Genomic DNA, 56152 nt, shown 5'->3' on the forward strand with positions numbered 1-56152 from the left:
ACAATCACCACCGACCCCACACCGGCATCGGCGGAATGACACCAATCGAGCGCCTACGCGTTCACAACCTACCCGTGAAGAACAACTAGGCTCCGTATCACTGAGCTTCCGCTGAGGACGCGATGTCAACTCAACGGCAATGGCCGGTCGCGATCATCGGGTCCGGCAACATCGGCACCGACCTGATGGTCAAGGTGCTGCGCAGCGAGGGCCCGCTCGTCATGGGCGCGATGGTGGGTATCGACCCCAATTGCGACGGGCTGGCACGGGCCAAGCGGATGAATGTTCCCGTCGCCGCGGGCGGGGTCGACGAGCTGATGTCGATGCCCGAATTCGCCGACATCGCGCTGGTCTTCGATGCCAGCACGGCGCCTGCACACGAACGGAATTGGGCCATGCTGAAAGACACCGGCCGGCGGGTGCTGGATCTGACCCCGGCCGCGATCGGCCCGTACTGCGTACCGGTGGTCAACGTCGACGGCCACCTCGACGCCGCCAACCTCAACATGGTCACCTGCGCGGGACAGGCCACGGTGCCGATCGTCGCCGCCGTCGCCGACGTGGGCGCGGTGTCCTATGCCGAAACCGTCTCGTCGATCTCGTCGCGGTCGGCCGGGCCCGGTACCCGTGCCACTCTCGACGAGTTCACCGAGACCACCGCCGCGGCATTGCGCACCGTCGGCGGTGCCCGGCGGGCCCGCGCCCTGTTGATCCTGAACCCGGCTGACCCGCCGATGATGATGCGCAACACCGTCTATTGTCTTCTCGACGGCGACGCCGATCACGCGCAGATCGAGCAGTCCGTCGAGTCGATGGCGGACGCCGTCACGGCCTACGTTCCCGGTTACCGGCTCCGGCAGCGAGTGCAGTTCGAGACCTTCACCGCGGCCCGCCCCTTGTTCATCCCGGAGACCGGCACATTCACCGGCACCCGGGTCACCGTGCTCCTCGAGGTGACCGGCGCCGCCGATCACCTGCCGGCCTACGCCGGCAACCTGGACATCATGACCGCGGCTGCGCTGAGCACCGCGCAGCGAATCGCCGCGCACACCAACCGAATCGCCGGGGTCAGCGCATGACCGGCGATCTCTACATCAGCGACGTCACCCTGCGTGACGGCATGCACGCCGTCCGCCATCGATACACCACCGACCAAGTGGCGGCGATCGCCGCCGCGCTCGACAAGGCCGGAGTCGACTCCATCGAGGTAGCGCACGGCGACGGGCTGGCCGGGTCGACATGCACGTACGGGTTCGGCGCACACACCGACCTGGAATGGATCGAGGCCGCCGCGGCGGCCGTCACCTCGGCCAGGATCGCCACCTTGCTGATCCCCGGGATCGGCACCGCGCGCCACCTCAGGGACGCGAACCGGGCCGGTGCGACCGTCTTGCGGGTGGGCACCCACTGCACCGAGGCCGACATCTCCGCAAGCCACATCGCCGCCGCGCGGGAGTTGGGCATGGACACCGTCGGATTCCTGATGATGAGTCACCTGACCACCCCCGACGACTTGGCGGGCCAGGCGAAGCTCATGGAAGGGTTCGGCGCCACCTGCGTCTACGTCGTGGATTCCGGTGGCGCCATGGTGATGCGCGACATTGCCGACCGGGTGGACGCGCTCCGCCAGCGGCTGCTCGCCACCACCGAGATCGGGATCCACGCCCACCACAACCTCTCGCTCGGTGTCGCCAATTCGATTGTGGCCGTGGAACACGGGGCCAACCGGGTGGACGCGTCGCTGGCGGGCATGGGGGCCGGCGCGGGCAACGCGCCACTGGAGGTCTTCATCGCCGCGGCGGACCGGATGGGCTGGCACCACGGCTGCGACCTGCATGCGCTCGAAGATGCCGCGGACGACCAGGTGCGGCCGCTGCAGGACCGGCCGGTCCGGGTGGACCGCGAGACCCTCACACTCGGTTATGCAGGGGTCTATTCGAGCTTTCTGCGGCACGCCGAGGCGGCCGCCGCGCGCTACGACGTCGACGCCCGGGCCCTGTTGGAGGAGGCGGGCCGCCGGGGCATGGTCGGTGGCCAGGAGGACATGCTCGTCGACATCGCGCTCGACCTCATCGGCAGCCGCTGATCGTCTGGTGCAACGGATCTAATCGACGGGTACGTCGAGGATCGGACGCGAGACACCGGCGCCGGGCCCGTCGAAATGCCACCACTCGCCGGCGTAGACCGTCAGGCCGCCGGCGGCCATCGCGGTTCGCAGCCGGGCCCGGTTGGCCTGGGCGGCGGCACTGACCCCGTCGGTGGCGTACGCCTGGGCGCGCGCCGAGAAGTCGTCGAAGTCGGTGCCCATGTCGACGAGGCTGCCGCGCTCGGCGATCGTCACGTCGACCGAACGCCCCGTCTCGTGGCTGCGCGCATACGGGCCAGGCTTGGCCACCCAAGCCGGGTTGGGGACCGCGTCGTACATCCGAACCTGGACATCGTGTGGCCGGTAGCAGTCCCAGAACACCAGCACATCGCCCTGAGCCCGCAGCTGCTCGGCGGCCTTCGCCAGGCCCGGCGCCATCGACTCGTGCACCAGGCAGCGCGCGTCGGCCGGATACAGCGGCACCCCGACGAAGTTCTGCGGCGTCGCATAGCGCAGGTCGACAATCGCGTCGGGAATCACGGAGCGCACGTCGACGAAGCCGGCCGCGGCGGCCTGCGGGCTGACCGGCGGTACCCCGCCGTCCGGTGCGGCGCCGGCGACAGGGGACACGATCACCAGAGCGCACATCGGCGCGGCGAACAGTCGGCGAAATCCCGTCATGTCTGCATTGTGCCGGTCACGTCCAGCGGCTCGGCCTCGGCGCGGTAGCGCGGGTAGCCGAGCCGTCCGCGGGTGGCGATCAGCAGACCCAGCGCCAGCACGACAGCCACGATCAACACGCCGAACTGGACGCTGAACGCGACGGCGTCGGCGCTGATCACCCGGCGGTCGGCCAGCCGCTGCAGGTAGGTGGCGGTGCCGTCCACCGACCCGTGCAGCAGGATCGCGAGCAGCAGGCTGGCGCCGGTGTTGTTCGACAGCCAGGTGAACAGGACCGTGATGCCCGTCGTGAACACCACGAAGATGGCGCCCGACACCAGCGCGTCGACGGGCCCCGCCCGCAGCCACGACGGCACGTACAGGAAAAAGTGCCAACCACTCCACAGCAAGCCCAGTAGGAGACTGGCCCGGACCGGCCCGTAGCGATGCTGCAGCCGCGGCAGGGCGAAGCCACGCCAGCCGGCCTCCTCGAACAGCGGGCCGAACCAGAAGTGGGCGAGATACGACAGCGGATAGCTCGCCAGTGCGGTCGGGGTCAGCGCCGAGAGCGCGTCTGGGCTGACCAGGGCGGCGGTGACCAGGATCTGGCCCAGCGGGATGGCCAGCACGGCGATCAGATACCACCGCGGGCCCACCCGCCAGCGCACCAGCCGCCGAAGCATCCGCCTGACGCCGTCGCGCCCCTGCGTCACCGCGGTCATGACGAACGCCGTCCCGGTGACGCCCACCACGACGGCGGGCAGCGCGTACCACGACGGCGTGTGCGTGGTCGCCGAGAAGGCCGGCACTCCGCCGATGACCACGGGCGCCCACAACAGCCAGGTGACGCTGTATGCCAGGACGAAGAACGACACCAGCGGCCTGGCGCGCAGCAGCTCCAGCATCACGGCAGCATAGAGCCCGCCGCCCCGGGATCACTGCGGCTGAGTTTGTGAGCTTCCGATGCGCTGATCGGCGGTCAGCAGCAGGTTGTCGTACGCCGATCGGCTCGGCGCCGACTCGGACTGGGCGAAGCCGACGAAGTCGGTGACCACCTGTTCGGCCAGCAGTCGCAGTTTGACGTTGGCCTCCTGGGAACGCCAGCGCAGCAGGTCGAACGCCGCGACGGAGTCGATGCCGTAGACCACCATGAGCATGCCCTTGGCCTGCTCGATGACTGCCCGGTTCTCGGCGATCTCGGCGATCGCCGCGCTGAGCTGTTTCTGCTGGCGGTGCTCGGCGGGGCTGACGTCGACGTAGAAGCCGTGGGTCCCGACCACCGCCCCGGTTTCGTCCTGCAGCTTGTCGGCCACGACGATCACGTGATGGATCCGGCCGGCGGTGTCGATGATCCGGTGCCGGGTGCTGAAGGCCTGATGGTGCCGACGCACGTCGTCGAGCGTGGTCGCCACCTGTTGGTAGTCGTCGGGATGCTTGTGCGACAGCACCAGGTCCGTGGTCGGTGAGACCGTGCCCGGCTCGTAGCCGTGCATGGCCTGGACCTCGGCCGACCACTCCCAGCGTTCGTCGTCGAAGTAGAACCGAAACCAGCCCACCTGCTCCGGGCGCACGGTGGTCTCGTCGGCGTTGCTCTCCGCCGGATCTTCGTCCGGAAACATCGGCACCCCTCGCCCGACAACGCTGTGGTTGTCACGTGTGAACGACATGCCGCATGCGCCGGGACGCCGAAGGGTGCCATGAAGGCAGAACCCATCGCCATCCCAGGTTCTGCGGGCAAACAGTGTTTTACCCCGTGAACTGCCGCGTTTTCAAGCCCAGCCGCCGGAGTCGCCCGCGCGGCGGCGGATGCTGAGATTCCCGTGACACGAGTGACGGATGTAACAAACTGAGTTGTGCGTCGAAAACACCTGTACAGGGCGTTCACCGGCCGGTGCAGCACGGGGACGCCGCCTTGCGGGACCGCGGAGGACACACGGTGACAATCATGACGAGCAAGCCCGTCCCCACCGGCACGTGGGCGCGGCGCGTCAGCCTGGGGCTGGGCGCGGCGAGCATCGCGACCGTGTTCCTGGCGGCACCCGCGGCGTGGGCCGATCCCACCGATCCCACCGACGCCGCCGCCTCAGCCACCCCGGTCACTCCGGTCGATCCGGCGGCACCGGCCCCGGTCGGCACCGACCCCACCACCGCCGTGGCGGCGGCCCCCGCGGTGGTGCCGCACCTGTCCAGCCCCGACAACCTGCCGCCGGGAACGTCGGCCGACGCCCCGCCCGAGGGCCGGCTGGGCTATCTGCGCGACCTGTTGCATGCGATGCGTACCCAGCAAGTGTCGGGCAGCGACGCGCTGCTGTTGCTCACCCAGCGCCCACTGGACGCCGGGGCCGCCCCGCCGCAGGGTGTGCCTGCGGGTCCGTCCGGACCGGTGGGATCGTCGGCGGTGCCGCCCGGCGGTGAGGCGCCCGTTCCCGCGCCGGCGGGTTAAGCCCGCTCAACCGCCTGCACGGCCGCATCGAGGTCAGGCTGATAGCGCTCCTCGGCCGTGAACTCCTGCCACCATTCGGTGCGCTGCACGGTCCGCAAAGCCCGGTCGGGAAGCGCGCTGATCATCAATCGGACTCCGGCCCCTGACAATTCGAGATCCAGATCGACCAGGATGTGCAGCACCGTCGATTCCAGTACGGTCTGGCGAACCAGGTCGAGCACCACGGTCCCCGGCGGCTGGTCGCCGAGCGCCGCGTCGCGGATCGCGGCGATGTTCGGGCGCACGTTGGCCGCATACATCGGAACCAGGCAGCGCAGCACCAGGGGATCGGCCGGGATCAGCGCCACATTCTCCGGCTGTTCGATCCACGCCCCGTTCTCGTGGCGCACCACCTGAACGACGTGCGGGGAGTTCACCACGTGCAACACCACGAGCAGCGTGACCGCCACCGCGACGGCCACCGCGGGGATCAGCCCGAACGCCAACCCGATCAACGCCACCCCCAGCGCGCCGAAGCATTCCCGTGGATTGAGCCGGTAGAGCCGGCGCAGCGCGGCGACGTCGACGAGTCGGGTCACCGCGATGACCACGACCGCGCCCAGCACGGCCTGGGGCAGCAGGCTCAGCACCGGGGCGACGAAGAACGCGACCAGCACGGCCAGTGCCAGCAAGACCAGGCCGCTGATCTGGGTGCGAGCACCCGAGCGCAGGTTCACCGACGTCTGGGCGAACCCACCTGATGGCGGCAGCGAGTGGAAGAACGCCCCCGCCACCGACGCGGCGCCGAGCGCCAGCAGTTCGCGGTCGGGTTCGATCCGGGGTTCCTCCGCGCGCCGTGAGGTGCGCGCGACCGCGATGCTCTCCAGGAATGCCATCACCGCGATCGCGAGCGCACCCGGCAACAAGGGCACGATGTGGTGATCCAGGTGCGGCATGGCGGGTGCCGGGAAACCCGACGGCACAGTCGGGATGAGAGCGACGCCGTGCGCGGGGAACGCGACCACCGCGCTCACCGCCAGGCCGATGGTGATCACCACGAGCGGCCCCGGGACGCGGGGGGCGAATCGGGTCAGCACGGACAACACGACCAGGCAGACCACCGACACCGCCACGGTGACCAGACTGGCCCGGCCGAGGTCGGAGAGCGCCGCCCAGGCCACCCGGAAGAATCCGGTCGTGTGCGGGTGGGGGGCCACCCCGAGCAGCTTCGGAAGCTGCGCCGCCATGACGGTCAGACCCACCGCGACCTTGATGCCGATCAGGGTCATGTCGCTGATGTTGTCGACCAGCATGCCCAGCCGAAACACCCTGGCCACCAACAGGAACAACCCGACCAGAAGGGTCAGCGTCACCAGGTCGCCGCGCTGGTCGTCGGACCCGATCAGCACACCGCCGGCCAGCATGGTGGAGGCGGTCAGCGTGGAGACCGTCGACGACGTGGTGACGCTGGCGACCCGGGATCCGCCGACGAACGCGTACACCAGCACCGGGACGATGCAGGTGTACAGACCCATCTGGACCGGCATGTTGGCGACCGTCGCGTACGCCATCGCCAGCGGGATGACGACCGCGCCCGTGCTCAACCCTGCCAGGACGTCGGCCCGTAGCCAGCTTGCGTGGTAGGGCCGGATTCCCGGGGCCAGCCACGATGGCGTCGCGATGGTGGACACGACCCGCATTGTGACACCGACATCCGGCTTCGTGCGCGCCTTGTGGCCAGCTGTTTACCTGCGGGTTCGGTGTCGGCCGGCGACATGACGCCGGGCCGCGGAAGCGATCCGCATAGCGGATCAGACCAGCCGGCGATGCCGGCTCGCGATCACCCGCTCAGACCGATGACGACCTCGTTGCGCCGCAGGAACGGCACCGTCCACGGCGGATCGTAGAACCAGGACAGCGGTTCGCCGACGGTCTCGATGCCGTTGCGCTCCAACACCTTCAACAGCTGGTCGGTTCGTGCCGCGACCGCGGCGGGTCCGATCGAACCGGTGAACCGCAGCACCGCGACGGTCTCGGGCGCCACCGGCACCAGACGCACCCGATCGTCGTTGGGGGTGGGCAGTGTCTCCAGGGTGTACTTCGAGGGCATGAAGAACCGGATCACCCATTCGCCCGACGGGGTACGCCGCGTCGACACCGGGGCGGTCATCGCGATCTTCTCGCTGCTCTGCTGGGCGACCGGGGCGGTCATCGCGATCTTCTTCTTGCCCGAGTTGGCGCCGAAGATGTAGCGGGCCAGGCGGCGGAACCCCTCGTTACGGGCCGGTTCCTCGTCAGAGGAAACCGCCGTCTCGGCGGCGATCCGGGGTCCGTACCGCCGGATCTCGACGCCGTCCACCTCACGCTCCACGGTGAAGGCCGGTTCCTCGGTGCCGGTGCGGATTCCGACGATCTGACCCCCGGCCTCCGCGACCTGAGTCAGCACACCCACGATCTTGTTCGGCATGATTCCAGTGAACCGGCCGGCGGCGCGGATGTCAGGGTTTCGCCGATGACGACTCTCTGACGGCCCGTCCCGGTGGGCCCGGCAGCCGCCCAGATAGGGTCCTGGCATGAGTCGGGTCTCAATCATCACAGGTGGTGCCGGTGGCATGGGCCTGGCCACCGCGAAGATCGTCGGTCGCGACCACACCCCGGTCCTCTGTGACGTCCGGGCGGACCGGTTGGACAGCGCTGCGGCCACCCTGAACGACCTCGGCATCGCCGCGAGCGTGATCAACTGCGACGTCACCGATCGCGACGCTGTCGGCCGGTTGTTCGAGACGGCGTCGGGCATCGGTCCGGTCGCCTCGGTGATCCACACGGCCGGCGTCAGCCCGAGCATGGGCCCGGCCGATTACGTCATGAGGACCAACGCGATCGGCACCCTCAACGTCAACGAGGTGTTCTTCGCTTCGGCGGGCGACGGCGCCGTGATCGTCAACGTGGCATCGATGGCCTCGCACATGCTGCCCGACGAACTGGTCCCGGCGCAGCATTTCGATCTCGCCTTTTCCGACGAGAAGCGCTTTCTGACCGAGATGCTCGCGGCGTGCGACATCGCGGGGGAGCAGATGCGCTCGGGCTTGGCCTACAGCATCAGCAAGACCTTTGTGCGGTGGTACAGCTCCTCACAGGCCGAAAGGTTCAACGGCCGCGGCCTGCGCATCGTCTCGGTCTCGCCTGGATCGGTGGACACCGAAATGGGATTGCTGGAGGCCGAAGCCGGTGCCGGCGCGATGGTGGCCGACTTTGCGGTGCCCCGCTGGGGAACGGCGCAGGAAATGGCCGAACTGTTCTCCTTCTGCGCCAGTGAGCGCGCCGGCTATCTCACCGGAACCGACATCCTCAACGACGGCGGCGTGATCGCCTCGATGCGCGAACGCGCCCGGCGGGCCGCCCAAACCGGTTAGGGCCGACTGAGTTTCGCGTACCGCGCGCGGTGGAAGTCGGTGGTACCGAACTCGTACTGCAGCGCGGTGAGCCGCTTGAAGTAATGACCGATCGCCAGCTCCTCGGTCATGCCCATGCCGCCGTGCAGCTGGACGGCGTTTTGGCCAACGAACCGGGCGGCTCGCCCGATCGTTGCCTTGGCCGCCGACACCGCGCGGGCCCGGGTATGTGGCTCGGCCTGCAGGTTCAGCACTGCCAGATATACGGCGGCGACCGCCTGTTCGAGCTCCATGTACATGTCCACCATGCGGTGCTGCAGAACCTGGAAGCCGCCGATCGGCTGGCCGAACTGCTGGCGCTGTTTGCAGTACTCGACGGTGTCCGAGAGCACCTTTCGCATCGCCCCGACCGCTTCTGCGCAGACCGCGGCGGCGCCCTCGTCGCGCGCCTGCGCCAATGACGGCGCAGCATCGGCGGTCAGCAGGGCGTCCTCCGGAAGCCTGAGGCCCTCGAACGTCAGGTCGGCGGCGCGCCGGTCGTCGATGGTGCGGTAACCGTGAACCTGCATCCCGGCAGGCGGTGCAACCGGGTCGAAGTCGGTCAGGAACAGCGAAACCCGTTCGGAGCCTTCATCTTCGGTCGACGTCCGTGCAGTGATCAACAGATGGGTGGCCAGCGGTGCGGCGGTGACGACGACCTTCTCGCCGGACAGTACCCACTGTGAACCGTCGCGGACCGCCCGCGCCGATACGGTGCGCTCGTCGGCCCCGGGTTCGGCGCTCGCGACGGCGACGACCGCGGTACCCGCCGCGATGCGCTCCAAGAGCCCGGCCGCGCCCGGGTGATCGGTGCGCTGCAGGAGGCCGCCGGCCACCACCACGGTGTCGACGAACGGCTCGATCACCAGCGCCCGCCCGAGTTCCTCGGCAATCACCATGATCTCGACCGGTCCACCGCCGATTCCGCCGACGGACTCGGGGAATGCCGCGCCCAGGATGCCGAGTTCGTCGGCCAGGGCCCGCCAGATCTCGGGCTGCCAGCCGGGGCCGAGCTTGGCCGCTGTGCGGCTCTTCTCGAGGTCGTAGCGGGTGGCCAGGAACTTGCCCAGGCCGTCGCGCAGGAGTTCCTGCTCGGTACTCAGATTGAAGTCCATTACAGTCCCAGGGTCGCCTTGGCCAGGATGTTGCGCTGAATCTCGTTGCTACCGGCATAGATCGAGCCGGCCCGGTCGTTGAAGTAGCGCAGCGCCGCCACCGCCTGCCAGGGCTGCCCGCTGACATAACCGTCGGCGGGTGGCTCGAAATCCGAGACGGGGCCGCCGGGCCGGGTGGCGTGCGGCTGGTAGGCGCGCCCGCGCGGTCCGGCGGCCTCCATGGCCAGTTCGGTGATCGCCTGGGACAGTTCGGTGGACAGGATCTTCAGCATCGACGACGCGGCACCCGGGTTGCGCCCCTCGGCAACGGTTGTCAGCACTCGGTATTCGAGGATCTCGAGCACGTCGGCACGGATGCGGACGTCGGCGAGCTTGGCCGCGAACGCCGGGTCGTCGATCAGCGCGCCGCCCGCCGGACCGGGCTGTTCGGTGGCCTCGCCGGCGATGGCTTCGGCCATCGCCTGCAGCGCGGGTGCGGTTGCGCCACCGCCCCTTTCGAACTCCAGCAGATACTTCGCCACGGTCCAGCCGTCGTCGATCTCGCCGATCACGTTCGCCTTGGGCACCCGGACCGCGTCGAAGAAGATCTGGTTCTGCACTTTCTCGCCGGAGGTCATCACCAGCGGACGGATCTCGATGCCCGGCGTGGTCATGTCGATGAGCACGAAGGTGATGCCCTGCTGCTTGCGGGCCGAACGGGTGGTGCGCACCAGTGCGAAGATCCAGTTGGCCTCTCCTGCATGGGTGGTCCAGATCTTGCTGCCGGTGCAGATCAGGTCGTCGCCGTCCTCGACCGCCGCCATGGTCAGCGCGGCCAGGTCCGAGCCGGCCTCGGGTTCGGAGTACCCCTGGCAGAAGAACACCTCGCCGGTGAGGATTCGCGGCAGAAAATAGTCCTTCTGTTCGGCCGTGCCGTAGGCGATGATCGCGTGCGCGACCATCCGGATTCCCATCGGGGACAGCGTAGGCGCCCCGGCCAGTGTCGATTCGCGGCTGAAGATGTAGTGCTGGGTCAGCGTCCAGTCGCAGCCACCGTGCTCCACCGGCCAGGCGGGGGCGGCCCAGCCGCGTTCGTGCAGGATTGCCTGCCAGGCCATGCTGGCCTCGTGGTCGGCGTAGACGCTGGTCATCAGCCGGCCCGCCTGGCGCAGGTCAGGTGTGAGCTTCTCGTCGAGGAACGCGCGGACCTCGTCGCGGAACTCGAGATCTTTCGCCGACCACGACAGGTCCATCTGGTGTCCTCTTATCTGCATACGGCTGTTTTCAGAAGTTACCGTAGCCCGTCGGCTCCGGCGCACCCGCCGAGGGTCCGTGCTGGAAATGTTAGGCCGTCGGGTTTGAGGTTCCTACCGTCTGGGAACAGGTCTGTTGGCCGCCGCGGGCGCCCCGAAACGTGACACTGAGAGGCCCGGTCCCTGGACAAGGGACCGGGCCTTTCGTCTGCGCTCAGGCGGTTGGCGAGGTGCCCAGCACCCGCTGGATGTCCGGCTTCATCGCCTGCAGCTGACCACCCCAGTAGCCCCAGCTGTGGGTGCCGTTGGGCGGAAAGTTGAAGACCCCGTTGCGCCCGCCCGCCGCTTCGTAGCGGCCCTCGAACGCTCGGTTGGTCCGGATCGTCAGGCCCTCGAGGAACTGTGCGGGAAGCTGGGCGTTGCCCAGGCCGGCGTCGAGGTCGGTCGGGTTGCCGTTGCCGCTGTAGACCCACACCCGGGTGTTGTTGGCGACCAGCTGGCCGATGTGCAGCATCGGGTCATTGCGCTGCCAAGCCGGACCGCCGAAGGCACCCCACATGTCCAGGGCGTTGAATCCGCCCGCATCGGCCATGGCGATCGAGACCGCCAGCGGCCAGCTCTGCGCCGACAGGTTCAAGAAGCCCGACAGCGAACCGGCGTAGACGAACTGGCCGGGATGATAGGCGGCCAGGATCAGCGCGGCGCTCCCGGACATCGACAACCCGACCACCGCATTGCCGCTCGGGCTGATGCCCTTGTTGGCCGACAGCCAGGCCGGCAGCTCGGCGGTCAGGAACGTCTCCCACTTGTAGGTCTGGGTGGTGCCGTTGCCGGTCGCGGGCCGATACCAGTCGGTGTAGAAGCTCGACATGCCGCCGACAGGCATCACCACCGACACCCCGGAATCGTTGAACCAGGAGAACGCACCGGTGTTGATGTCCCAGCCGTTGCGGTCGTCCTGGGCGCGCAGACCGTCGAGCAGATAGACCGCCTTGGGGCCGCCGCCCTGGAATTGCACGGTGATGTCGCGTCCCATCGACGGCGACGGCACCTTGAGGTACTCCACCTCGGCGGCGCCGGCTGTCGGCGGCAGGGCTGCGGTGGCGCCGAACACCAGCAGTGCAGCGATGACGGCGCTCGCCGCCCGAAGGATCCCCCGACTGCGTATCTTCCCAAAAGAATTCATGAAAGGTCCTGCCCCTGTGGTCGTCCACCCCCGACCTACCTGACTATCGGAGGCCATCCGCCATCAGTTACGCCCGCGATATTTCTGCCGACCGACTGGCCGACGACGTCACCGCGCTGCTCGCAGCGACGCCCGGCCGGGTCGTGGTCGGTCTCACCGGCCCGCCAGGGGCGGGTAAATCGACGCTGGCCGGCATGGTTGTCGCGGCGGTGGACGGCGCGGCCTATCTGCCGATGGACGGCTTCCACCTGTCCAATGCGGCGCTGGACCGCCTGGGTTTACGTGAGCGCAAAGGCGCGCTCGACACCTTCGACGCTGCCGGGTATGTCACCGCGCTGCGGCGCGCACGTGCCGAGTTCCGGCAGCGGGATGTCTACGTGCCCGCCTTCGACCGCAGCCTGGACGAGCCGATCGCGGCCGGCCACGTGATCCCCGCCGAGTGCCGGTTGGTGGTCACCGAGGGCAACTACCTGGGCATGCCGACAGGCGAGTGGGCGCCGGTGCGTGGGCTGCTGGATCGGCTGTACTACGTCGACTGTCCGGCGCCGCTTCGGCGCGACCGGCTGGTGGCCCGGCATCGTCGCGGGGGACGGGACCCCGGGGCGGCCCTGGCCTGGGTCGAGGAGGTGGACGAACCCAACGCCCGGCTGATCGCCACCACCCGGGAGTTCTGCGACGGCGTCGTCGAGAACGACGAAATGGTGTGAACCACTCGCACTTTCCCGCCCATGCGGCGGTTTGGGCGTTCGGTCAGCAGCAGCGCGCGGTCGGGTTGGTGTCCTGCTGGTCGTGCCGCATCCGCCAGTACTGCGCCTCGCTGAGCACCGGCTCACCGGGATGGGTGCGGGTGCGGTGTGCGACGTAGCGGCCGTAATGGCTGTCACCCATCAATGTGCGGATGTACCAACGGATCTGGCGTGCGATGTGGGTAGCGCGTCCCATTGCTTTTGCACCTCCTTCTCTGCCGAGGTGGAGATCAGGCTGGACGGCCCGAAGATCTTCGACGGGACCGGTGTGTCCTCGGTCAACTCCCGGCCACCGCCGCGGATCGCCCGCAGCGCCATGGTCACGCCGGCGACGAACACGATGACGACCAGGACGGCGAAGACCACCGACAGCGTGCCCTGGATGAACGTGTTGCGGATGACCGCGTGCAGCTGGTCGGCGTTCTTGGCCGAACCGAACGCGGTCTTGCCCGCCTCGGCGGCCGCGCGGTACTGGAAGTGCTGCGTCCAGTAGCCGAGCTTGGGATCGCCGGAGAAGATCTTCTGCCACGACGCGGTGAGGGTGACCGTCAGATCCCACAGCAGCGGAATGCCGGGTATCCACGCCCATTTGAGCAGACCCTTCTTGATCACCACGACGGTGACGACGGTCAGTGCGATCGCGGCCAGCAACTGGTTGGCGATACCGAACAGCGGGAACAGGGTGTTGATGCCGCCGAGCGGATCGGTGACGCCCATCAGCAGGATGGAGCCCCAGCCGGCGACCACCACCAGGCTGCAGATCCAGGCCCCGACCCGCCAACTCGGGTTGCGCAGCCGCGTCAGCGGGCCGCCGAGATTGGCCAGGGCGTCGGAGAGCATGAACCGGGCGACCCGGGTGCCGGCGTCGACGGTGGTGAGGATGAACAGCGCCTCGAACATGATCGCGAAGTGGTACCAGAACGCCTTCAGCGATACGCCGCCGAACACTTGGTGTAGCACCTCGGACATGCCGAATGCCAACGTCGGGGCCCCACCGGTCCGGGACACGATCGACTCCTCACCGACGCTCTTGGCGGCCTCGGAGATGTCGGCCCCGGTAATCGGGGCGCCCGACAAGCCAAGTCCGTTGACGTATTTGGCGGCGGTCTCGGCGGCGCCGCCGGTCTGGGCGGAGGGTGCGTTGATCGCGAAGTACAAATGCTGGTTGAGGATCGCCGCGGTGATGAGCGCCATGATCGCCACAAACGATTCGGTGAGCATGCCGCCGTAGCCGATCAGCCGCATCTGGCTTTCCTTCTCCAGCAGCTTGGGTGTGGTGCCCGAGGAGATCAGAGAGTGGAAGCCCGACAGCGCACCGCAGGCGATCGTGATGAACAGGAACGGGAACAGCGAGCCGGCGAACACCGGACCGGAGCCGCTCTCGGCGAACTTCGAGATCGCCGGGGCCTCCATGATCGGACGGGCCAGCAGGATTCCGACCGCCAGCAGCGCGATGGTGCCGACCTTCATGAACGTCGACAGGTAGTCGCGTGGTGCGAGCAGGAACCACACCGGGAGCACCGAGGCCGCCAGCCCGTAGACGATGATGCACCACGACAGGGTGACCTTGGACAGCGTGAACCAGTCTGCGCCCCAATCGGTTCCGGCGACCCACCCGCCACTGACCACGGCCAGCAGCAACAGTATGACGCCGATCAGGGAGACCTCCGAGACCCGGCCAGGCCGCAGGAACCGCAGATACAGACCCATGAAGATGGCGATCGGGATCGTCATCGCGATGGAGAAGACGCCCCACGGGCTTTCGGCGAGCGCGCCCACAACCACCAGCGCCAGCACCGCGAGCAGGATGACCATGATGACCAGTACGGCGACGATGGCCGCGATTCCACCGACTGCGCCGAGTTCGTCGCGGGCCATCTGCCCCAGCGAACGGCCGCGACGGCGCGTGGAGATCGACAGCACCAGGTAGTCCTGGACACAGCCGGCGAACACCGCACCGACGATGATCCAGATCGTGCCGGGCAGGTAGCCCATCTGCATGGCCAGCACCGGGCCGACCAGCGGGCCTGCGCCGGCGATGGCGGCGAAGTGGTGACCGAACAGCACCCGCCGGTCGGTGGGCATGTAGTCGGTGCCGTTCTCGAAGATCTCGGCCGGCGTCGCGTGGTCGTCGCGCGGGCGGACGATCTTCATTTCGATCAGTCGGGCGTAGAACCGGTAGCCGATGACGTAGGTGCAGATCGCCGCGATCACGAACCAGACCGCGTTGACGGTCTCGCCGCGGAAGAAGGCGATGATGGCCCACGCGATGGCTCCGAGGACGGCGATCGCGCCGAAGATCAGTTTGTGCCGGGTGGTGATCGGCGAACGGTCGACAATCGCGACCGGCGGCAGATCCTTGTCGGTCCGGATGAAGGTGACGTCGCCCCTGGTCTCCTCGATATGTTCTGACGGCGCGGCGGTCGGTGAAGCCACAGTGTTTCTCCCTTGACGAGACGTGTCATGTCAGGCGGTGCGGTGATCCTTTCATTCACAGGTTCGCCAGTAAGGGGAACGCCAAACGCCGCGCCGCGCCCAGAGCTGGTCTTAGTGTTACCACAAGTTTCTCTTAATTTTCTTAATTTCGCGGTAGGGTCGCGTCATGGCCGAACGTGGTTCACAGGCGGTGATCGTGGGAGCGGGCCTCGCGGGGCTGCTGGCAGCCCGAGTGCTGTCGGAGTTCTACGCGTCGGTCACCGTCGTGGAACGTGACGCGCTGCCCGCTCACGCCGCACAGCGGACCGGGGTGCCGCAGGGGCGTCATCTGCACAGTCTGCTGAGCCGCGGCACCCAGGCGATCGGCGAGCTCTTTCCCGGGATTCTGGACGAACTCGGTGCGGCCGGCGCTGTCGTCGACGACGGTGGTGACCTGTCGCGGCTCTACGTGCGGGTCGGCGAGTTCGAGCTGAATCCGGCGGGCCGGCTGGCGGATCCCGAACCGTTGGCCGCCTACCAGGCGAGCCGTCCGTTCCTGGAGTTCCATCTCCGGCGGCGGGTCGCCGCGCTCGGAAACGTCACGATCCTCGACCGCCGCAACACGGTGGCCCCGGTCCTGGCCGGCGACGCCGTGACCGGTGTGCGAATCATCCACCGCGACAGCGGCATCTCGTCGCATCTGGCGGCCGACCTGGTCGTCGACGCCACCGGGCGCGCCGGGCGCACGGCCCACTTCCTGGCGGCTCACGGCTACGGTGCGGTACCGGAGCAGCGGGTCGCGTCCATCACCGGCTACAGCAGTCAGTTGTTGCGAATTCCGCCGGGGTGGATCCGTGAGCGGATGGCGTTCGTCAATCAGGGTCCGCGCGCACCGGGAGCGTTGCTGGTGGCCTACGAACACGACACCTGGATGCTGGCCATCTCACGTCCCACGGAATTGGGCAGGCCGCCAGGCGATGTCGCCGAGATGATGGACGCGGCCGCCCAGATGCTGCCGGAGCGGATCATGGCGGGGGTGCGCAAAGCGGTGCCCGTCGGGGAGATCTCGGTCTCGCGCAGCACCGCCGCCGTCTGGCGGCGCTATGACCGGATGGCGCGTCTGCCATCGGGTTTGGTGATCATCGGTGACGCGCTGTGCAGCCTCAACCCGTTGTACGGCCAGGGTATGACGATGGCGGCCCTGCAGGCGCTCGAGCTGCGCGACTGCCTGCGCGTGGATGGCACGGATCTGCCGCGGCGGTTCTTCCTCGCCGCAGCCGAACGGATCGCACCGGTGTGGTCGGAGAACCGGGCGAACGACCGGCCGCCGACCGCGGTGCACCGGCCGTCGCGACTGGCCCAAGGCATCCAGCGTGCCGCGATGCGGGCGGCAAGCGTGGATATCGTGGTGGCCGAAAGGATTCTGCGCGTGCGCGGGCTGATCGATCCGCCCGACCGGCTGCGCGAACCGTCATTCTTCGCCCGCATCCTGCTGGCCAACCTCCGGCCCGCGCCGCGAGCCGCGACGGCGGTGCACTCGACCGTCAGCCGCGCCGACGAACAGGCGATCCGCGCGCTCGTCGACCGCCAGTCCCGTCGGCGCAGAGGGCGAACCGAGATCACCCGACTGCGTTACCTGACACCCGATGTGGCGCTGATCCAGGCGCGCGCCGCGATCACCGGCCCGGTGATTCGGCTCAGCCGGCGCAACACCAGCGTCGCGGTGCGTGCCACCGACGGCTGGAAACTCGCGTTCTCACAGAACACCGGGTCGCTGACATGCTCGACGTGACCTATCGCGCCACCCGCGACCGGGTGTGCGAAATCGCCGCCAGCGCCGAAGCTGTTGTCATCGAACGGCAGTCCGACCAGACCGGACGATAGTCACCGGCTCGCGGATGCGAAACGCTAGTCCCGCTCGTAGAACGCCCGCACGGTGTCGACCGTATCGGCCTCGGCCGGGCTCTTGTCGTCGCGATAGCGCAGCACCCGGGCGAACCGCAACGCCATGCCCGCGGGATAGCGGCTCGAGCCCTGCACCCCGTCGAACGCGATCTCGACGACCTGCTCGGGACGAAGCGGGACGACATACTCGTCCAGCGACCCCGCCGCGAGCTCGGTGAAACGCGCTGTCTGCCAGTCGAGCATCGCGTCGGTCATCCCCTTGAACGTCTTGCCCAGCATCACGAACCCGCCCGTCTGGGGATCCAGCGCTCCCAGGTGGATATTGGACAGCTTGCCGGTGCGCCGCCCGGACCCCCACTCCACGGCCAGGACCACCAGATCCAAAGTGTGCACCGGTTTGACCTTCAGCCAGCCCGCGCCGCGTCGGCCGGCCTCGTAGGGGGAGGTCGGCGACTTGGCCATCACCCCTTCGTGCCCGGCGGCCAGCGTGACGTCCAGAAAGCCCTGTGCCGCAGCGGCATCGGTGGTGACGAGCCGGTCGACACGCTGCTCGGCGGGCACGATCGAGTCCAGCGCCGCGAGCCGAGCATGCGTCGGTTCGTCGAGCAGATCGATACCGTCGAGATGCAGGACGTCGAAGAAGAACACCGAAAGTGGTTGTGCCGCCGCCGCTGCGGCCACATCGGTGGACTTCCCGAAACGCGACGCGGTGACCTGAAACCGGTGCGGACGATTGTCGGGGCGAAGCGCGATGGCCTCGGCGTCGGCGATCAGATCGGTGACCGGCAGTGCCAGCGCGGCCTCCACCACCTCGGGCAGCCGGGCGGTCACGTCGTCGAGGCTGCGGGTGTAGACGGTGACGTCGTCGCCGGCGCGGTGGATCTGCACCCGGGCGCCGTCGAGCTTGGCCTCGAAGACGGCGTGGCCGCCGAGACGTTCGAGGGCATCGACGACACCGGTCGCGGTCTGGGCGAGCATCGGCCCGACCGGCCTGCCCACGGTCAACGTGAACTCGGCGAGCGCATCGCTGCCGCCGCCGAGCGCCGATGCCGCCACCGCCGCGAGGTCACCGCCGAGCATGGCCGCCCGCCGGATGGCCGCGGCCGGCAGGCCGGAGGCCTTGGCCACCGCATCGGCCATCACCCCGGCCAACGCACCCTGCCGTAGTTCGCCGCCGAGAAGGCGACGCAGAAAGAGCTGTTCGGTGTCGGTGGCGGCGGCGAACAGGTCGGTGAGCAGACCGGCGCGCCGGGCCTGGGAGCCCTTGCCCGCGACGGCGCCGATCTCGGTGAACGTCGCGTCGACAGCCGACACCGTCAGGGTCGGTGCGGCCGCCGGTTCGGGCAGCGAGCGCAGTGCTGCCCAGCCGACGCCGATCTGGCGCTGCGGCAGCTCACCGGACAGCCACGACACCACGACCTGCACCAGCCGTGGGTCACCCACACCGGTCAGCAGGTCGGCGATCCGCGCGACCTTGGCCAGTCGTGACGTCGTCGCCGTGACATCGACCGACGCCGCCGCGACATCGACAAGCAACATCACTCCAGATTGGCACGGCCGTCCGACACCGAGCGTCAGGCGACCTCGAAGGAGACCGAGGGCCACCCCGTCGCACCGTCGGGCGCCGGTGGCGCCTGGTCCTCGGTCTGGACCGCGCCGGTGTTGTCGGTGGCGCGTGCGGTGATGGTGTGGAAGCCGGCGGTGGCCGTCCACGGGAAGCTCCACAGCCGCCAGGTGTCGTTCGAGTAGGCCGCCCCGAGTTGGGCGGGCTGCCACGGTCCGTCGTCGATCCGCACCTCGACGGCCTTGACCCCGCGGTTCTGTGCCCACGCCACCCCGCCGAAGGTGACCGGGCCCTTGGCCACCTTCTGGCCGTCACGCGGCACGTCGATCCGCGACTCGGTTTTGATCGGGCCGCGCTCGGCCCAGCCGAGCTTGGTCCAGTAGGCCTGCACTCGGTCGAAGCGGGTGAGCTCGAGATCGACCACCCATTTGGTGGCTGACACGTAGCCGTACAGACCCGGCACCACCAGCCGCGCGGGATAACCGTGTTCGACGGGCAGCGGCACGCCGTTCATCCCGATCGCCAGCATCGCCTCCCGCCCGTCGGTCAGCGCCTCCACCGGTGTCCCGGCGGTGAACCCGTCCACCGACGTCGAGAGCACCATGTCGGCATCCGGATGAATTCCGCTGGCGCGCAACAGGTCGCTGACCCGATAGCCGGTCCAGGTGGCGTTGGAGATCAGGTTGCCGCCGACCGGGTTGGACACGCAGGTCAGTGTCACGACTTTGGTGATCACTTCGAACTTCGCCAGGTCGTCGAAGGTGTAGCTGACCTCGCGGTCGACCATGCCGTGAATGCGCAGCCGGAAGTCGGCGCGGGCGAGTTGCGGCACGCTCAGCGCGGTGTCGATGCGGTAGAAGTCGTCGTTGGGAGTGATGAAGCTGGGTAGCGCGACGCCCTGGGGCGTGACGTCGGCCGGAACCGGCGACGGTGGCGGCGCCGAGGGCAGCGCGAAGTTCTCCCGGTCACCGGACACCGAGTGCAGCCGGCGATTGATCACGACACCGGCCACGCCGCCCAGCAGCCCCAGCGCGGCGAAGCCGAGCGTCACCAGTGAGAGCCGTCGTCCGGGATCGACCCCGGCGGCATCAGAGGCCGCGGTGGACTTGCCGTCGGCGATGCGGCCCGAGGTGAGCAGCCGTAAGACCGCGATACCGCATGCCGCGCCGAGCAGGGTCGGGATGATGTCGGCCGGACGGGCGCCGGGCCGCGCCAGCACCGCGACGCTGCCGAGGACCGCGGCAGCCAGGATCGCCAACGTCCCCACCGGAATGCGGGACCGCTCCCAGACCGCCGCCGCGGCGGCCAGCACCCCGATCACCGCGATCACCGCGACCGAGAGGAACAGTTTGTCGGCGGTCCCGAAGGTCTGGATCGCCCACTCCTTGACCGGACCCGGCGTCACGTTGATGACCGCGGTTCCCACGGCCGTGCGGGCATCGGCGGCGGGGGAGAAGAACGCCGCCGTCAGCTGGACCACACCGAGCGCGACGGCGGCGGCCGCCACCCCGGCACCCATCCGCAGACCGGTGGTGGATTGGGCCATGCGAGCCAACCTACCGCTGGCTGGACACCCTTGGTCATTACCGATTGATGACGAGCGGTAACGTGCGTACCGGCTCGGGCGCCACCAGGGTGTCCCGCGAATGGAAGAGCGAACTGTAAGCCGCACGGTTACCGTGCCGGCCTCGACCGACAGGAGGATCGGATGGAGATCTCGGGCAAGAAGGTAGTTGTCGTGGGCGGCGCGTCGGGCTTCGGGCGGGCAAGTGCGGAGCTGCTGGCCTCCCGCGGGGCCCAGGTGGCGATTCTCGACCGTGAGGGCACCGACGGGCCCGAGGTCGCGGCCGCCGTCGGCGGCCCGTTCATCCCGGTGGACGTCACCGACTTCGCCGGCACCGAGAAGGCGCTGGCCGACGCCGTCGACCAGCTCGGCGGGCTGCACGTGGTGCTCACCACCGCGGGCGGCGGGGTCGCGGAGAAGACGTTCGGCAAGAACGGCCCGCACGCGCTGGAGACCTTCCGCAGCACGATCGACCTCAACCTGATCGCCAGCTTCAACATCAGCCGCCTGGCCGCCGCGCACATGGCCGGCAACGAACCCGAGGACGAGGAGCGCGGCGTCATCATCAACACCGCCTCGATCGCCGCATTCGAGGGTCAGATCGGCCAGGTCGCCTACACCGCGGCCAAAGCCGGCATCGCCGGCATGTGCCTGACCATGGCGCGTGATCTCGGCCCGGTCGGCATCCGGGCCTTGGCGATCGCACCCAGCCTGTTCGCCACCGGACTGACCAAGGGCATCCCCGACGAGTTCGCCAAGGCGCTGACCAAGGACGCCGCCTTCCCGAAGCGCCTGGGCCGGCCAGAGGAATTCGCCAAGCTGGTCGCCGCGATCGTGGAGAACCCGATGCTCAACGGCCAGTGCATCCGGCTGGACGCCGGGCAGCGCTTCGCCCCCAAGTGATCCCGGCTGTGGTAAGGCATTAGGGCAATAGGCACCGCCGCCTCGAGGAGGATCCGATGGGTATCGCACTGACCGACGACCACCGCGAACTCAGCGAGGTGGCGCGCTCGTTCCTTGCCACGCAGAAGGTCAGGGCGGCGACGCGGGACCTGCTCGCCGACGATGCCGAGGAGACCCGCCCGCCGTTCTGGTCCGAGCTGGCCGCCCTCGGGTGGCTGGGGCTGCACGTCGACGAGCAGTACGGCGGTTCAGGATTCGGCCTGCCCGAGCTGGTGGTCGTCATCGACGAGCTCGGCCGGGCGATCGCCCCCGGTCTGTTCGTGCCGACCGTCGTCGCCTCCGCCGTGGTGTCCGCTGCCGGTAGCGACGAGCAGAAAGGTCGCCTGCTGCCCGGTCTGGTCGATGGATCCGTCACGGCGGCAATTGGATTCGGCGGTGACATCACCGTTGCCGGGGAGGCGGCTAGCGGCGATGCCGGGGTGGTGCTCGGCGCCGGGTCGGCCGATCTGTTCGTGCTCGCCGCCGGTGCCGACGTGGTGCTGGTGGAGCGCGGCGCCGACGGCGTCTCGGTCGAGGCGCCGGGGAGCCTGGACCGGGCCCGGCGCTCGGCCCGGGTCTCGCTGCGGGACGTCGCTGTTGGTGGCAACGTGCTCAGTGGTGCGCACACCGTGGCGGTTGCGTTGGCCCGCACCCTGTTTGCCGCCGAGGCCGCCGGCGGCGCATCCGACTGCGTCGATTCGGCCGTCGAGTACGCGAAGGTGCGCGAGCAGTTCGGCCGCACCATCGCGACGTTCCAGGCGATCAAGCACCACTGCGCCGACATGGTGGTGGGCTCGGAGTCGGCGATCGCCGTGGTGTGGGACGCCGCCCGGGCCGCCGGCGAGGACCGCAAGCAGTTCGAGCTGGTCGCCGCGGCGGCCGCCGCGCTGGCGTTTCCGGCCTATGTGCGCAACGCCGAGTTGAACATTCAAGTGCACGGCGGCATCGGGTTCACCTGGGAGCACGACGCGCATCTGCACCTGCGCAGGGCGCTGACCGTGCGCGCGATACTCGGTGGGGACGGTCCGGTCACCGATGTGTTCACCCTGACCGAGTCGGGCTGCAGCCGGGCCAACAGCCTGGACCTGCCTGCCGAGGCCGACGAGCTGCGCACCCAGATCCGCGCCGACGCCGCCGAATTGGCCAAACTGGACGAGAACGCCCGCCTCGACGAACTGATCGCGACCGGATACGTGATGCCGCACTGGCCCAGACCGTGGGGCCGCGCGGCAGGTGCGGTCGAGCAGCTGCTGATCGAGGAGGAATTCGCCGCCGCCGGTGTCAAACGCCCGGACTACGGCATCACCGGATGGGTGATCCTCACCCTGATCCAGCACGGAACACCGTCCCAGATCGACAGATTCGTCGAGAAGGCGTTGCGCAAGGACGAAATCTGGTGCCAGCTGTTCTCCGAGCCGTCTGCGGGCTCGGATGCCGCTGCGGTGAAGACCCGGGCCACCCGGGTGGACGGCGGTTGGACGATCACCGGTCAGAAGGTGTGGACCAGCGGTGCGCACTACTGCAAACGCGGGCTGGCCACCGTCCGCACCGATTTCGACGTGCCCAAGCACGCCGGCATCACGACGGTGATCGTGGACATGGACGCGCCCGGCGTCGAGGTGCGGCCCCTGCGCCAGATCACCGGCGGCGCCGATTTCAACGAGGTGTTCTTCAACGACGTGTTCGTGCCCGACGAGGACGTGGTGGGCGAGCCGAACTCCGGTTGGACCGTGGCGCGGGCCACGCTGGGCAACGAGCGGGTCAGCATCGGCGGCGGCGCCGGCACGATCGCGCCGGCGGCGGCCTGGCTGGTGGCGCTGGTGAAGGCGCACGGGGACCGGGTGGCGGGCGCGGTGCAGTGGGTGGGTCAGTTCCTCGCCGACGACCAGGCGCTGCGGCTGCTGAACCTGCGCCGGGTGGTGCGGGCGCTGGAGGGCGCGGGCCCGGGCCCGGAAGGCAACATCACCAAGCTCATCCTGGCCGAGCAGTTCCAGAAACAGGGCACCATTGCCGCGGCGTTGGTCGGTCCCGATATCGCCCTCGACGGCGGTGAAGGTGAGTTGGCCGGCCGGACCGCATTGGGTTCGCGCGCGCTGTCGATCGCCGGCGGCACCTCTGAGATCACCCGCAACCAGATTGCCGAGCGAATCCTGGGCATGCCGCGTGACCCGCTGATCAAGTAATTCGCACGACGGTGCGGTGTCGGCAAACCGTTTCTGCCGGATTCACCGCAGGGGTAGTGAGCAGTGGCTAATGTTCGTCCATGCGTACCAAAGGTCTGCTCTTCGCTGCGCTGGCCGTCGCCCTGGCGGCCTGTGGCGGGCCCAAGCCTGCCGCTCCCGACGCCCTCGTCCAGACGCCGCCAGTCGCCAAGACGGCGCCCGACGAGATCACGATCAACGGAGATGCCTCCGCCTCGGTCAACAAGATCGCGGTCTCGGCCATCGCCGACCTCCAGAAGTATTGGGCCGACGAATATCCCAAGCTCTACGGTGATGACTACCGCCCGATCGAGGGTGGCTTTTTCGCGGTGATTCCGTCCTCGGGCGACCTGCCGCCGTGCGCGTCGGATGCAGCCGACATCTCCGGCAACGCTTTCTACTGCGCCAGCAAGGACGTGGTGGCCTGGGACGCCGCCACACTGCTGCCCGAATTGCAGTCCAAATTCGGGGATTTCGTGATCCCCATCGTGCTGGCGCACGAATGGGGCCACGCCGTCCAGGCCCGCTCCAACTTCACCGCCCGCACGGTGACCAAGGAACTGCAGGCCGACTGCTTCGCCGGCGGCTGGGCCAAGCACGCCCAGGCGTCCGGGGCGTACAAGGTCAACGCCGCCGACCTGGACAACGCCCTGGCCGGCATTCTGGAACTGCGGGATTCACCGGGCACCAGCAATATCGACCCGTCGGCGCACGGCAGCGGCTTTGATCGTGTCAGCGCGTTCCAAGATGGCTACGACAATGGGCCCACCGCGTGCAAGGCGTATCGCGACGACGACCCCGTGGTCGTCGAGCTTCCCTTCCAGAACGCCGCCGACGAGGCCGCCGGCGGCGACATGCCCTACGACTCGATCGTCAACAACGTGCCCTACGACATCGAGGACTATTGGACGCACGTCTACCCGGAGCTGACCAACGGCGAAGTGTGGGTGCCGGTCAAAGGTCTCGAGCCGTTCGACCCGGCCAACCCGCCGATGTGCGGCGGAACCCGCGCCGAGGGATACGCCCTGTTCTACTGCGTCCCCGACGATTACATCGGCTGGGACAACGTCGACGCGATGCCCACGGTGTACCGCAAGGGCGGCGACTTCGCGGTGGCCACCCTGCTGGCCACCCAGTTCGGGCTGGCCGCCATGACCCGCGCCAACGACACGTCCGACGACAAGACCCAGTCACTGCGCGGGGACTGCTTCGCCGGGGCCTACACCGCCAGCGTGCTGCTGCAGAACCGCTCGGATACCAGCAGTTTCGGCATCTCACCCGGTGACCTGGACGAGGCGATCACGGCTTTGCTGGTGTTCCGCGGCGACGGGGACGTCGAACGGCAGGGCGCCGGTTTCGAACGGATCCGGCACTACCGCGACGGTGTCCTCAACGGGGCGGGCGCCTGCCTGAAGGACTGAATTCGCGGCCGCGCTTTCGCGGGGATTCGGGTCGTCAGTGCCCGGGGAACAGTCGTGGGAACATGTCGTGAAGTCGTTGGCGCACACTGGGTTCGTGCTTGGGCGCGGTTGCCAGCGGCGTTGCCGTGTGGGTGGCGCCGATCGCCGTCACTGCCCAGGACCCGGCCGGCGCAGCCGACGGCGACGCGATGGTTGTGGTGTGACTTGCGGTCGCGAGCGCGCTGCCGGACGTCGCCACCGGATGAGCATGTCCGGCGGGGTGTGACGACTCGTGCGACACGCTGACGACGGCGGCCACCAGGACCCCCAGTGCCAGGATGCCGAGCCCGCCCAAGAGCGTCGAGACCCAACGACGAACGGTGGCGTCGGGCCCAGCTGTCGCGTCCATCGAAATCGCCTGACCTCCGGATTGTCCACTCGGCGGCGATCGTAGCGCCGCTGTCCGAAAAATAGCTGTGAACACTTCGCGGATCTTGTCTCCCGCGGTGCCGATCGGGCATGCTGCGGGACGTGGCGGGCACCGACAAACTGGTTCTGGGCGCGAGCGGCTTCCTCGGTTCGCACGTGACCCGTCAGCTGGTCGAGCGCGGGGACGCGGTCCGGGTGATGCTGCGCCCCACCAGCTCGACCCGCGGTATCGACGACCTTCCGGTGCGGCGGTTCTACGGCGACATCCTCGACGACGCGGTGCTGCGCGAGGCGATGGACGGCTGCGACGTGGTGTTCCACTGTGTCGTGGACACCCGCGCCAACCTGCGCGACCCTGCGCCGCTGTACCGGACCAACGTCGAGGGGTTGCGCCACGTCCTCGATGTCGCCGTGCGCGCCGACCTGCGTCGGTTCGTGTTCACCAGCACCATCGGGACCATCGGGCTCGGTAGCGGCGGCCTCGTGGACGAAGACACCCCGTTCACGTGGGGACGTAAGGCCGGCGGCTATATCGGCTCACGCGTCGCGGCCGAGCAGCTGGTGATGGACTACTGCCGGGAGAAAGCGCTGCCGGCGGTCGCGCTGTGCGTGTCCAACACCTACGGCGGGGGTGACTGGCAGCCCACCCCGCACGGCTCGCTGGTCGCCGCCGCGGCCCGCGGCAAGCTGCCGTTCTACCTGGCCGGCATGGCCACCGAGGTGGTGGGCATCGACGACGCAGCTCGGGCGCTGGTGCTGGCTGCCGACCACGGCCGGGTGGGGGAGCGCTACATCATCTCCGAGCGCTACTTGTCCTACCGCGAGCTCTACGAGACGGCGGCGCGCGCGGCCGGCCGCGCGGCGCCGCGATGGGGCATCCCCAAGCCGGTGATGACGGCGATCGGTGCCCTGGGCGGCCTCGCCGCCGCGGCCACCCGCCGCGATCTGCCGTTGAATCCGACCACGGTTCGGCTGATGCACATCATGGCGCCGATGGACCACGGCAAGGCGGTCCGGGAACTGGGCTGGCAGCCCCACGACGTCCACGAGTCGATCCGGCAGGCGGCGGAGTTCTTCACCCGGCACCCTGGCAACCGCAGCGAGTTTGCCCGCGATCGCTGAGAAACCCGCCGGTTGATTCCTTGGTGACTACGCTCGTGACGTGCGCGCGGGCCGGTCGATCCACCGATCACCTGGACCGACCGCGTGAACGCTGTGAGTCTGCGCGCTCGGATCGGCTTCGCCAGCGGACTGTTCGGTTGGGTCGCGCTGCCCTACCTGGCCGGTTCGGTCCTGGCGTGGCAGACATTCGGCGCGGGTATCGGGCCGGCTTTCTTTCCGCCCGCCGGGGTGACCGTCGCGGCCATGCTGCTGACCCGCCGGTCACTGTGGCCGGTGATCGTCGCCGCGGTGGTGGTGGCCGAACTGGCCGTCGACCTGCGGTATGGGACCGCCGTCCCGGTCGCGGCCGGGTTCGCGCTGGCCAACTCGGTGGAACCGGTGGTCGGTGCGTCACTGGTGCGGGCCTGGTGTAAGGGCCCCCCGGACCTCCGCGAGCGCGGCGACCTCGCCCGGTTCGTGGCCGGAGCGATGATCCTGGGCCCGTTGGCAGGGGCGCTGATCGGCGGGCTGGTCACCGCGGCCAACAACAACAGTTCATGGCCGATGGCGGTGTTGCACTGGTGGGCCGGTGATGGGGTCGGCGTCCTCATGATCGGCGCGCCGATCCTGTTGTGGCCCTTGCAGTCGCACCTGCTGCGCGCCCGAAAGCTGGAGACGGCACTGGTTCTGGCCGCGATGGCGGGGCTGACGGTGGTGGCGTTTCGGCTCGAGCTTCCGCCCGCACTGTTCCTGCTTCCGGTGATGGCGTGGGCCGCTTTGCGTCTCGACATGATCGGCGCCGCACTCTGTGGCGGGGTGCTGGCCTTCACCGCCAATGTCATGGCCAACGCCGGCTATTCGAGCTTCGAGAACCTGGACCTACACGCGCCGGGCCAACTGGCGATCGCCCAGGCGTTCATCGCGGTCGTGGTGCTGGTGGCGATGCTGACCGCGCAGGAGGCCGCCGGGCGTGTCACCGCGGTCCGGCAACGGCAGGCCGAGAGCCGGGAGCGAGCCCGCCTCGAGACGCTCGCCAACCTCGGCCGGCTGCTGTCCGGCGCGATCACCCAGAGCCAGATCGGTGACGCGGTGGTCGGTCAAGTGATCAACGACGCGGGCGCTCAGGCGCTCACCGTGGGGCTGATCAACGACGAGGGGACCGCCCTGGAATGGGTGGCGATGGGCGGCTATCCCGACTTCGTGGTCCAGCGGTTCGCCGGCGGCGTGGCGCTCGACGAGTCGACCGCGGCCACCGACGCCGTTCGCAGCGGGAGACCGGTCTTGATCCGCACCGTTGCCGAGTATCGCCGGCGCTACCCGGAGAACGCTCGGTGGATGGTGGCCAGCGGCGGCGCGGCGGTGGCCAGCTGGCCGTTGACCGTGGGTGGCAAGGCGATTGGCGTGTTGGTGTTGGCCTGGGGCGATCCGCAGCCGCTGGACACCGCGCAGCTCGCCTACACGTCGGCGGTCGCCACCATGATCGGCCAGGCACTCGTGCGGGCGCGGGTATATGCCGACGAACACGCTCGTGCGGCGGTGCTGCAGGCGGCGGTGCTGCCGACCAGTCCCGGGTTGATCGACGGGGTGGATGTCGGGGTGAGTTACGAACCGGCCGACGTCGTCCAGGGTCTCGGGGGTGACTGGTACGACGCGCTGGAATTGCCGCACGGGCGGATGTATCTCGCCGTCGGTGACGTGGTCGGTCACGGTCTTCCGGCAGTGGAGGACATGGCGCAGCTGCGCAGTGCCGGGCGGGCGCTGGCGTTGCAGGGCCTGGCACCGGCGCAGCTGCTCGGCTCGCTCAACACCTTCACCCGGCTCGCGAGCAACGGAAAGTTCGCAACGATGGGGGTGGCGGTGCTCGACCCGGAGTCGGGCACCCTGGCCTACGGCGCGGCCGGACACCCGCCGCCGCTGCTGCGGCGGTCGGCGACCGGAACGGTCATCCGGCTCGCCGGGGCGCACGGCCCGGTCTTGGGACCGGTCGAGCGGGCGTCCTACAGCGAGGGCACGGTGGAGGTCGGTGAAGGGGACATCCTCGTCATGTACACCGACGGGCTGATCGAACGGCGCGGGCAGGACATCGAATCCGGGATGGCGCGGGTGGCCGACCTGGTCGCCCGGTGGCGCGGTGACGAGTCACTTCCCGCGGCCTGCAGGCAACTGACCCAGACCCTTGCGCCGCGGCCGCGCGACGACGACGTCTGCGTGGTGGCGGTGCGCTTTGGGGCCATCGGTGCTATCGGCGGACCGAGTTCACCAGCTCCAGCGTCGTCGAGGTAGCCGCGCTCAGCGCGGCGGCTTCGTCGGCGCGCAGTCGCCCGCAGGCCCAATCCCAATGGGCGGCCATGATGTCCCCCGGGTGGGGCGGAGGTGCCAGCGAGATCCCGTCGCGACGCCAGCGCACCGTCTCCGGCGCAGGCCGCCCCAGCTGCAGCCGGCCGTTTTCGAATCCCAGCGCCCGCGACACCAGCACGACGTGCTCCTCGCCGACTGAATCGACCATCCCCCAGCGGATCCGGCAGGCCTGCAGGATGCGCAGCGGCGTCGCCGGATCGGCGTCGAGGAACCGCACCCACGGGTAGACGACGAAGACGTGAAAGCTGTGATGGGCCAATGCCTGTCCGTCGATCCGGTCGAGAAGGCCGGTGGGCTGTCGGGCGAAGACGTGGCGCAGCCGGACCGTGAGGGTGCTCGCATCGACAGCGGCCAGCAGGGGACCGCCCACCCAGTAACTGCGCACCACCTCGGTGTCCAGCGGGTCGACTACCCCGGCGGCGGCGGCGATCTCCTCGAGGTACGGCCAAGCGCCGTCGAAACCGTGTGCATGTCCGGTGATCTCGTCGCAGCCATGGCCTGGGAGCAAGACCGAGGCGTCCGGCGGGCCGCAGTAACCCAGTTCGTTGGGCGGAAACGCGAAGCGGGCGAACAACTCCCAGCCATGCCGCGCGGTGGGTGGCGGCGCGGTCACGGGGCCTCGTCGAGTCCGCTGCCCATCAGCCGCAGCCCGGCCAGCGCGGCCTCGGCGCCGCGCTCGTCGGTCTTCTCCACCACGAAACCCAGGTGGATGATCACCCAGTCGCCGGCAACGAAGGTCTGCTCGGGCAGCATCCCGATGTTCACTCGCCGCTGCTCGCCGGCAACGTCCACCAGTGCCAGCTGTCCGCCGTACCCGTCCAGCACGCCGATCACCCGGCCCGGTATGCCCAGACACATCGGCTCACACCTCCCGTTCGCGCAGCATCGCCACCGTGGTGCGGACCGCATCCGCTGCCGCAGGTACCGCCGCGCGCACCGGGTCGCTCAACCCGATCCCGTCGGCGACGTCGGCGACTTCGCAGCCCACGACGACGGTGGGCGGTGCGGCTCCACCCAGTGCCCGTAAGCTGGCGAACACCGCGCCGGGATCCATCCCGTGGGCATCCAATGCCGCTGCGGTGCTCAAGGACTCGTGCTCGGCGGCGAACACGTGCACGGTTCCCGGGCGGCCCCGGTCCGGCAGCGCATCGACGAGCACCAGTGCCGCCCAGCTGTCGAGCAGGTCGTAGGCCAGGTGCATGCCGCCGATGCCATAGTCGGTCACCCGCACGTCCTGCGTAGCGGCCAGCGTCTGGCCCAGCGCGCGAATCACCTCCGACCCGAACCCGTCGTCGCCGAGGAAGATGTTGCCGATCCCAGCGACCAGAATGCGTGGCTGCATTGCGGGCTACATGTGCCGCATCCGCAGGTAGCGCTGGACGTCCGGGATCGACCGGACCCCGATCACCACACCGGCCACCACGACGACCGCCACCAGGCTGGTGGCGATCCACCCTATGACTGCCATATCGAATTCCCTTCTTCGGACGGCTCTTCAGACCAGCGGCTCAACTTCGTCGGGCGCGAAGTAGAGGTAGCGCCCGTACCACTGGTGCAGATCAGCGGCGGGGTCGTCCTCGACGACCACGCCGATATGGGTGTTGCCGTCGACGTCTTCGTGAACGGAGGTGACTCGGGCGGTGCGCCCCGCGACGAAGATGTCCTGGGCGTCGGCCCGGCGTCCCGGCCTCAGCCGCACCCGGCTTCCCCGAGCCACCGGGATACCGGAGATCAGGACGGCGTCGACGTCGGGGCGGACCTCACGGTCCACCGACGGATCCCACCAGTCGACGCCGTCGGGCACTTCGGGGACCAGACCACCGCGGGCGGTGCCGGCGTGCGGATCGCGCAGCACCCCGTGCAGCCGCTGCATCGCCTCCGGCGACATCGCCTCGCAGCGTTCGACGATCGCCGCCGCCAGCGGATCGGTGGCCCTGGCCTGAGTCTTCTCCTCCTCGGTCATGGTCAGCACCCGCAAGGTGAGGATCTCGTCGATCTCGGTGGAGTCGTAGAGGGCACCTTCGCTCTGCTCGGCCACCTGCGGGTGGTCGTAGAGGATGATCGGGGACACCAGCAGGAGGTCCTGCTCACCGGGCGCACCGGCCAGCACCGGGAAGCACCGGGAGTGCCGGCACCGGGCCGCCGCCGCGGCGGCCTGCGGCGGCGGATCGAGCAGGGAGACGAACCGGCCGCCGTGGATGTCGGCGATGACATGGGTGCCGATCATGGAACCGGCGATGGCGTCGGTCGCTTCGGTGGCCGGAGTGGAGATGTTGGCGACGGTGAGGCTCACCCGATCCATGCCGTCGTCGCGATCCACGTCGACGGTGACCGCGCCGCGAAGGTCGCGCCGAGTGCGGATCAGCCGGCCACCCTCGACCGTCTCGACCGTGGTACCGCCGGGCACCGTCACCGCAGACGTCCATGACCGGCCAGGATCGGTCAGATCCAGCGGCCCGATGCTGATCTCGCACTCGGTGGCTTCATCCCAGGTCAGCCACCGGCCGCCCGGCGTGAGAAGTTCGTCGACTCCGACGAAGTGCCCGTCGGTGAAACGCTCGACCTGCCGGTGCTGCAATTGCAGGCAACGCACGACCAGCGTGAGTGTGTCGCCCTGCGCGACGAGGAACTGGGTGACCAGTGATCCTTCCTCGCCGATCCCGGCCTCCGCCGCGCCTGGTGGTCCGAGGACACCGAACTGCCAGCGGCACTGATTCTTTCGTGACGATGCCCGGTAGGGATAGAGCAGGTACCCCTCGTAGAGCACCGCGTCGGCGACGGCGCGGGCCCGGTCCCAGCCGGCGGTCACGGTTGCTCCCGGCCCGATCCGTTGGTGCAGAGCGTGGGACGGCCGGCCGCGGCCAACAGAAGGGTGACCGCGTCGTCGGCGCTGAGCAGTCCGCGCTCCGACTTGAACGAGCACAGGGCGGCGATGGTGTCGTGGGACAGGCGCACCCATCCCGTGTCGGGATAGTGCTGCGCGACCAGGGCACGCCACGCGGCGACGGGCAGGTCGAACGAGTCCTCACACTCCCAGGACACCTGTCGCACCTGCAGTGCCTGTCGGCCGGCATCGAAAATCGTCCCGCTGAACAGGAATTGCAGCGGAATCACCCCGGCATGCAGGGCGTGGAAGTATTTGGCCCCGGTCACCTCGACGTCGTAGGTGCACGCCAGTGGCAGCGTGGCCCGGGTGGTACCGACGAACCCCGGCACCATGGCCGTGGCGTGCAGCCAGAGGAAACTGCGCTGGGTGGCAGACCATCGGTCGCGCGAACCGAACAGGTCGAGCAGTCCGGCCGCCTCGACGTCGGTGTAGGACCGGCGCTGCGGTTCGATGCGGACCTGACAGCGCAGGGCGATGGCCGATATCGCGGCGTCACCGGAGGCGGTGATGCCGACCTCCGCCGCCAGGCTGGGTGTCACCGCGTAACGTTCGGGCGTCACGTCGAGCACCTGGAACGTCACGTCGCTCGTCATGGCAGCTGTACCACCGCACGTTCGGCGACCCGGGTGAAGAACCCGTCGATGTACTCCCGCGCCTGGGTGCCGCCGTCGAATCCGCGCCAGAGCAGCCGAAGTCCGCCGACGAACTCGTAGCAGGCGTCGATGGGCACGAGGAAGCATTGGGGAGCGTCTCCGGAGTCGGGCACCCGGACCAACAGCGCTTCGACGTCGTCGGTGAGTAGACCGATCCGGGGATCGCGGCTCACGGTGGCCCACGCTGCCATGTCCAGCTCGGATTCGCATGCTCCGGCCGGCCCGGGATAGAAGGCCGCCGTGCGGTCCAGCCTGCAGTGGTGGAAGAAGAACGCGAGGCCCACCGGTATCTGCAGGGCATCCCACTCGCGCCGGCCCAGCGCAAAGTCCGGGAACGCCAGGTAGCGGTCGGGAACCGCGCGGTACCGCATCGCGGCAGCGGAATCGGTGAACAACAGATAGCATCCCCGGCACACGCACATCAGCTGGCGCGCATCGACATCCACGACGTGGCGATGCTCGTCGGCAATCGGATCGGCACACATCTCGCATCGCTCGGCGCTGCGCTGCAACGGTGGTCGGGCGGTGCGGATCCGGGCCAGTACCTCCATCGGTGATGTCGTCACAGGAGAACTCCCATCGGTTCGGCGGTCAGCGCCACCGACGGCACACCGTCGCGCATCAGCACCGGAACGGGTTCGAGATGGCTGCCGGTGCCTGCGATCCCGGCACCCGCACGAGCGACGTCGAAGCGGGCGTGGCAGCGCGGACAGCGCAGGACGACACCCGAAACAGTTGCCCCGGCAAGCGATCCTGCGCAGCCGGGGCAGTTGTCGCGATAGACGAACAGGTCGTCACCGGCGCGGCAGGCCAGCACGACGGTGCCGCCGACCGCGAAACCCGCGACCTCACCTGTGCGCAACTCGGCGAGCTCGGGGACCGGGTGCCAGGTGCTCCGGCTGCCGTCACGCATCCGTGACATCAGCGATTGCACCGGTATCACCGCAGGGCCGTCATCGGGATCGGTCGGCACCACTTCGACGGCGGCAATCTCCGGCGCGGCAGCCGCAACGGCGTCCCGCACCGCCAGCTCCAGCGTCACCGCCGACGAGGGACAGCCTCGGCAGCTTCCCGAAAAGGCAAGCTGCACAACACCGCCGCTGATGTCCACCAGTCGGACGTCACCGCCGTGCGAGCCGAGGTAGGGCCGCACGGTGTCCAAGGCGTGCGCCACCCGCCGCCTCACATTGTGCGGATGCAACCCGTGCACCAGCAACAGGCTGGCGACCAGGTCGTCGGCGGCCAGCCGCTCCGCGGTGGCGCCGTCGACGAGTTCGACCACCCGGGTCAGCGCTGCCCCGTAGAGGTCGACGAGTTCGCGGACCAGCTGTTCGGCGCGTGCGGCGGCCGCCGGCCCGCCGACCGCGCTGGCGTCCAGCAGGTTCTGTATCCGCTCACCCGCCGACCGCCAGTGCGCGTCGCGGTCCACCGCTCACTCCCCGGTCAGCGACTGCGTCGGGGTGTGCAGCGTATCCAGCGACTTGCCCTGGCCGAGGTACATGTGCACGCCGCAGGGTAGGCACGGGTCGAAACTGCGGACCGTGCGCATGATGTCGATGCCCTTGAAGTTCTCCCGATCGTTCTCCTCGAAGATCGGCTGGCCCTGCACGGCATCCTCGTATGGGCCGGGGGTGCCGTAGCTGTCCCTCGGGTTGGCGTTCCAGGGCGTCGGGGGATAGGGGTGATAGTTGGCGATCTTGCCGTCTCGGATCACCATGTGGTGGCTGAGCACCCCGCGCACCGCCTCGGTGAAGCCGCAGCCGATGCCTTCGTCGGGAACATCGAACCTCTCCCAGGTCTTCGTCCGGCCCGCGCGGATCTCGGCGAGGGCCTTCTCGGCGAAATGCAGCGCACACGCCGCCGCGTACGCCTGGAAGTAGGTTCGGGCCCGGTTGCGCTCGATCGTGTTGCTGCCGTGCGCCGGGATCGTCCATTCCAGCTCGACGGGACCCTTCAGCGCCGTCTTGGGGAAGTTGATCTGCACACTGCGTCCGGTGGCTTTGACGTAGCCCACGTCGACCAGGCCGGCCAGTGCGGTCGACCACAGCCGGGCCAGCGGACCGCCACCGGTGTCCAGGGCCAGATGATCGGTGCCGTCGAACCAGCGCGGTGACATCACCCAGCTGTAGTTCTCGTCGAAGTCGCGCCGCTGCGGATGCGGGTTGGTGTGCTGGTTCCAGGGATGGCGGCGGTCCACCGGATTGCCCAGCGGGTCGGTACGCACGAACATCTCCTGGTCGGTCCAGTCGTCATAGTAGGAGTGGCCCAACAGGATTCGGATGCCGAGGTTGATGTCCACCAGGGACGTGGTGACCAGCTTGCCGTCCACCACCACGCCGGGCGTGACGAACATCGCCCGTCCCCAGTCGGCCATGTCCCGGTAGGCGAAGTTGCACACCTCGGGGTCCTGGAACGAGCCCCAGCAGCCCAGCAGGGTGCGCCGCAGGCCGACCTTCTCGTAGCCCGGTAGAGCCTCGTAGAAGAAGTCGAACAGGTCGTCGTGCATCGGGACGACCTTCTTCATGAACTCGACATAGCGCATCAGCCGGGTCATGTAGTCGGTCATCAGCTGGATGGTGGCCGTCGTGCCGATACCGCCGGGATACAGCGTCGACGGGTGTACGTGCCGGCCCTCCATGAGGCAGAACATTTCCCGGGTGTAGCGGCTGACCTGCAGGGCCTCCCGATAGAACTCGCCGGTGAACGGGTTCAGCGCCCGCATGATGTCGGCGATGGTGCGATAGCCGTGCGCGTCGGCGTGCGGCGCGGCGGTGTTCTCGGCCTTGGCGAGCACGCTCGGATTCGTCTCGGAGACCATCTTCTCGCAGTAGTCCACGCCGACCAGGTTCTCCTGGAAGATGTTGTGGTCGAACATGTATTCCGCGGCTTCGCCGAGGTTGATCAGCCACTCGCCCAGGTGCGGCGGCTTGACACCGTACGCCATGTTCTGTGCGTAACACGAGCAGGTCGCGTGGTTGTCGCCGCAGATGCCGCAGATCCGGCTGGTGATGAAGTGGGCGTCGCGCGGGTCCTTGCCCTTCATGAACAGCGAGTAGCCCCGGAAGATCGACGAAGTGCTGTGGCACTCCACGACTTCGCGGTTCTCGAAATCGATCTTGGTGTAGATGCCCAGGCTGCCGACGATCCGGGTGATGGGATCCCAGGCCATTTCGACCAGGGCGCCCGGTTCGTTCTTGATCTGCGAGGGCTCGGGAATGATGGTTGTCATCGAACTTCAGACCTTGTCGATCGGGGGTGGCTACCAGGTGCGCCGGGCGCCGGTAGTGAGGTCTTTGCCTTTGTGCCGCCAGCGCGGCTCCTTGTCGACGGTGCGCCCGGTGATCTCACGCAGGTTGCGAATCACCGATCCGTACAGCCCGGAGGCCGTCGTCGAGAGCTTGCCGCCCGGCGGTTCATCCATGAACGGCATGAACTTGTCCGGGAACCCCGGCATGGTGCAGCCGATGCAGATACCGCCGACATTGGGGCAGCCCCCGACACCGTTGATCCAACCGCGTTTGGGCACATTGCATTTCACCACCGGGCCCCAGCATCCGAGCTTGACGATGCACTTGGGTGAGCCGTACTCGGTGGCGAAATCGCCCTGCTCGTAGTAGCCGGCCCGATCGCACCCCTCGTGAACGGTCTTGCCGAACAGCCATTGCGGACGCAATGCCTCGTCGAGCGGGATCATCGGCGCCTGCCCGGTGGCCATGTACAGCAGGTAGGTCAGTGTCTCGGACAGGTTGTCGGGATGAATCGGGCAGCCCGGCACACACACGATGGGTATGCCGGCCTTGCTCTTCCAGTCCCAGCCCAGATAGTCGGGAACTCCCATGGCGCCGGTCGGGTTTCCGGCCATGGCGTGGATGCCGCCGTAGGTGGCGCAGGTCCCCACCGCGACCACCGCGGTCGCCTTGGGGGTCAGCCGGTCCAGCCAGGCGCTGGTGGTCATCGGCTGGCCGGTGGCCGGGTCGTTGCCGAACCCGCACCAGTAGCCTTCGGTGTGCAGTTGTTCGTTGGGAATCGAACCCTCGACGACGAGCACGAACGGTTCCAGCTCGCCGCGGTCGGCTCGGAAGAACCATTCGAGGAAATCGTCCGCGCCGCCGCTGGGGCCGCACTCGAAGTCGATCAACGGCCAGTGCACCGCCACTTGAGGGAGACCCGGCAGGGCGCCGAGGGCGATCTCCTCGACGCTGGGTTGGGTGGCGGCAGTCAGCGCCACCGAATCACCGTCGCAACTGAGGCCCGCGTTGATCCACAGAACGTGGATCAGAGTTTGTTCTGCTTTGACTGCTGCTTCTGTCGGCATTGCGCAGCTTCCCGGGACGGGAGCTGTCCGTCCCTGGCGCCGCCGGAGTCGACCGTCGGCCCTCTTGCGCGGCGTTGGTTCTGGGTCTACTCCCAGGCCGCAGCGTTGTCAACGCTCGCCGATCCGCTGCGCTGGGAGCAGCGTCGTGGCCGCGAAATACCGGCCACTCGCGTCAATTTCGAGTCGCGGCGGGTCAGCTCACCGCCGCCGCGGCGAACCGGCGCAGCCACGCGAACCACTGGGCCATGCCCTCGCCGGTGCGCGCGCTCACCGGGAGGATGGTTGCTGCCGGATTCACCTCGCGCACCCGGGCGACGTAGGTGTCGACGTCGACGTCGAGGTGCGGCACCAGGTCGATCTTGTTCAGCAACACCACGTCGACCGAACGGAACATCACCGGATACTTGAGTGGCTTGTCCTCGCCCTCGGTCACCGAGTAGACCATCGCCTTGGCATGCTCGCCGACGTCGAACTCGGCGGGGCACACCAGGTTCCCCACGTTCTCGATGATCACCAGGTCCAGCGCAGGCAGGTCGAGCCCCTGCAACGCGCGATTGACCATCGGCGCATCCAGGTGGCATTCACCGCCGAAGCCGTTGTTGGTGTTGAGCAACGAGATCTGGGCACCGCGACCGCCGAGCTTCGCGGCGTCGAGATCGGTGGCGATGTCGCCCTCGACGACGCCGACCGCCAGATCACCGGCGAGCTCGTCGAGCGTGGCCGCCAGCACGGTGGTCTTGCCCGAGCCGGGTGAGCTCATCAGGTTCAGTGCGCGGATCCCGTTGCTCTCGAACGCTGCCCGGTTGATGTCGGCCCGGGTGTCGTTTTCGGCGAAGATCGCCTCGAGCACTTCGATGCGCTGGGTGCCGGTGGCATAACCGGTGTGATCGCCGTGGTCGTGGTCGTGGTCGTGGTCGTGGTCGTGGTCGTGCACGGTGCCGTCGTCGTGGCGATGAAACCTACCCATGCTGAATACCTTTCACTTCCCGGCTCACGTCACGTCGAGGGAGGTGACCAGGAACTCGTTGCCCCGGACCACCTCGACATCGGAGCTCTCGCACTGTGGGCAGCACACCGACCACCGGGAGGCGATCTCGGAATGCCCCCCGCAACTGTGGCAGTCCACCTCGGCGGCGACGAACTCGAGTTCCAACTCCGCCTCGGGCATGCTCTCGTGGTCGCGGACCAGCGTCCAGCAGAACGACAACGACTCCGGGACGACCTGCCGCAGGGCCCCGATCTGGACCCGCACGACGTCGACCCGGCGGCCGGCCGCGTAGGGCTTCACCACCCCGGCGATCGCGTGGCACAGCGACAATTCGTGCACGGTCGGTCTTTCTGTCTTCCGGATCGGGCAGGCCTGCACCCTACAGCGCCGCGCCGGTGCCGCCGAGGGGATTCTGGACGGAAAAACGCAGACTTTCGGTGCGAAATTGTGATTGTGGTCATAGAACGGCGGGACTAGCGTTGTTCCCACCTACCCGCGCGAACAGCCCACCGTCGCGGGTGGCCGTCTTCTGCTCAGGAGGTTCATGAGCGCCTTTCTACCCCTGCGCCGGGCGGGCTGAGGCGACGGCGTCCCGATGAACGTGCGGGTGCGTCTCGACATCACCGGTGTGGTGCAGGGCGTCGGGTTCCGCCCGGCGGTCGCGCGGATCGCCGCCGAGTTCCGGCTCGGTGGCTTCGTGTACAACGACGCCGGGTCGGTTCACTGTGAGTTGGAAGGCCCGGCCGTCGACGTCGAAGCGGCGATCGCGGCGATCCGGCACCGCCCACCGCCCATGGCGCGCATCGACAGCATCCGCAGCCGGCGACTGGAGCCCAACGGCGACAACTGCTTTGAGATCGTCGGCAGCCGAAGCGGCGACCTCTCGCGCACCCTGATACCGCCCGACATCGCCACCTGTGCGGACTGCTTGCGGGAGATGCGCGACCCGAAAGATCGTCGTCACGCCCACCCGTTCATCACCTGCACCAACTGCGGGCCGCGCTACACGGTGATCACCGACCTGCCCTACGACCGGCCGGCGACCACCATGGCCGGCTTCCCGATGTGTTCGGCGTGTGCGGCCGAATACCACGACCCCGCCGATCGCCGGTACCACGCCCAGACGGTGGCCTGTCCGGACTGCGGGCCCCGGCTGAGCTGGCACCCGGGCGGCGCCGATTCGACGACCGACGACCCGATCGGTGCGGCGGTGACCGCGCTGCGGGCCGGCCGCATCGTCGCGATCAAGGGCATCGGCGGATTCCATCTGGCTTGCCGCGCGCAGGACGCATCCGTCGTCGCCGAGCTGCGCCGCCGCAAGAGCCGGCCCGCCAAACCGTTCGCGGTGATGGTCGCCGACCTGGCCGCGGCGGAGCAGATCGCCATGCTCGACGAGGCCGCCGCCGCCGCGCTGAGCTCGCCGTCGGCGCCGATCGTGTTGGTCGCCCGCCGGCCCGGCGCGGTCGCCGACGAGGTGGCGCCGGGCCTGGCCGACCTGGGTGTGATGCTCGCCTACTCGCCGGTGCACCACCAGCTGTTCGACCGGCTGGGCAGGTCGGAGACGCTGGTGATGACCTCGGCGAACCAAGGCGGATCGCCGATCGTGTTCCGCGAGGGCGATCTGAGCTGGATCGACGGCCTGGCCGACGCGGTTCTGGCGCACGACCGGCCCATCGGTGTGCCCTGTGAGGATTCGGTGCTGATGATCGCCGACCGGGACGGTGCGGTACCGCTGCGCCGCTCGCGCGGCTACGCCCCGCTGCCGGTGTCGGTACCCGGTCCGCTGCCGGACCGGGTCGTCCTGGCCACCGGTGGTGACCTGAAAACCACCTTCTGCCTGATGGGTGCCGACGGACACGCTCACATGTCCGCGCACCTCGGCGATATGGCCGACCCACGCACCCAGGCCTGTTTCGAAGCGGCGCTGGATCACCTGGCGTTCATGACCGACCGCACCCCCGACGTGATCGCCTGCGATATGCACCCCGGCTACGCCACCAGCGCGTGGGCCCGGCGTTACGCCCGGGACCGACCGGTGATCGCCGTCCAGCATCACCACGCCCACGCCGTCTCGCTGCTCACCGAGCATCGCCGGCTGGGCACCCCTGCCATCGCGGTGACCTATGACGGCACCGGGTACGGCACCGACGGCACCATCTGGGGTGGCGAGCTGCTGGCGATCACCGAGACCGCCCGCTTCACCCGGGTCGGGCACCTTCGGCCGTTCGCGCTTCCCGGCGGCGACGGCGCCGCGCGCCAGCCCGCCCGGATCGCGCTGGATCTGCTGCACCGCGCCGGCATCGGGTGGACCACGGACCTTCCGCCGGTGGCCGCGCTGGACGACACCGCACTGCACATTCTGGGCCAGCAGATCCCGCGCGGCCTGGGCTGCGTGCCCACCACCAGCATGGGTCGGCTCTTCGACGCGGTCGCAAGCCTGCTCGGGGTGTGTCAGGAGGTCAGCTACGAAGGCCAGGCCGCCGTGGAGCTCGAGCACCTGGCGCGCGACGGACAGCCCAGCCCGCTGGACTTCGGCGTCACCGCCGGTGAGCTGGATCCGCTACCGGTGATCGCCGGCCTGGCCGACGGGCTGCGCCGGGGCACCGCGCTCGCCGACCTGGCCGCCGGCTTCCACCAGGCGGTGATCCGTGCGACCGCGGCGGCGGCCACCGCCTGCGCCCGCGCCGCCGGCATCACCGTCATCGGTCTGACCGGTGGCGTGTTCGCCAATCGCATTCTGCTGCAAGGTCTTCGGTCGGCGCTCACCGAGAGTGGGTTTGAGGTCCTCAGCCACCGAATCGTGCCATGTAACGACGGAGGACTGGCGCTCGGCCAGGCCGCCATCGCCGCCGCAACGCTGAACGACGCGGAGCCGGCGGCTGTATCGGAAAGGATCGGCATATGTGCCTCGGAATACCCGGCAAGGTGATCGAAATCTGGGAGGAGGCCGGAACCCGGATGTCGACCGTCGACTTCGGCGGCACCACCAAGACGGTGTGCCTCGCGTACCTCCCCGACATGCAGATCGGCGAGTACACGATCGTGCACGCGGGTTTCGCGATCACCCGACTCGATGAGGCGTCGGCGAACGAGACGCTCAAGATGTTCGCCGACCTCGGTGTCCTGGAGGAGGAGCTGGGCGGTACCGAGGGTCAGAACAGGAGGGAACCAGCATGAAGTATCTCGACGAATTCCGGGACCCGGCGGCGGCCAAAAGCCTGGTCGACGCCATCACGCGCAGGGCAACTCGTCCCTGGACCATCATGGAAGTCTGTGGTGGACAGACGCATTCGATCATCCGCAACGGCATCGACCAGCTCCTCGAAGGCGCCGTCGAATTCATCCACGGACCGGGCTGCCCGGTGTGCGTCACGCCGCTGGAGATGATCGACCGGGCATTGGAGATCGCCGGCCGCGACGACGTCATCTTCTGCTCGTTCGGTGACATGCTGCGGGTGCCGGGCAGCCACCAGGACCTGTTCAGCGTGCGTGCCCGCGGCGGGGATGTGCGCATCGTCTACTCGCCGTTGGACGCCACCCGGGTCGCCGCCGACAACCCCGACAAAGAGGTGGTGTTCTTCGGCGTGGGTTTCGAGACCACCGCACCGGCCAACGCCATGTCGGTGCTGCATGCCCAGCGTCTGGGACTGACCAATTTCTCGGTGCTGATCTCGCACGTGCTCGTCCCGCCGGCGATGACGGCGATCCTGAGCTCGCCGACCAACCGGGTTCAGGGCTTCCTGGCCGCCGGCCACGTGTGCACGGTGATGGGCACCGCGGAGTACGGCCCGCTCGTCGAGCGGTTCAACGTGCCGATCGTGGTGACCGGATTCGAGCCGTTGGACCTGCTCGAAGGCGTGCGCCAGGTGGTCGACATGCTGGAGTCCGGCACCGTCGAGCTGCGCAATGCCTACCCCCGCGCGGTGAACGACGCCGGCAACACGGTGGCCCAACAGGCCCTGTCTGACGTGTTCACGGTGGTCGACCGGCAGTGGCGCGGCATCGGCATGATTCCGCGGTCGGGTTGGGCGCTCTCGCCGCGCTACGCCCAGTTCGACGCCGAGCTCAAGTTCGGGGTGGGGCATCTGCAAGTGCAGGAGTCGGCGCAATGCCACAGTGGCGAGGTGTTGCAGGGTCTGCTCAAGCCCAACCAATGCCCGTCGTTCGGGACCACCTGTACGCCGCGCACCCCGTTGGGCGCCACCATGGTGTCCAGCGAGGGCGCATGTGCGGCCTACTACCAGTTCCGCAGGTTGGAGACCGCTGCCCATGTCTAGCCCCGCGGGCATCGATCCGTCCGATTGGGTGTGTCCGCTGCCGCTGCGGGAGACCAAGCGCATCGTGCTCGGGCACGGTGGCGGCGGCATCCTGTCCGAGGAACTGATCGAGAACCTCTTCCTGCCGGCGTTCGGTTCGGCGGGCGGCCCGGCGCGTGACTCCGCGGTGCTCGACGTCGCGGGCGGGCGCATCGCCCTGACCACCGACTCCTACGTGGTGAACCCGTTGTTCTTCCCCGGCGGCAACATCGGCGATCTGGCCGTCAACGGCACCATCAACGATCTGGCGTGCAGCGGTGCCCAGCCGCTCGGGCTGACGGCCGGCTTCATCATCGAAGAAGGCCTGGAACTCGAGGTGCTGGGGGCCATCGCCCAGACCATGGGCAAGGCGGCCGCCGAGGCCGGGGTGGGCATCGTCACCGGCGACACCAAAGTCGTCGGAAAGGGCGGCGCGGACGGGCTTTTCGTCAACACTGCCGGTGTCGGCGTGGTGCCTCACGGCGTGCGCATCGGGCCCGAGCAAGCCCGGCCCGGTGACCACGTCATCGTGTCCGGCAACATCGGCGAGCACGGCGTCGCGATCATGAGCGTGCGTGAGGGGATCGACTTCGGCACCACCGTCACCACCGACAGCGCACCGCTGCATCAGCTGGTGGCCGCCATGCTGGCGGCCGTCCCCGACCCCGATGCCGTACACGTACTGCGCGATCCGACCCGGGGCGGGCTGGTCGCCTCCACCGTCGAGATCGCCCGAACCGCCGGTGTCGGCGTCGAACTCGACGAGCATCGCATCCCGGTCCCCGACACGGTGTCCTCGGCGTGCAGCTTCCTGGGCCTCGACCCGCTGCAGGTGGCCAACGAGGGCAAACTGGTGGCGTTCGTCGACCCCGCTCACAGCGAGGCCGTGCTGGCCGCGATGCGATCTCGGCCCGAGGGCGCGGGTGCCGTGCTGATCGGCCGGGTGGTGGCCGAGCACCCGGGGATGGTGGTCGGACGGACCGCGTTCGGCACCACCCGGGTGATCGAACGTGAACTGGGCGAACAGCTTCCGAGGATCTGCTGACGGGTGACCAACATCGACGACCGGACCGCCGAGGTACCCGGGACACTCGACGATGCGGCGGTGGCCGCGCTGGGTGGCTGGTTGCGCAGGCAGGGGATCGGGTCGGTCGTCAGCGACGTCGAACCGTTGGCCGGCGGCACCCAGAACGTGGTGGTGCGGTTGCGCGTCGACGGTCGTCCGGTGGTGTTGCGCAGGCCCCCGCCGCACCCGCGACCCAACAGCAACCGCACCATGACGCGCGAGGTCGCGGTGCTGCGCACGCTGGCCGGAAGTGCGGTGCCGCATCCGGAATTCGTGGCGGCCTGCGAAGACCTCGACGTCCTCGGCGTCGTCTTTTATCTGATGGAAGACGTCGACGGCTTCAACCCGGCCACCGAGGTGGCACCGGCCTACGTCGCCGACCCGCAGCTGCGGCACCGGGTCGGCCTGAACTATGCGGCCGATCTTGCCCGGCTGAGCACCGCGGATTGGCAGGGCCGGCCGCTGCAGCAGCTGCACCGACCGGGATCCTTTCTGGCGCGCCAGGTTCCGAATTTCGTCGCGCTGCTGGACAGTTACCGGCACGAGCGCTACCAGCCGGAGACTCTCGCCGTCGGCCGGCTCGCCGACTGGCTGGTGGCCCATCGACCCCCTGACGGTGAACCCGGCATCATGCACGGTGACGCGCATCTCAACAATGTGCTGCTGCGCCGTGATGTGCCCGAGGTCGCGGCGTTCGTCGACTGGGAGATGTGCACGATCGGCGATCCGCTGCTGGATCTGGGCTGGATCCTGGTGTGCTGGCCGCACGATCCCGACCCGATCAATGCCGGACGGGAGTTGGCCGCCCTCGGCGGTCTGCCGAGTCGCACCGAACTGGTCGCCGCCTACGCCGATGCCGAGGGCCGGTCCACCGAGAACCTCGACTGGTATGTCGCGATGGCGTGCTTCAAGCTGGCGATCGTCATCGAGGGCACCTACTCGCGGTATCTGGCCGGGCAGGCGCATCGCGATGCCGGTGAACGCCTGCACGACTCGGCGAGCCGGCTGATCGGGCTGGGGGAGCGCGTCGCCGCCGGCGACAGTCCGTTTGCCTAGCTCGGCAGTGGGTGCGTCAGCGGCGCGGCGAATCGCCCTGCCCGCAGGTGCACTGCTGGGTCGGCGGGACCTCGCGCATCACCTGGTCGACATGCTCGCCACACCCTGCCCAGGTGGTCTTGTGGCAGCGCGGGCACTCAACGGGATAGCACATGATCAGTCTCCTTTTGCGTTGGCAGATTATGCGTCGGATCCGGCCTTGCGCGCGGCAATGGTCGCACGAACCTCGGCCATGTCGAGCGCCTTGATCTTGGTGATCAGTTCTTCGAGCACCGCCTGCGGCATCGCGCCGGGCTGGCTGTACACGAGAACGCCGTCACGGAAGGCCATCACCGTGGGGATCGACCGGATCTGCAGGGCTGCGGCGAGCTCCTGTTCGGCCTCGGTGTCGACCTTGGCGTGCACGATGTCGGGGTGGGCCTGCGCGGACTTCTCGAACACCGGGGCGAAGGCCCGGCAGGGACCGCACCAGGCGGCCCAGAAGTCGACGATGACCACCGGGTTGCCGGTGATCGTCGACTCGAAATCGTCGAAGGTGAGAGTAACAGTGGACACGGTGTTTCCTTTCGGGGTCGCTCAGGCGGCGGTGTGGGTCTCGGCCCACGCCTGGTAGCCGCCGGCCAGGTCGGTGACGTTGGGGAAGCCTTGGGCTCGCAGCAGCGAGGCGGCGACGCTGGAGCGCCAGCCGCCGGCGCAATGGACCACGATCGGCTTGTCGGTGGGGACGTCGTCGAGCCGAAGTCGCAGCTGTGCCAACGGGATCGGTAGCGCACCCGGGATCACGCCGTTGCTGCGTTCACCGGGGTTGCGAATGTCGATGACGGTCACGGCATCCTGCGCCATCAGCCTGTCGAGGTCGACGGGGCTGGTGCGCGGCGCGGTGCGGACCAGATCGCGCAATTCGGCCGGGAACTCGCCGTCGTGCCCGACGGTGAGGTAGCCGATCGCGTTGTCCGACCCGATCCGGGCCAGCCGCAGCGCGGCATCTTGCTCCTCACCGGGGTAGGTCACCAGCGCGATCTGCTCGCCGACCTCGGCGACCATCCCGCCGGTCTCGGCGAACCGGCCGTCGAATCCGACGTTGACCGAGCCGGTGAGATGGCCGGCGGCGAAGTCCTCCACCGATCGGGCATCGACGACCCGGACGCCGGCATCGAGCGCCTGGCGCACCTGCGCGGCGGTCATTGCGGGGATCGTGCGGGACTCGCCGAGCAGTGGGTGGACCCGCTTGTTCATGGCGGCGTTGACCGAGAAGTACGCGGGCGCCGCGGGCTGCCCGTCGGTGATCATCGCCACGAACTCCTCGACGGCCATCGGCTGCACCGAGGGGTTGGTGCGGCGCTGTTCGCCGATCGTCGAGGTGAGCTCGGTCGACAGGTTCTTGCCGCACGAGGACCCGGCGCCGTGGGCGGGCATCACCGTCACGGAATCGGGCAGCGTCAGCAAGGTGTCGTGGATCGAGTGGTACATGGCCCGGGCCAGATCGGTGGTCGAGCTGTCGCCGAGGTTGACCAGGTCCGGCCGACCGACGTCGCCGATGAACAGCGAGTCTCCGGTCAGCACGGCGGTCGGGACGGCATCGGGATGCTCGCGCACCACCACGCTGATGGACTCCCAGGTATGGCCGGGGGTGGCCAGGATCTCCAGGTCGACATCGCCCAACGAGAGGTGCTCACCATGGCTCAGCCGGCGAATCGGGTAATCGGTCTCGGCGGCCTCGCCGAAGCCGATCCATGCGCCGGTGGCCTCGACGAGTTCGAGGTGGCCGGAGACGAAGTCGGCGTGGAAGTGGGTGTTGATCACCCCCTCGATCACGAGACCGTGGTTGCGGGCGTCGTCCAGGTACTCGGTGATGTCGCGGCGGGGGTCCACGACGATCGCCCGTCCCGTGGACGGGTCACCGATCAGGTAGGACGCGTGCGACAAGCACTCGATGTAGTACTGCTCGAGGATCATCGTCGAAACTCCTTGACAGGGTGGCTCTGGTGCGCCGATGTGGCGCCTTCGCTGCCGTCCAACATACCCCATGGGGTATATATTCCACCAGTTCCGTATGCCATTGGGGGTATCGAGGGCCAGCGCCGGCGGGCATGAAACCCCAGGCCGCGGTGTTATACCCCCGCGGGTACGCTTGTCCCCATTACCTGAGGAGGGTTCACCATGGTTGGTGATGAAGACGCTATTGCCGCTGTCCTCAACCGGCTGCGCCGGGCACAGGGCCAGCTGGCCGGTGTGATCTCGATGATCGAGCAGGGCAGGGACTGCAAGGACGTGGTCACCCAGCTTGCCGCCGTCTCGCGGGCGCTGGATCGCGCCGGGTTCAAGATCGTCGCGACCGGATTGCGCGAGTGTGTGACCGGGAACGCCAGCAACGGGGACGCTCCGATGAGCGAGGCCGAGCTGGAAAAGCTGTTTCTCGCTCTCGCCTAAGGACGGTGAGGACATGAGCATGGACATTGCGCTGTCGACCACGCTGCACGGCAGCTTTGACGATGCCGTCGCACGAACCCGGGAAGCGTTGGCGAACAACGGATTCGGTGTGCTGACCGAGATCGACATGAAGGCCACGATGACGGCCAAGCTCGGCGACGCCGCCGGCGCGGCCCTCGGTGACTATGTGATCCTGGGCGCCTGCAATCCGCCGCTCGCACAGAAGGCCGTGATGATCGATCGTCAGATCGGGCTGCTGCTGCCGTGCAACGTGGTGGTGCGCACCGACCCCGACCGGGCCGACACCGTGCACGTCGAAGCGATGAACCCGCAATTGTTGGTGGGCGTCACCGGCCAGGACGACCTGCAGGCAGTGGCCGACGAGGTCACCGGCAAGCTGCAGTCGGCCATCGACTCGCTGAGCGGTGCCTGAGTCGTCGGCCGCGCCGGGTTACCGCGCCCTCGTCGTCGACGACGAGGTCTCGCTGGCCGACGTGGTCGCCGGTTATCTGGAGCGTGAGCATTTCGAGGTCACCTCGGCCACCGACGGTGCCGAGGCGCTGCGGCTGGCCCGGGAAAGCGATCCCGACGTGGTGGTGCTGGACCTGAGTTTGCCCGGCATCGACGGCTTGGAGGTGTGCCGGCAGCTGCGGACGTTCTCCGACGCCTACGTGGTGATGCTCACCGCGCGCGATACCGAGGTCGACACCATCGTCGGGCTCTCCGTCGGCGCCGACGACTACATGACCAAGCCGTTCAGCCCGCGCGAGCTGGTGGCGCGTATCCACGCCATGCTTCGCCGGCCGCGGGTCGCCGCCCGAACGGGAACAGCCGGCGAGCCGCCGCCCCGGGTCTTCGGTGATCTGCGTATCGACACCTCAGCTCGGGAAGTGTCGGTCGCCTCCGGGCCGGTCACCCTCACCCGTACCGAATTCGACGTCCTGGCCGCGCTGTCCGCGCGCCCGGGGCTGGTGTTCACCCGGCGTCAGTTACTGGAAGCGGTGTGGGGCGACGACTGGTTCGGGAACGAGCACCTCATCGACGTCCACATCGGGCACCTCCGGCGCAAGCTCGGTGACAACCCCGCCGACCCACGCTATGTGCTGACCGTGCGCGGCGTCGGCTACCGGATGGGCAGCGGGCAGTGAGCCGCACCCCGGGACTGGCCACCCGGCTGCTGCTGGCGCAGGTGCTGGTCCTGCTCGCCGGGGCGCTCGCCACCGCGGTGGTGGCGATGGTGGTGGGACCACCGCTGTTTCGCGAACACCTGCGCCGGGCCGGGGTGGCCGCCGATTCACACGAGCAGTTCCACGCCGAGCAGGCCTATACCTACGCGACCGCGATCTCCGTGGCCGTCGCGGTCGCGGCCGCCGCACTGACCGCGCTGGTGGTCACCTGGTACGTCAGCCGGCGCTTGCAGCGCTCGCTGGCCGAGGTCTCCACCGCGGCGGCCCGGATCGCCGACGGCCGCTTCGACGCCCGGGTCGCGGCGCCGCACCTCGGCGCCGACTTCGACGCGCTCGCCGGGGCCTTCAACGCCATGGCGACACGGCTGGAAGACGTGGAGGCGACCCGCCGCCGGCTGCTCGGCGACCTGGCGCACGAGATCCGCACCCCCGTCGCGGTGCTGGAGGCCTACATCGAGGCACTCGAAGACGGTGTCAAGACGCTCGACAGCGACTCGGTGTCGGTGATGCGGGATCAGGCCAGGCGGCTGGTCCGGCTGTCCGAGGACGTCGGGGCGCTGGCCCAGGCCGAAGAGGGGCAGGGCCTGGCCCCGGAGTGGGTGGACGCCGGGACGCTGGTGGCCGCGGCGCTGGCGGCCGGGGCCGACCGCGCGGACGCCGCGGGTGTGCAGCTTGGCTCGCACGTCGATCCCGCGGTCGGTCCGTTGTGGGTGGACCCGCAGCGGCTCGGGCAGGTGCTGGGCAATCTGCTGGACAACGCCCTGCGTCACACCCCCGAGGGCGGGCGGGTCGACGTCAGCGTCAGCCCGGGCCAGGGTGAGGTCGTCGTCACCGTCGCGGACACCGGTGAAGGCGTTGCCGCACAACATCTCCCGCATCTCTTCGAACGGTTCTACCGAGTAGATCCGGCCCGGGGCCGGGCCGGCGGCGGTAGTGGCATCGGCCTGGCGATCGCCAAGGCGATCGTCGAGGAACACGGCGGCCGGATCGGTGTCGCCAGTGCCGGCCCGGGTGCCGGCACCGTCTTCACCGTCGAGTTGCCGCCCGGTCCGACGGCTCAGCCCTCAATTCGTCGGAATCGCGTCGTTGTGCGGGGCGGTGCTGCGGTCGTGCAGCGGATGGACGGCCATGTAGACCAGACCGACGCCGACCACGATGGCTGCCGACAGGGCGACGATCCAGTTGTCGTACCAGGGGGCATCCGGGGTGCGCGGCCACGCCATGTTGACCATGGCGGTCACACCGTAGAGCAAGGCGGCGACGTTGACGGCCATGCCCCATCGGCCCAGTGAGTACTTGCCGCTGGGCACCCAGCCCTTCAGCCGGGCGCGCAGCGCGGCGAGTACCACCATCTGGAAGCCGAGATAGATGCCGAACGCGGCGAAGCTGATGATCTTGGTGATCGCGTCGGTGGAGAATTTGGAGCCGATCACGATGACCGCCGGGATGAGTGCGGCCAGCAGCAATGCGTAGGGCGGGACGTGGCGGCTGGCCGAGAATTTCTTGAGCAGTGAGCTGCCCATGATCATTTCGTCGCGGCCGTAGGAGTACGCCAACCGGCTGGCCGCGGCCTGCAGGCTCATCGCGCAGGACAGGAACGAGATCAACACCACCAGCAGGACCGCCTTCGCGCCACCGCTGCCGAAGGCTTCGTTGAGCACCGTGCTGACCGGGTCGGTGTCTTCACCGGCGATGACGGCGGGGATGTCGGTGACCGCCAGCACCAGCGCCAGACAGACGAAGGTCGCTGCGGCGCCGCCGACATAGATGGTGCGGCGCATGGCTTTGGGAATGAGCCGGCCCGGGTTCGGCACCTCCTCGGCGACATCGCCGCATGCCTCGAAGCCGTAGTACTGGTAGATGCCGATCAACGCCGCCGCTGCGAACGCCCACAGGTAGTTGCCGTCACCGCCGGCGCCGAATCGGTCGAAGATGATCCCGAGGTTGTGCTCGCGGTGCGCGATCAGCAGCCACCCGCCCACCGCGAGGGCACCGACGATCTCCGCGGTGAAGCCGATGATCGCTGCTGTGGCAAGCACTTTGGTGCCCATGAAGTTGATGGCGGTCGCCACCGCGAGCAAGATGAGCGCGAACACGATGGTGTTGTTGACCGTCGCCTCGAATCCGAACGCCGCCGCGACGTAAGGCCCGGCGCCGTAGACCACCGAGGCGATGGTCACCAGCAGCGCCACCATGTAGACCCATCCGGTCATCCACGCATAGCGACGCCCCCACAGTCGCCGCGCCCAGGGATACACCCCGCCGGCCACCGGGAACTGGGCGACGATCTCACTGAAGATCAGCGCTACCAGCAGTTGGCCGACGCCCACGATGAGGAAGCTCCAGATCATCGGCGGCCCGCCGGTGGCCAGGGCGTAGGCGAACAGGGTGTAGACCCCTACGACAGGGGACAAGTAGGTGAACCCCAGCGAGAAATTGGCCCACGGGCTCATGTCCCGCTTGAACTCCGACTGGTATCCGAGGGCGTGCAGATGACGGACGTCGTCCTCGTCGTGGAAGTCGTAGTAGCTGTCGGCGGCGGGGTCAGAGGGGGGAGATGACGCACTGGATGTGGACATGGAGTGCCTTCTTCCGTAGGTCCTGGCGTGGCCGAAAAACTACAGAGCTATTGTTTATGCGGCAACCGGAACGGCGGAATTCGTCGGAAATCGGGTAAGTTGCCGAGGTCGGATCCATCGGGAGCACGCGCGCAAGGAGGGCCCGGTGTCGTCGTTGTCGCCGCTGGTTGCGCCGGAAGCGCCGGTGAGCCGTGCCGACGAGATCGTCGCGCGCATCACCGAAGCCATCCACCTCGGACTTCTCGACGACGGCGAGCGGCTGCCGGTCGAGGTCGACCTGGCAGCCCAATTCGGAGTGGCCCCGATGACCGTCCGCGAGGCATTGGCCACGCTGCGTGACCAGGACCTGCTGGAGACCCGGCGCGGCCGCAGCGGCGGTTCCTTCGTGCGTAGGCCCGACGGCCCGCCGGTCGACAAACTCACCGCGCGACTGGCCGCAATGAGCGCCTCTGACCTGCGTGATCTGTTCGACGAACACACCGCTGTCGCCGGCCAGGCCGCCCGGCTGGCTGCCGAGCGGGCGGCCTCCTATGCGGTACGTCGGCTGTTCGCGCTCACCGACCAACTCGGCACCGCCGCCACCCTGGGTGACCGCATCCGGGCCGACAGCAGATTCCACATTCAGGTCGCCGTCGCGTCGCAATCGGCCCGGCTGGCCCGCCGGGAGGCCAACCTGCAGGCCGAAGTCGCCGGCCTGATCTGGCTGCCCATCGGCCCTGCCCAGGACGTCGCCGCCCACGTCGAGCAGCAGCATGCCATCGCCACCGCGGTCGCCTCGGAAAACCCCGGCGAGGCCCGCCGCCTGGCCGAAGACCACGTCATGGGCCAGCTTGCCCGGCTGACCAGGATCAATCTCGACCTGTCGACCGGCGGGGCGGAATCGTGAGCGCAGACCCGTCCGCCCAGCAGCTCGCCGAACAGGCGACCCTGGCGCTGGAGTCGGTGTACGAACTGCTCGCCGGTGTCGCCGAGCAGGTGTTGCGCAGCCGCCCCGCGCGCGCCGCTCTGACGGAGGCGCATTTCAGCGGGCTGCAGCGACTGCTCGCCGACCTGGTCGGGCGGGAACAAGAGATCTGGGGAATGGGGTTCGTCGCCGCGCCGTTCGTGGTCGACGGCCTCGAGCGCTACATGGCGTGGTGGCAGCGCCACAACGAACGGGTGGCCAGGCTCCGGCTGAACTTCGACCCGACCAGCATCGACGTCTACGACTACCTGCAGATGGATTGGTATCGGCTGGCCCAGCACGGCCAGGACCGAGTGGCCTACGGGCCGTACGTCGACTACAGCGGATCGGACATGTACACGATCACCGCGACCGTCCCCGTCGTCGCCGACGGCACGTTCCTGGGGGTGGTCGGCGCCGATCTGGCGGTCGGACCGGTCGAACGCAAGCTCATCGAGGTGTTGCGGCGCAGTTCCCGCGACGCCGTGGTGGTCAACACCGAGCGGCGGGTGATCGCCGCGAACACCCCGCGCTGGATCGTCGGCTCGCGGCTGGCGAGCATGCCGATGGCCGGACCGGCGGGCGACCCCGCGGCGTTTCGTGAGGTCGCCGGGATGCCGCTGGGCACCGATTGGGTGGTCGCCGTTGCGTGGCCCGAGACCGATTGACCGCCAACGGTTGACAGTAAGACTCTATTCGTAGAGTATTTACCGACATTCCCCGCCGGTGTCCTTCCGGGGTTGTCGGGGATCCTGTCGGAGCCGTCCGGAGGTTCACAGCTGATGTCGTCGCTCGCCTTCGGGGAAGTACCCGCCTTCGATGTGGCCGACCCGGCGTTCTCCATCACCTCCGAGGCCGTGCACGCCGCGCGCGAGCGCAGCTGGTACGCGACCACGCCGTACGGCATCGCCGTCCTGCGCTACGAGCAGATGAACAAGCTGCTCAAGAGCCGCCAACTCCGGCAGGGCTCGGTGGCCTGGCCGGCCCACAACGGCGTCACCGAAGGCCCATTCGCGCGGTGGTGGTCGAGCTGGCTGCTCAACAAGGAGGGCGAGGAGCACCGCCGGCTGCGCCGGCTGATGACCCCGGCCTTCTCTCAGCAGCTGATCGTGGGTCTCGTTCCCCGATTCCAGGCGCTGGCAAGCGAACTCGTCGACAACTTCGCCGAACCGAACCGATGCGAGTTCGTCAGTGAGTTCGCCGAACCCTACTCGGCCCGCGTCATCGCCATCATGCTCGGGCTTCCCGAGTCCGAATGGCGGGTCATCGCCACCGAGTCGGCGACGTTGGGGTTGGCAATGGGGGTGACCCTCAAAGCGGACCTGCCCGAGATCGAGGCCGCCCTGGCAAGGCTGTACGCCTACTGCGACGAGGTGATCGCCGAACGCCGGGCCAATCCCCGAGACGATTTCGTCACCGCCCTGGTCAACGCCTCGCTGCCGGAGGAGGGTCGGCTCAGTAATGATGAATTGCGAGACGGTTTGGTGCTGTTGATCTTCGGCGGGTTCGACACCACTCGCAACCAGCTCGGTCTGGCCATGCAGACCTTCTTGGGTCATCCCGACCAGTGGCGGCTGCTGGCCCAGCAGCCCGAACTCGGCCCCAAGGCCGTCGAAGAGGTCATGCGCGTCAACCCGACGACCCGTTGGGTGACCCGCGAGGTGATCGAGGATTTCGAGTATGAGGGTGTGCTGTTGAAGGCCGGCACCACCGTGCACCTCTACGGGGAGTCGGCGGGCACCGATCCGCGAGTCTTCACGCCCGGGTTCGACATCACCGCAGAACGCAAGCCACACTTCGGGTTCGGTGGCGGCGTGCATTACTGCCTCGGGCATTTTGTCGCGCGGGCCGACATGAGTGAGGCGCTGCCGCTGCTGGCCCGCCGGATGCGCGACCCCCACGAGTTGCCCGGCGCGACTTGGCTGCCGGACTCCGGTAACACCGGGCCCAACGCCCTTCCGGTCGGTTTCACCCCCGGCTCGTGACCTCGACTCCCAGCCCCCGAGAGGACTCCCGATGAGCACCACAGCGCTCGACCTTCACCGGCAGGCGAATGCCGGCAGCGCCGACCTGGCATCGGCGCTGGCGACCATCTCCGATCGCGGTGTGGAATTCGTCTATTTCCAGGCCGTCACCATCACCGGACGAGTGGTCGGCAAGGTGGCTCCGGCGCGCCACTTCGAGCGACTCGCGGTCAAAGGGGTGCAACAGCACCAGACCGCGATCGCCAACCTGCAGGGCACTCGGGAAGGGATCCTTCTCGCCGGCGGCGTGAACGCCCCCGAATACACCGCGCTGCCCGACCTCGACTCCTTCGCGGTACTGCCATGGGACAGCAGCTTCGCCAGAGTGTTCTGCCGGCTCTATGAGCCGGACCACCTGCCCGAGCGTGCAGGTGCCGAATTCGCAGCCGACACAAGGGGATTGCTGCGGCGGTTGCATGCCGACTTCACCGAACGCACCGGTTTGGAACTGCGCACCGGGTGCGAGCCGGAAATGACCTGGCAGGGCGACGGTCTGCAGGCGCAGTTCCGGCCCGGCTCTAGTCCGGCCTACCACATCGAGCATCTCGAGCGGAACCGACCGATCGTCAAGAAGGTCATCGAGTACGCCCAGGCGCTGGGCTTGGACATGGTCGAAGGTGACTACGAAGACGAGTTCCAGGTCGAGCTCAACTTCATGTACGACCGCGCCGACCTGACCGCCGACCGGCTCACGACCTACCGGCAGATCTGTAAACAGGTCGCCCGGGAACTGGGTATCGAGGCCAGCTTCATGCCCAAGCCGCGCACCGGGATGATGGGCAACGGTTGCCACCACAACTTCAGCCTGTGGCGCGACGACGTCAACGTGCTGGCCGTTCCGGGCCGGCGCGACCTGCACCTGTCCGAGGTCGGGCGGCATGCGCTCGGCGGCCTGCTGGCGCACACCGCCGGAGCGATGCTGATCAACGCGTCAACGGTGAATTCCTATAAACGCTATTGGGATGCCGGACAATTCGCGCCGTCGAGAATCAACTGGGGCCTGGACAACAAGACCTGCACGGTGCGGCTGTCCACGGTCGGCCGGTTGGAGTACAAATTGCCCGACGCCGCGGTGAACCCGTATCTGTCGCATGCGGTCATCCTCGCGGCATGCGAGGACGGCATGAAGAACGCGATCGATCCCGGCGCACCGACCCAGGGCTCGTCCTATGACGCGGCACCCGACGACCGGTTCCCGGCGTTGCCGTTGACCCTTGGTGAGGCGATCGAGGCGTTTCAGGCCGACCAGCTGCTCACGTCGACCTTCGGGTCGGCGTTGTCGAACCTGCTCGTCGATTTCCACGCCGATGAGTGGGCCAGATTCTGTGGATATGTGACTGATTGGGAGCGCGAGATGTATTGGGATGACACACCGTGACGGCACCGCTGCGGCTGGCCTGCCTGGACGCCGAGGCGCCCCCGCTGTTCTCGTTGTGGACACCGGAAAACGGCCGGACCGGATACGAACCCGGGGTGGCCGAGGCGCTCGGCGCTGAACTCGGGCGGCCGGTCGAATGGATCCGGGTGCCCTGGGTGGACATGATCCCGGCAGTGCAGCGCGGTGACGCCGACGCGGTGTTGTGCGGGCAGGGCATCACCACCGAACGGCTGGCCCAGGTCGATTTCACCCGGCCCTATGCCATCTTTCACGAGGGTGTGTTGGTGCGCCGCGGAGCCGGAATCCATGCGCCACAAGACCTTGTCGGCCGTCGAGTGGCGGCGATAGAGAACAGCACCAACATGTCGCTCGTCGAGACGTTCACCGAGGCCATCCCGGTGGCGTTCGGGCCGGGCTCTGACGATGTGTACGCCGACATGCTGGCCGCCCTGCTGTCCGGCGAGGTCGACGCAGTCGTCGACGACGACGTGGTGTTCGTTCCCTTGGGCGCCACTCACCCCGACTACGAGCTCGCCTTCACCGTGCACACCGCCAACAAATGGGGGATCGCGGTCGCCAAGGACCGGCCGGACCTGCTGGCCACCATCGACGCGGCCTTGGCACGGATGATCGTCTCGGGTCGGCTGCGTCAGGTGTGGACCCAGTGGTTGCCGACGCTCGAATACCCGTTCCCGGATTGAGGGTGCGACGACCGCTGGTGGCTGTCGTCGGCCGACGGGCCGGTCAGGTGCCCATCCTGCGGTTCTCGGCCACGGTGGTGGCCGAGGCGATCTGTGAAGCGGTGTGGGCGGCCGGCGGTGAACCGGTTGCACTGCATGGCCCGGCCGGCGACCCGGTCGCCGAAATACCGCAGCGGCTCGGACAATTCGACGGCGTGGTACTGCCCGGCGGCGCCGACGTCGAACCACGCCGCTACGGTGCCCGGCCGCAGCCGCAGACCCGGGACACCGTCGCGTTCCAAGACGAGTTCGACCTCGCCGTGACCCGATCCCTGCTGGCGCTGCCGGTGCCGGCGCTGGCGATCTGCCGCGGGATGCAGGTCCTCAACGTCGCGCTCGGCGGCACCCTGGTGCAACACCTGCCGGAAAGCTCCACCGCACACCACGACTGCCTCCACGACGTCACGGTGCTGGCCGGCTCGCGCCTGCACAGCGTCGTCGGATCCGACCGCGTCGTCGTGTCGTCCTACCACCACCAGGGGATCGACCAACTCGGTTCCGGTCTGCGCGTGTCGGCGGTGGCCGCGGACGGTGTCATCGAGGCGGTCGAACACACCGACGCCGACATCGTCGCCGTCCAATGGCACCCGGAGGACCGGCACGCCACCTCCGGCGCAGATGCCGCCCTGTTCGGCGATCTCGTCGACCGGGCCAACAAACGAAGGGAGTCCCGATGACCACCCAGAGCGATGCCGTCGACCACCGGGTACGCCGCGAGGACGTCATCCCGGATCTCCCGCCGCCGGGCGTGGTTCGCGCGCACGTCTGCGTGCTGGCATCGCTGAATTTTCCCGACATCAGTGCCGCCGACGTCGTGCTGATCCGGCGATTCACCCGGCTTGCGCTGACCACCC

At 68.6% G+C, this 56152-nt stretch carries 55 protein-coding genes and 1 pseudogene (1 of these 56 cut by a window edge); 27 read left to right on the forward strand and 29 right to left on the reverse strand.

Annotation, left to right across the window (positions count from 1 at the left end; translation table 11 throughout):
- Positions 1-122 precede the first annotated feature (122 nt).
- On the forward strand, positions 123-1079 hold the full coding sequence (locus tag MSZK_RS08745) for an acetaldehyde dehydrogenase (acetylating) (RefSeq protein WP_099246938.1): 957 nt from the start codon (positions 123-125) through the stop codon (positions 1077-1079).
- Positions 1076-2086, forward strand: a complete 1011-nt coding sequence (gene dmpG / locus MSZK_RS08750) for a 4-hydroxy-2-oxovalerate aldolase (protein WP_099246940.1) — start codon at positions 1076-1078, stop codon at positions 2084-2086. The genes MSZK_RS08745 and dmpG overlap by 4 nt, the downstream gene beginning before the upstream one ends.
- An 18-nt stretch (positions 2087-2104) precedes the next feature.
- Here the strand turns inward: dmpG and MSZK_RS08755 are convergent, their stop codons facing one another.
- Genes MSZK_RS08755 through MSZK_RS08765 form a run of 3 tightly spaced genes read right to left on the reverse strand, consistent with a single transcriptional unit; the run spans position 2105 to position 4365 of the window.
- Positions 2105-2734, reverse strand: coding sequence for a M15 family metallopeptidase (locus MSZK_RS08755; protein ID WP_233211198.1), 630 nt, complete (start codon positions 2732-2734; stop codon positions 2105-2107).
- Positions 2735-2763: 29 nt separating this feature from the next.
- A complete protein-coding gene (locus MSZK_RS08760; protein ID WP_099246944.1) occupies positions 2764-3651 on the reverse strand; it encodes a CPBP family intramembrane glutamic endopeptidase in 888 nt (295 codons plus the stop codon).
- Between the two features lie 30 nt (positions 3652-3681).
- The gene (locus MSZK_RS08765) at positions 3682-4365 is read right to left on the reverse strand and encodes a PAS and ANTAR domain-containing protein (protein WP_099247173.1); all 684 of its coding nucleotides are present in this window, start codon (positions 4363-4365) and stop codon (positions 3682-3684) included.
- A 326-nt stretch (positions 4366-4691) separates the two neighbouring features.
- On the opposite strand from MSZK_RS08765, the gene MSZK_RS08770 reads away from it, so the two are divergent.
- A complete protein-coding gene (locus MSZK_RS08770) occupies positions 4692-5189 on the forward strand; it encodes a hypothetical protein (protein ID WP_099247175.1) in 498 nt (165 codons plus the stop codon).
- On the opposite strand, the gene MSZK_RS08775 is transcribed toward MSZK_RS08770, so the two are convergent.
- Complete coding sequence (locus tag MSZK_RS08775) at positions 5186-6859, reverse strand: SulP family inorganic anion transporter (protein WP_099247177.1); 1674 nt, start codon at positions 6857-6859, stop codon at positions 5186-5188. The genes MSZK_RS08770 and MSZK_RS08775 overlap by 4 nt on opposite strands.
- A gap of 149 nt (positions 6860-7008) precedes the next feature.
- On the reverse strand, positions 7009-7635 hold the full coding sequence (locus MSZK_RS08780) for a heme-binding protein (RefSeq protein WP_099246946.1): 627 nt from the start codon (positions 7633-7635) through the stop codon (positions 7009-7011).
- Between the two features lie 106 nt (positions 7636-7741).
- On the opposite strand from MSZK_RS08780, the gene MSZK_RS08785 reads away from it, so the two are divergent.
- Positions 7742-8581, forward strand: coding sequence for an SDR family NAD(P)-dependent oxidoreductase (locus MSZK_RS08785; RefSeq protein WP_099246948.1), 840 nt, complete (start codon positions 7742-7744; stop codon positions 8579-8581).
- Here the strand turns inward: MSZK_RS08785 and MSZK_RS08790 are convergent.
- The 3 genes from MSZK_RS08790 to MSZK_RS08800 all read right to left on the reverse strand — a co-directional run bounded on the left by MSZK_RS08790 (position 8578) and on the right by MSZK_RS08800 (position 12132).
- Entirely contained in the window at positions 8578-9714 is a 1137-nt protein-coding gene (locus MSZK_RS08790) for an acyl-CoA dehydrogenase family protein (RefSeq protein WP_099246950.1), read from the reverse strand. The two genes, MSZK_RS08785 and MSZK_RS08790, sit on opposite strands and share 4 nt — an antisense overlap.
- Positions 9714-10946, reverse strand: coding sequence for an acyl-CoA dehydrogenase family protein (locus tag MSZK_RS08795; RefSeq protein WP_099246952.1), 1233 nt, complete (start codon positions 10944-10946; stop codon positions 9714-9716). The genes MSZK_RS08790 and MSZK_RS08795 overlap by 1 nt, the downstream gene beginning before the upstream one ends.
- Positions 10947-11160: 214 nt before the next feature.
- Complete coding sequence (locus MSZK_RS08800; RefSeq protein ID WP_099246954.1) at positions 11161-12132, reverse strand: esterase family protein; 972 nt, start codon at positions 12130-12132, stop codon at positions 11161-11163.
- Positions 12133-12248: 116 nt separating this feature from the next.
- Here MSZK_RS08800 and MSZK_RS08805 point away from each other — a divergent pair, with 116 nt between their 5' ends.
- Positions 12249-12839, forward strand: a complete 591-nt coding sequence (locus tag MSZK_RS08805; protein ID WP_371411307.1) for a nucleoside/nucleotide kinase family protein — start codon at positions 12249-12251, stop codon at positions 12837-12839.
- A 43-nt stretch (positions 12840-12882) separates the two neighbouring features.
- Here the strand turns inward: MSZK_RS08805 and MSZK_RS08810 are convergent, their stop codons facing one another.
- Positions 12883-13020, reverse strand: coding sequence for a CstA-like transporter-associated (seleno)protein (locus MSZK_RS08810; protein ID WP_371411305.1), 138 nt, complete (start codon positions 13018-13020; stop codon positions 12883-12885).
- Complete coding sequence (locus MSZK_RS08815; RefSeq protein ID WP_099246960.1) at positions 13020-15314, reverse strand: carbon starvation CstA family protein; 2295 nt, start codon at positions 15312-15314, stop codon at positions 13020-13022. The genes MSZK_RS08810 and MSZK_RS08815 overlap by 1 nt, the downstream gene beginning before the upstream one ends.
- Positions 15315-15480: 166 nt before the next feature.
- Here MSZK_RS08815 and MSZK_RS08820 point away from each other — a divergent pair, with 166 nt between their 5' ends.
- The gene (locus tag MSZK_RS08820) at positions 15481-17085 is read left to right on the forward strand and encodes an NAD(P)/FAD-dependent oxidoreductase (RefSeq protein ID WP_099246962.1); all 1605 of its coding nucleotides are present in this window, start codon (positions 15481-15483) and stop codon (positions 17083-17085) included.
- A gap of 116 nt (positions 17086-17201) precedes the next feature.
- On the opposite strand, the gene MSZK_RS08825 is transcribed toward MSZK_RS08820, so the two are convergent.
- Both MSZK_RS08825 and MSZK_RS08830 read right to left on the reverse strand, forming a co-directional pair.
- Complete coding sequence (locus MSZK_RS08825; protein ID WP_099247180.1) at positions 17202-18737, reverse strand: ATP-dependent DNA ligase; 1536 nt, start codon at positions 18735-18737, stop codon at positions 17202-17204.
- A gap of 35 nt (positions 18738-18772) precedes the next feature.
- Positions 18773-20308, reverse strand: coding sequence for a molybdopterin-dependent oxidoreductase (locus MSZK_RS08830; RefSeq protein WP_099246964.1), 1536 nt, complete (start codon positions 20306-20308; stop codon positions 18773-18775).
- Positions 20309-20470: 162 nt separating this feature from the next.
- Here MSZK_RS08830 and MSZK_RS08835 point away from each other — a divergent pair, with 162 nt between their 5' ends.
- The 3 genes from MSZK_RS08835 (at position 20471) to MSZK_RS08845 (ending at position 24890) form a co-directional block, all read left to right on the forward strand.
- The gene (locus MSZK_RS08835; protein ID WP_099246966.1) at positions 20471-21229 is read left to right on the forward strand and encodes an SDR family NAD(P)-dependent oxidoreductase; all 759 of its coding nucleotides are present in this window, start codon (positions 20471-20473) and stop codon (positions 21227-21229) included.
- Between the two features lie 56 nt (positions 21230-21285).
- Positions 21286-23451, forward strand: a complete 2166-nt coding sequence (locus MSZK_RS08840; RefSeq protein WP_099246968.1) for an acyl-CoA dehydrogenase — start codon at positions 21286-21288, stop codon at positions 23449-23451.
- Positions 23452-23531: 80 nt separating this feature from the next.
- Complete coding sequence (locus MSZK_RS08845) at positions 23532-24890, forward strand: neutral zinc metallopeptidase (RefSeq protein WP_099246970.1); 1359 nt, start codon at positions 23532-23534, stop codon at positions 24888-24890.
- A 34-nt stretch (positions 24891-24924) separates the two neighbouring features.
- Here the strand turns inward: MSZK_RS08845 and MSZK_RS08850 are convergent, their stop codons facing one another.
- The gene (locus MSZK_RS08850) at positions 24925-25278 is read right to left on the reverse strand and encodes a hypothetical protein (protein WP_142389902.1); all 354 of its coding nucleotides are present in this window, start codon (positions 25276-25278) and stop codon (positions 24925-24927) included.
- A 122-nt stretch (positions 25279-25400) separates the two neighbouring features.
- Between MSZK_RS08850 and MSZK_RS08855 the strand changes: the two genes are divergently transcribed.
- Positions 25401-26420 (forward strand): NAD-dependent epimerase/dehydratase family protein, encoded by a 1020-nt coding sequence (locus MSZK_RS08855; RefSeq protein ID WP_233211187.1) that lies wholly within the window; start codon positions 25401-25403, stop codon positions 26418-26420.
- Between the two features lie 93 nt (positions 26421-26513).
- Positions 26514-28682 (forward strand): SpoIIE family protein phosphatase, encoded by a 2169-nt coding sequence (locus tag MSZK_RS08860; protein WP_233211188.1) that lies wholly within the window; start codon positions 26514-26516, stop codon positions 28680-28682.
- On the opposite strand, the gene MSZK_RS08865 is transcribed toward MSZK_RS08860, so the two are convergent.
- From MSZK_RS08865 to MSZK_RS08920, 12 genes are all read right to left on the reverse strand, one after another.
- A complete protein-coding gene (locus MSZK_RS08865) occupies positions 28639-29370 on the reverse strand; it encodes a DUF6390 family protein (RefSeq protein ID WP_099246978.1) in 732 nt (243 codons plus the stop codon). The genes MSZK_RS08860 and MSZK_RS08865 overlap by 44 nt on opposite strands.
- Positions 29367-29615 carry a HypC/HybG/HupF family hydrogenase formation chaperone gene (locus tag MSZK_RS08870; protein ID WP_099246980.1) on the reverse strand — a complete coding sequence of 83 codons (249 nt, stop codon included), beginning with the start codon at positions 29613-29615 and terminating at the stop codon, positions 29367-29369. Before MSZK_RS08870 ends, MSZK_RS08865 begins: the two co-directional genes overlap by 4 nt.
- A gap of 4 nt (positions 29616-29619) precedes the next feature.
- Positions 29620-30099, reverse strand: coding sequence for a hydrogenase maturation protease (locus MSZK_RS08875; RefSeq protein ID WP_099246982.1), 480 nt, complete (start codon positions 30097-30099; stop codon positions 29620-29622).
- Positions 30100-30105: 6 nt separating this feature from the next.
- Positions 30106-30225 carry a hypothetical protein gene (locus MSZK_RS33550; protein ID WP_099246984.1) on the reverse strand — a complete coding sequence of 40 codons (120 nt, stop codon included), beginning with the start codon at positions 30223-30225 and terminating at the stop codon, positions 30106-30108.
- Positions 30226-30252: 27 nt separating this feature from the next.
- Complete coding sequence (locus tag MSZK_RS08885; protein WP_099246986.1) at positions 30253-31566, reverse strand: hypothetical protein; 1314 nt, start codon at positions 31564-31566, stop codon at positions 30253-30255.
- Positions 31563-32237 carry a DUF6084 family protein gene (locus MSZK_RS08890; protein ID WP_099246988.1) on the reverse strand — a complete coding sequence of 225 codons (675 nt, stop codon included), beginning with the start codon at positions 32235-32237 and terminating at the stop codon, positions 31563-31565. Before MSZK_RS08890 ends, MSZK_RS08885 begins: the two co-directional genes overlap by 4 nt.
- Entirely contained in the window at positions 32234-32848 is a 615-nt protein-coding gene (locus MSZK_RS08895; RefSeq protein ID WP_099246990.1) for a DUF5947 family protein, read from the reverse strand. The genes MSZK_RS08890 and MSZK_RS08895 overlap by 4 nt, the downstream gene beginning before the upstream one ends.
- 11 nt (positions 32849-32859) lie before the next feature.
- On the reverse strand, positions 32860-33726 hold the full coding sequence (locus MSZK_RS08900) for a NifU family protein (RefSeq protein WP_099246992.1): 867 nt from the start codon (positions 33724-33726) through the stop codon (positions 32860-32862).
- 3 nt (positions 33727-33729) lie between these two features.
- Positions 33730-35526: a nickel-dependent hydrogenase large subunit gene (locus MSZK_RS08905; RefSeq protein WP_099246994.1), complete on the reverse strand. Its 1797-nt coding sequence runs from the start codon at positions 35524-35526 to the stop codon at positions 33730-33732.
- A gap of 30 nt (positions 35527-35556) precedes the next feature.
- Positions 35557-36612 (reverse strand): hydrogenase expression protein HypE, encoded by a 1056-nt coding sequence (locus MSZK_RS08910; protein WP_099246996.1) that lies wholly within the window; start codon positions 36610-36612, stop codon positions 35557-35559.
- Between the two features lie 193 nt (positions 36613-36805).
- Positions 36806-37579: a hydrogenase nickel incorporation protein HypB gene (gene hypB / locus MSZK_RS08915; protein WP_099246998.1), complete on the reverse strand. Its 774-nt coding sequence runs from the start codon at positions 37577-37579 to the stop codon at positions 36806-36808.
- Between the two features lie 24 nt (positions 37580-37603).
- A complete protein-coding gene (locus MSZK_RS08920) occupies positions 37604-37939 on the reverse strand; it encodes a hydrogenase maturation nickel metallochaperone HypA (protein WP_099247000.1) in 336 nt (111 codons plus the stop codon).
- 256 nt (positions 37940-38195) lie between these two features.
- Here MSZK_RS08920 and hypF point away from each other — a divergent pair, with 256 nt between their 5' ends.
- The 5 genes from hypF to MSZK_RS08945 are packed head-to-tail and all read left to right on the forward strand — an operon-like array spanning position 38196 to position 44017.
- The gene (hypF, locus tag MSZK_RS08925; protein ID WP_099247002.1) at positions 38196-40529 is read left to right on the forward strand and encodes a carbamoyltransferase HypF; all 2334 of its coding nucleotides are present in this window, start codon (positions 38196-38198) and stop codon (positions 40527-40529) included.
- Positions 40502-40777 (forward strand): HypC/HybG/HupF family hydrogenase formation chaperone, encoded by a 276-nt coding sequence (locus MSZK_RS08930; RefSeq protein ID WP_099247004.1) that lies wholly within the window; start codon positions 40502-40504, stop codon positions 40775-40777. Before hypF ends, MSZK_RS08930 begins: the two co-directional genes overlap by 28 nt.
- The gene (gene hypD / locus MSZK_RS08935) at positions 40774-41877 is read left to right on the forward strand and encodes a hydrogenase formation protein HypD (protein WP_099247006.1); all 1104 of its coding nucleotides are present in this window, start codon (positions 40774-40776) and stop codon (positions 41875-41877) included. Before MSZK_RS08930 ends, hypD begins: the two co-directional genes overlap by 4 nt.
- On the forward strand, positions 41870-42940 hold the full coding sequence (gene hypE / locus MSZK_RS08940) for a hydrogenase expression/formation protein HypE (protein WP_099247008.1): 1071 nt from the start codon (positions 41870-41872) through the stop codon (positions 42938-42940). The genes hypD and hypE overlap by 8 nt, the downstream gene beginning before the upstream one ends.
- 12 nt (positions 42941-42952) lie before the next feature.
- Positions 42953-44017: a phosphotransferase family protein gene (locus tag MSZK_RS08945; RefSeq protein ID WP_099247181.1), complete on the forward strand. Its 1065-nt coding sequence runs from the start codon at positions 42953-42955 to the stop codon at positions 44015-44017.
- A 16-nt stretch (positions 44018-44033) separates the two neighbouring features.
- Here MSZK_RS08945 and MSZK_RS32605 read toward each other — a convergent pair whose 3' ends face one another.
- Genes MSZK_RS32605 through MSZK_RS08955 form a run of 3 tightly spaced genes read right to left on the reverse strand, consistent with a single transcriptional unit; the run spans position 44034 to position 45973 of the window.
- Positions 44034-44171 (reverse strand): hypothetical protein, encoded by a 138-nt coding sequence (locus tag MSZK_RS32605; RefSeq protein WP_199203257.1) that lies wholly within the window; start codon positions 44169-44171, stop codon positions 44034-44036.
- Positions 44172-44197: 26 nt separating this feature from the next.
- Positions 44198-44572 (reverse strand): thioredoxin, encoded by a 375-nt coding sequence (gene trxA / locus MSZK_RS08950; RefSeq protein ID WP_099247010.1) that lies wholly within the window; start codon positions 44570-44572, stop codon positions 44198-44200.
- Positions 44573-44593: 21 nt separating this feature from the next.
- The gene (locus tag MSZK_RS08955) at positions 44594-45973 is read right to left on the reverse strand and encodes a rhodanese-like domain-containing protein (protein ID WP_099247012.1); all 1380 of its coding nucleotides are present in this window, start codon (positions 45971-45973) and stop codon (positions 44594-44596) included.
- 204 nt (positions 45974-46177) lie between these two features.
- Between MSZK_RS08955 and MSZK_RS08960 the strand changes: the two genes are divergently transcribed.
- From MSZK_RS08960 to MSZK_RS08975, 4 genes and pseudogenes are all read left to right on the forward strand, one after another.
- On the forward strand, positions 46178-46447 hold the full coding sequence (locus tag MSZK_RS08960) for a metal-sensitive transcriptional regulator (RefSeq protein WP_099247014.1): 270 nt from the start codon (positions 46178-46180) through the stop codon (positions 46445-46447).
- 19 nt (positions 46448-46466) lie between these two features.
- Positions 46467-46880 (forward strand): DUF302 domain-containing protein, encoded by a 414-nt coding sequence (locus MSZK_RS08965; RefSeq protein ID WP_099247183.1) that lies wholly within the window; start codon positions 46467-46469, stop codon positions 46878-46880.
- Positions 46873-47595, forward strand: coding sequence for a response regulator transcription factor (locus MSZK_RS08970; protein ID WP_099247016.1), 723 nt, complete (start codon positions 46873-46875; stop codon positions 47593-47595). The genes MSZK_RS08965 and MSZK_RS08970 overlap by 8 nt, the downstream gene beginning before the upstream one ends.
- 14 nt (positions 47596-47609) lie before the next feature.
- Positions 47610-48677, forward strand: a pseudogene (locus MSZK_RS08975) (ATP-binding protein); the annotation flags it as partial.
- Positions 48678-48698: 21 nt separating this feature from the next.
- Here the strand turns inward: MSZK_RS08975 and MSZK_RS08980 are convergent.
- Positions 48699-50213, reverse strand: a complete 1515-nt coding sequence (locus MSZK_RS08980; protein WP_099247018.1) for an APC family permease — start codon at positions 50211-50213, stop codon at positions 48699-48701.
- Positions 50214-50358: 145 nt separating this feature from the next.
- On the opposite strand from MSZK_RS08980, the gene MSZK_RS08985 reads away from it, so the two are divergent.
- From MSZK_RS08985 to MSZK_RS09015, 7 genes are all read left to right on the forward strand, one after another.
- Positions 50359-51099, forward strand: a complete 741-nt coding sequence (locus tag MSZK_RS08985; protein WP_099247020.1) for a FadR/GntR family transcriptional regulator — start codon at positions 50359-50361, stop codon at positions 51097-51099.
- Positions 51096-51824 (forward strand): cache domain-containing protein, encoded by a 729-nt coding sequence (locus MSZK_RS08990; RefSeq protein WP_099247022.1) that lies wholly within the window; start codon positions 51096-51098, stop codon positions 51822-51824. The genes MSZK_RS08985 and MSZK_RS08990 overlap by 4 nt, the downstream gene beginning before the upstream one ends.
- A 114-nt stretch (positions 51825-51938) precedes the next feature.
- Positions 51939-53141, forward strand: a complete 1203-nt coding sequence (locus tag MSZK_RS08995; RefSeq protein ID WP_099247185.1) for a cytochrome P450 — start codon at positions 51939-51941, stop codon at positions 53139-53141.
- A gap of 31 nt (positions 53142-53172) precedes the next feature.
- Entirely contained in the window at positions 53173-54558 is a 1386-nt protein-coding gene (locus tag MSZK_RS09000) for a glutamine synthetase family protein (protein WP_099247024.1), read from the forward strand.
- A complete protein-coding gene (locus tag MSZK_RS09005) occupies positions 54555-55259 on the forward strand; it encodes an ABC transporter substrate-binding protein (protein WP_099247026.1) in 705 nt (234 codons plus the stop codon). The genes MSZK_RS09000 and MSZK_RS09005 overlap by 4 nt, the downstream gene beginning before the upstream one ends.
- Positions 55260-55276: 17 nt before the next feature.
- Positions 55277-55975 (forward strand): gamma-glutamyl-gamma-aminobutyrate hydrolase family protein, encoded by a 699-nt coding sequence (locus tag MSZK_RS09010; protein WP_233211189.1) that lies wholly within the window; start codon positions 55277-55279, stop codon positions 55973-55975.
- On the forward strand, positions 55972-56152 hold the beginning of the coding sequence (locus MSZK_RS09015) for a gamma-glutamyl-gamma-aminobutyrate hydrolase family protein (RefSeq protein ID WP_099247030.1). 665 nt of this gene lie beyond the right edge of the window; 181 of the gene's 846 nt are visible here — the first part of the coding sequence; its start codon is at positions 55972-55974; its stop codon lies beyond the right edge, outside the window. The genes MSZK_RS09010 and MSZK_RS09015 overlap by 4 nt, the downstream gene beginning before the upstream one ends.

Source organism: Mycobacterium sp. shizuoka-1, from assembly GCF_002723835.1.
Lineage (GTDB): Bacteria > Actinomycetota > Actinomycetes > Mycobacteriales > Mycobacteriaceae > Mycobacterium.

What these genes read in the sequence shown, in the direction of transcription:
- MSZK_RS08745 (WP_099246938.1), top strand. Translation starts at nt 123, where the DNA reads ATGTCAACTCAACGGCAATGGCCGGTCGCGATCATCGGGTCCGGCAAC.
- dmpG (WP_099246940.1), top strand. Translation starts at nt 1,076, where the DNA reads ATGACCGGCGATCTCTACATCAGCGACGTCACCCTGCGTGACGGCATG.
- MSZK_RS08755 (WP_233211198.1), bottom strand. Translation starts at nt 2,734, where the DNA reads ATGTGCGCTCTGGTGATCGTGTCCCCTGTCGCCGGCGCCGCACCGGAC.
- MSZK_RS08760 (WP_099246944.1), bottom strand. Translation starts at nt 3,651, where the DNA reads ATGCTGGAGCTGCTGCGCGCCAGGCCGCTGGTGTCGTTCTTCGTCCTG.
- MSZK_RS08765 (WP_099247173.1), bottom strand. Translation starts at nt 4,365, where the DNA reads ATGTTTCCGGACGAAGATCCGGCGGAGAGCAACGCCGACGAGACCACC.
- MSZK_RS08770 (WP_099247175.1), top strand. Translation starts at nt 4,692, where the DNA reads ATGACGAGCAAGCCCGTCCCCACCGGCACGTGGGCGCGGCGCGTCAGC.
- MSZK_RS08780 (WP_099246946.1), bottom strand. Translation starts at nt 7,635, where the DNA reads ATGCCGAACAAGATCGTGGGTGTGCTGACTCAGGTCGCGGAGGCCGGG.
- MSZK_RS08785 (WP_099246948.1), top strand. Translation starts at nt 7,742, where the DNA reads ATGAGTCGGGTCTCAATCATCACAGGTGGTGCCGGTGGCATGGGCCTG.
- MSZK_RS08790 (WP_099246950.1), bottom strand. Translation starts at nt 9,714, where the DNA reads ATGGACTTCAATCTGAGTACCGAGCAGGAACTCCTGCGCGACGGCCTG.
- MSZK_RS08795 (WP_099246952.1), bottom strand. Translation starts at nt 10,946, where the DNA reads ATGGACCTGTCGTGGTCGGCGAAAGATCTCGAGTTCCGCGACGAGGTC.
- MSZK_RS08800 (WP_099246954.1), bottom strand. Translation starts at nt 12,132, where the DNA reads ATGAATTCTTTTGGGAAGATACGCAGTCGGGGGATCCTTCGGGCGGCG.
- MSZK_RS08810 (WP_371411305.1), bottom strand. Translation starts at nt 13,020, where the DNA reads ATGGGTGACAGCCATTACGGCCGCTACGTCGCACACCGCACCCGCACC.
- MSZK_RS08820 (WP_099246962.1), top strand. Translation starts at nt 15,481, where the DNA reads ATGGCCGAACGTGGTTCACAGGCGGTGATCGTGGGAGCGGGCCTCGCG.
- MSZK_RS08825 (WP_099247180.1), bottom strand. Translation starts at nt 18,737, where the DNA reads ATGTTGCTTGTCGATGTCGCGGCGGCGTCGGTCGATGTCACGGCGACG.
- MSZK_RS08830 (WP_099246964.1), bottom strand. Translation starts at nt 20,308, where the DNA reads ATGGCCCAATCCACCACCGGTCTGCGGATGGGTGCCGGGGTGGCGGCC.
- MSZK_RS08835 (WP_099246966.1), top strand. Translation starts at nt 20,471, where the DNA reads ATGGAGATCTCGGGCAAGAAGGTAGTTGTCGTGGGCGGCGCGTCGGGC.
- MSZK_RS08840 (WP_099246968.1), top strand. Translation starts at nt 21,286, where the DNA reads ATGGGTATCGCACTGACCGACGACCACCGCGAACTCAGCGAGGTGGCG.
- MSZK_RS08845 (WP_099246970.1), top strand. Translation starts at nt 23,532, where the DNA reads ATGCGTACCAAAGGTCTGCTCTTCGCTGCGCTGGCCGTCGCCCTGGCG.
- MSZK_RS08850 (WP_142389902.1), bottom strand. Translation starts at nt 25,278, where the DNA reads ATGGACGCGACAGCTGGGCCCGACGCCACCGTTCGTCGTTGGGTCTCG.
- MSZK_RS08870 (WP_099246980.1), bottom strand. Translation starts at nt 29,615, where the DNA reads ATGTGTCTGGGCATACCGGGCCGGGTGATCGGCGTGCTGGACGGGTAC.
- MSZK_RS08875 (WP_099246982.1), bottom strand. Translation starts at nt 30,099, where the DNA reads ATGCAGCCACGCATTCTGGTCGCTGGGATCGGCAACATCTTCCTCGGC.
- MSZK_RS33550 (WP_099246984.1), bottom strand. Translation starts at nt 30,225, where the DNA reads ATGGCAGTCATAGGGTGGATCGCCACCAGCCTGGTGGCGGTCGTCGTG.
- MSZK_RS08890 (WP_099246988.1), bottom strand. Translation starts at nt 32,237, where the DNA reads ATGACGAGCGACGTGACGTTCCAGGTGCTCGACGTGACGCCCGAACGT.
- MSZK_RS08895 (WP_099246990.1), bottom strand. Translation starts at nt 32,848, where the DNA reads ATGGAGGTACTGGCCCGGATCCGCACCGCCCGACCACCGTTGCAGCGC.
- MSZK_RS08905 (WP_099246994.1), bottom strand. Translation starts at nt 35,526, where the DNA reads ATGACAACCATCATTCCCGAGCCCTCGCAGATCAAGAACGAACCGGGC.
- MSZK_RS08910 (WP_099246996.1), bottom strand. Translation starts at nt 36,612, where the DNA reads ATGCCGACAGAAGCAGCAGTCAAAGCAGAACAAACTCTGATCCACGTT.
- hypB (WP_099246998.1), bottom strand. Translation starts at nt 37,579, where the DNA reads ATGGGTAGGTTTCATCGCCACGACGACGGCACCGTGCACGACCACGAC.
- hypF (WP_099247002.1), top strand. Translation starts at nt 38,196, where the DNA reads ATGAACGTGCGGGTGCGTCTCGACATCACCGGTGTGGTGCAGGGCGTC.
- MSZK_RS08930 (WP_099247004.1), top strand. Translation starts at nt 40,502, where the DNA reads ATGTGCCTCGGAATACCCGGCAAGGTGATCGAAATCTGGGAGGAGGCC.
- hypD (WP_099247006.1), top strand. Translation starts at nt 40,774, where the DNA reads ATGAAGTATCTCGACGAATTCCGGGACCCGGCGGCGGCCAAAAGCCTG.
- hypE (WP_099247008.1), top strand. Translation starts at nt 41,870, where the DNA reads ATGTCTAGCCCCGCGGGCATCGATCCGTCCGATTGGGTGTGTCCGCTG.
- MSZK_RS32605 (WP_199203257.1), bottom strand. Translation starts at nt 44,171, where the DNA reads ATGTGCTATCCCGTTGAGTGCCCGCGCTGCCACAAGACCACCTGGGCA.
- MSZK_RS08955 (WP_099247012.1), bottom strand. Translation starts at nt 45,973, where the DNA reads ATGATCCTCGAGCAGTACTACATCGAGTGCTTGTCGCACGCGTCCTAC.
- MSZK_RS08960 (WP_099247014.1), top strand. Translation starts at nt 46,178, where the DNA reads ATGGTTGGTGATGAAGACGCTATTGCCGCTGTCCTCAACCGGCTGCGC.
- MSZK_RS08965 (WP_099247183.1), top strand. Translation starts at nt 46,467, where the DNA reads ATGGACATTGCGCTGTCGACCACGCTGCACGGCAGCTTTGACGATGCC.
- MSZK_RS08980 (WP_099247018.1), bottom strand. Translation starts at nt 50,213, where the DNA reads ATGTCCACATCCAGTGCGTCATCTCCCCCCTCTGACCCCGCCGCCGAC.
- MSZK_RS08995 (WP_099247185.1), top strand. Translation starts at nt 51,939, where the DNA reads ATGTCGTCGCTCGCCTTCGGGGAAGTACCCGCCTTCGATGTGGCCGAC.
- MSZK_RS09000 (WP_099247024.1), top strand. Translation starts at nt 53,173, where the DNA reads ATGAGCACCACAGCGCTCGACCTTCACCGGCAGGCGAATGCCGGCAGC.